The sequence below is a fragment of the Bacillus salitolerans genome (genome assembly GCF_042680805.1).
Taxonomy (GTDB): domain Bacteria; phylum Bacillota; class Bacilli; order Bacillales; family SA4; genus Bacillus_CJ; species Bacillus_CJ salitolerans.
In genome coordinates this window covers 101,021-158,691 of sequence record NZ_JBHUEM010000052.1, presented here as the reverse complement: position 1 = coordinate 158,691, position 57,671 = coordinate 101,021, and the positions used below count along the sequence as shown (strand labels likewise).

Here is a 57,671-nt window from a genome sequence, read left to right as displayed (position 1 = left end):
GCTTTACTTACCTCTGCTCTCTTTTTACTTAACTCGTTTGGCTTTTTACTTACCCCAATTCTCTTTTACTTACCTCGGTCGGTACTTTACTTACTTCTTCTTTCTTTTTACTTAACTCGTTTGTCGCATTATTTATCTCATTCAACTTCTGCTTATTTTCAACACCTCTACCTGGCCTGCTATTCTAAGCACTTATGTTAGAAACATGGATATAAAACGTTTATGCTAGATTAGTAATAGATCTTATTTTTGAGAACAATAAGTATTTAAGCTATGATTTATGATGACGGTCTTGTACGGCCACATCATTGCACTTTCATTGTATGAAACGCCCATTTGAGTGGTTCAGCCTGCGGAGAGGTTTAATCAGAGAGCTTATATCATTATAGGTACCCCTGCTAGTGAATATCCTCAGCTCCTCTTAGCATATTGTGAAAAAGCGAGGTAGACTTTATCGCTATCGATTAGTTACAGCTTGATGGTTGGTTTGAATTTCTTGTAAATCCTCTTCGTTAAAGGAGTTTTCAAATGAATAGAAAAGATTATACCGAGGCAAATCGTAAAGCATGGAATGAAGTAAATGCTAAGCATCAAAATGCAAAGCAAGAAAAAGGGAAGTTTGAAAAGTTCAGTCAAAAAGGCTATTCCAAGCTAGATGATACAATTACCGACATTTTACACTCACTTCATATCATGGGAAAAGACGTGGCACAGGTTTGCTGCAATGATGGTGAGGAAACGATATCCTTAAAAAATTTAGGGGCATCCTCTGTAACTGGCTTTGATATTTCTGATGAAGCCATCCTTTCAGCTAAAGAATTAGCGAAGCTTGCAAATGTAGAGTGTGAGTTTGTCCAAAAAGATATTTATGAGATTCCAGATACATATAATGACCGTTTTGATATTGTGTATATTTCGGTAGGTAGTCTAATGTGGTTTCCCGATATCAATGGTTTTTTCAACGTTATTGCACGCTTATTAAGAAAAAATGGGTACGTCGTTATTTACGATATGCATCCATTTATACTTATGTTAGATAACAATGAAAAACAGCATCCTTACGAGATCAAATACTCCTATTTTATTGAAGAACCAAGAATGTTTGAGGATGGATTGGATTATGTAGGAAAGGAAAAATATGAAGCATCTCCTATTTACAATTTTGATCCGACATTAGCTCAAATTTTTACAGGGATGCTGCAAAACCAGCTTTCACTAATACTCTTTGAAGAATATAAGCATGATATGTCTGCACTTTTCGAGCATCTAAACAACAAAGAGTTAAAAGTTCCAATGAGTATGTGTATTGTCGGGGAGAAAAATTAGTAACATTCTCCCCTCATGTTTTTTATCTCGGTTCATCTTTTATTCAAGTTCTATGTAAAACTTTCATTATGTTTCTTGAAAGGGTTAATCAACAACCATTTCATAGTAAGGCTCTTCTTGCTTTGTATCTTCAAACCACTTTAGACCGATGAAATCAAATCCGATTTTCTCCAATATTTTGATTGAACTTGGATTATGAGGACTTGCTGAAGCGTATATCTTTTTTACTTTGCCTGTTTGCTTAGCAATGTTCAAACAGGCTGCTCCAGTCTCTGACGCATAACCTCTTCCCCAAACTTCTTTAGAAAAATGATAAATCATTTCTACCTCTTCAAGAGAATCCTTTACATTAAATCCGGCAGCCCCTATTACTCTACTAGACTCTTTTTCGACCACTGCATAAACAGATAATCCCTTTTCAGCCTGGCAATGAATGTAGGTTCTTATTATTTCCGGTAATAATTCATGTGAAATAGCACCTAGGCAATGCTCCATTACTTCTTCATTACCCCAAATCTGTTTTACATCTTCATAATCAGCTTCCTCTAAAACTCTAATGATAAGTCGATTCGTTTCATATATCATTTTCAGTTCAGTCCTCTTATACTTTTTAATTTATCTGAAAGACGATCTCAAATCATGTTTATGATTTTCTCAATAACACTCTTATCCAAAATGATATTGTGTCCAGATACACAAGTATCAAAATCCAGTTCCCTGTATTTTAATAGGGTGTTCATATATACCTCTTTTTCAACCTTTAAGCTTGGGATGAGCTGTTCTAATGAGTCACCAACGTTATCACCGACATGCAAAACTTTTTCAGCTTCATCTAGGACACTTATGGAATCCACTGTATGACCAGGTGTATACATAATTCTTATTTGATCTTCTGGAAAATACAGCTCATTCTCAAAGGTCATATTTGGTAGACACTGTGTTGTATCACCACGAATAAATTGTTGACTAGTTTTCATCATATCTTCCCAATTACTCTCTATCATCTCTCTACACAGTTTGTGAGAGATAATCGTACAATTTTCGAATGAACCGTTCCCCCAAATATGATCCCAATGATAATGTGTATTTATCACGATCATTGGTTTATTATCATCTTTTATAAAATCTTTAATAGGTGCAGTACTTAAAGAGCCTAGCCCTGTATCAATAATATAATTATATTGATTCCCCAAAATAAGATGGCAATTTAAATCCCACCCCCACGGCGTGTGATCAGTAAACAATATATTTCTTTTTTTTATTTTTTGTGTTTTCATTCTCTCTATCTCGCTTCCATTTCTCTATTTCAATATGCCAGGTACAATCTATTACTATTATTTATCAGAATTTTTCTCTATAATATCTACTAATTTAAACATCAGCTTTATGCCTTTTCTATGATAACGAAACTGATTTAGACTACCGATAAAATAAGTTTCTAGATCTGGGTGGTAAAACATAAAGGACCCTGTCGAACCAGCATTCCCCCACATCGTATATCTTTTTGGCATCAAGAGTGGAAAGTATTTAAAGTGCATGATTCCGTAGCCGTAATCAATTCCGATGAAGAATTTTTTCCAATCCTTCATTTCCTCAAAAGTATCTCTTCTAATAAGTTGTTCATTTACGAGTGCCTGCATAAATGTTAACGAATCTTGTGTTGTAGATATAATCCCTCCACCTGCATAATTCACACTAAGGCTAGTATAGTTTTTTACATTTGTTGTACGTATAAATAAATCGGCAACTGGATTATTTTCTTGTTCAATAGGTGTAGAAACATGTAAGTAGGAGCATTTCATTTGAGAAGGCAAGAAAATGTGATGATAAAGGGCTTGGTGCAGAGGTAACTCAGTTACTTTTTCAATGATTAATCCCAATAGGTGATAGCCCGTATCAGAATAATGAAATCCCTCTCCTGGAGGAAAATGTGATGATAAATTTTCCTTAGACCACCTGATCACTTCTTCCGGTGCCCACATTCGGTTTGGTTCATCCATCAACATGTTGATCATGGACTTACCTTGCAGGGGCTTATCCTCAAAATAATCGTGTAGCCCAGAAGAGTGGTTTAATAAATGCTTAATTTTAATATGATGTGTATAATCATTTCCTTTATAGACATGAAGTTTATGTAACAGTTCTGGTTCTAAATATGACGTGATGTCATCATGAAATGATAGTTTCCCATCCTCAGCAAGTTTTGCAATTAGAACAGATATATAGAGCTTACTAACACTGGCAATAAAATACGGTTGATCCGGTTTAGCCGTTATGCCACCTGTTGAGCCTTCTGCAATGTTTAGATCAATATTATGTTTTTTTGAGTAAACCAACAAATAGGCATTATAGATGTTCTTATCTTTCTGAACAAACTTTCTAAAATAGTTATCTATAAGGCTATGGAGTTTTTCATTTACCAATTAACTCCCCTCCTCCTGCTAATTGTTGATACTCTTTTTATCCAACTGGATTAATTATATCCTTAGCTATTATTTTGAATAAAAACGCCAATGAACATTAGGGTTACCCCAAAGATAATAGCGACCATTGAACATACGAAAGCATAATTTTTTGAAGACTATCTTAACCACTCCAACATATTAGTTGACTAACTAAATTACTTCTAAAATTTCCAGTGGTGATTGAACGATAAAATCAGGAACGACTGATTCTATGGCATCAATTGAATCATATCCCCACCCTACCCAGATCGATTTCACACCTGAATTTTTACTAGCTATTATGTCTCTATGTTCATCGCCTACATAAATGATGTCCGAAGGATCTAATCTTTTTCTCTTAAGAAATCTTTTTAACATTCTATCCTTCCCAAATATTCGACTGGAACAAAATACATCTGTAAAGCCATCAATCTCGTTACGTTTTAAAAACTCTAAAATGTTCTTTTCTGAATTAGAGGATATAATAGCCGTTTGATACCCTCTGTTCTTTAATTGATGTAACATTTCTCTTATATTCTCGTATACTTTTATTTCACTCATTGATTGGCGGTATAGCTTATAAAGCTCTGGAGTTATTAATGGTATTTTATATCGTGATAGTTTAAGAAAATGACACCTTTCATTAATCGTCATTTTTTTTAGCTTGTTTAAGTCTTTTGATTGTATTTCACTGAAATGATATTTCTTCGCTAGTATGTTAAATACTTTAATAAACACATCTCAAGTGTCCCGTCAAAATCAAATATTACATATTTCACCACAATCAGTCCTCTACAACAGCTAGAAAGATAATTCCACTTTCAATTTTCCAGAATTTTAAAACGAAAATTTCAATTACGTAACAGGGTTAAATATTTCTTCAGTCCTCCCCAGCTAACATAAGCAATTCCTATTAATATTGTCGCTAGAACGACAGAAAAGGGTATACTTAGCCAGGTAGGAATTACATACTTGGGGATAAATTCATTTGAAAATACTCCATGCCAAATGTTCTCAATGCACCAATAATAACTGTCAAAATTGCACCTACTACTAATCCAAATGATAAAAGACTTAGAGTCGGAACAATTATTAGGGTAGATAAACCAACTACTATTGAACGACCTACATTCATCATACTCTCACCTCCTCTAAAAATAACGTGACTTCTTATCATAACTCCCCATTTTTCCGTAAGCGTGCTGCAGCCATAACATCCTTTGCTACACTTTCTAAAGTTTGCTTCACCGTTTCTTCGTCAAAGCTCTCTGGAAGTATTCCATTTGCAACCATAACCGATAGACCTACATGAAAAATCTTCATCTTAAGTAATATTGTTTTTAACTCATGAATATCAAAGCCTTCAAGTAGTGGGTCACACTTCATTTTTTCAATAAGAGCATCTCCCATATCGCTGTCGTAATGATTCATATAGGAATTCTGCTTCATCACTAGGTCTCTGAAAAGAATACTGTAATCTCTAGCGAATCGTATACTCGCTAAACCTATATCCTGAAATGGACTTCCTGTATTTTGTTCTTTAAGAAGATCTTTGCTAACTTCGAATGTCTTTCTTACTACTCGTTGTTTTAATTCTGCTACATCATTAAAATTCACATAAATGGGTGCAATCGAACTTCCAAGCTTCTCAGCAACTTTTCTTATTGTAATGGAGTCAATACCTTCACTCTTTGCTATTTCAAAAGCAGCATCAATAATTTGGTCCTCTGAAAACTTTTTTTTCGGTGGCATATAGTAGCTCCTTCATTACATTTCTAATGATATATATCAAATGTTACATATCGTTTGGTTTATTTTATAATAAAATGAAAATTCTGTAAATGTTTTTGTGTAAAGATTTTTCACAAAAGTTTTCTCATAAAGAAAAACTGCCTAATCAGCAAGGCAGTTTTTGATCAAAGTATCTATGTTTTCTAGTCTCATTCTTTTCGTGCAACTAACGTAAAAAGTCCCGGTACCTTTTCCTCGATACCCTCTGGCGCATTCGGTGGAAATGCCCACCTAATTCCTTGCTCTTCTTCTAAGTATTCAACATTCAATCCCGATTTGGATATAGACGTTACGATTTCACCCAATGTCCATCTTCTAATTTTTACCTTTGGAAGAAGTGAACGCTCTTTTTCAGATAATAAAATAGTATAAGCCACGTCCTCATCTACTACATTATTTTCAAAATAATTTCCATCCCTTTTAAATTCCCCCTCAACTACCTTCATCGTTTTAGCTACATAGGGATGATAATCTCTTAAAATAAGTTTTCCATTTGGTTTAAGGAAATCATACACTACCTTAAACAGTGGTGTTAAATCAACAAAATAATGTAAAACCCCTATCTCGAGTAATACAAAATCACAATCTGTGAGCTTACATTCTTCTGGAATATCCAATACATCTGTAACAATGTAATTTATTTTTGTATTTGCTTGTTTTGCCAGCTCTAATGCATATCTCTTATTTTCTTCGGAAATATCAAAAACCGAAACCGATGCACCAAGAAGTGAAAGGGATACTGCCTTATTCCCCTTAGATCCTAACAGATTAGCCACTTTCTTGCCTTTTACCTCTCCCATGAATTTCAAATAATGTGAAACGGCTTTTGTTGGATATTGACTGAGTTGCTTCGCATATTCTTCTGGGGTTCCATATCTATTAATCCATGCTTTGTAAACCGATTGGTTCCAGCTCGTTTGATTAATCTTACTAACGATTTTTTGCTCCAATGAGAATCCCCCCGACAAATTATAGTTTCAATACACAAATCCAAACTAGTGTCTTTAACCATTCATCTCTATCATCCCTACACGTTCATCAAAAACTGAATGAGGATTATATACAATTTCCCAATAATTATTCTCAGGGTCTACAAATGCTCCACTTCTAAAACCGTTATTAGAATTCTCAGCTTCCTGTATAATCGTTGCCCCTGCTTCTTTCCTGTAAGTAGGATTTCATCCACTTGGTTTGGTTCATCAACATTGATACTTAAGGTAACCCCTCTGAAATAGTTGGGTGACTCAGGAATTGACATGTTCAAATTTTTTGTCATTTCATAGATTGGACACATGGAAAGCATGACTCCTACCGTTCGAAAAACGCATAATGATCACTACTCCAATCTGTTTCACTCCAGCCTAATCTTTTATAATAGGACCGAAGCATAGGTAAATCCCATGCACCAATCGTTATTAAACTTACTCGCTCTGGTACCATCTTTTCCCTCCATTCATATAAAATGTTTAACGTATGTAAAGGTAGCTAACTCTTCGCGATAAAGCCATTTGAATTATATGACTTAACCGATACATCAAATATGATTGATCTCATTCTCTATGGGACTTATCCTGCTTTTGATTATCTTTTCGTGTATGTATATGAGGTTTACAAATTTAAAAGAAGTATGCTCGTCTTATATTTTCTACTCTGGACGCTCTTTGCTGTGGAATTTGAGTATGTGTTGTTACAGTTAAATGTTTTACGTATAAAGGATGGAAGTTGATATTTTCATTTCCTGTTTATATCATATCATTATCGATTACCTTTTTGTTTTATCGGTTTACTGTCTTTTACCAAAACAAGTATAACGAGAACGAATGAACTTACCTATTATAATATCGATTAAAAAGAAGCTTGCAAAGAAAGGTCTTTTCTATACAAGCTTCTTCATTATTGTAACATTTACTATTTATGTGCTAACAAGTTTATCTACATTGGATTTGTTTCCTTCTATCAAAGCTACCATATGTCGATAGATTTCAGTCCCAAGCACCTTGTAACCCATTTCAGTTAAATGGATACCGTCATCACTAATTAAATCCACCAGCTCTCCTGCTTGCTTTATTGCAGTACGGACATCAATTTTCATTACATGTAACTCTTCAGCAATTTTGTTTACGCTACGATTATACTTTCCATGCCAATGTTCAATTCCACCCACTTTACATATCCAATTACTAATATGTGAAGTGAATGTTTTCGAGATGTTTTCATAATACCGAACCGGATCTAATGGTGGTAGGGTCAGAAGGATTGGCGTAATTCCTTCCTTTTTTATATGTACGATGATCGATTTAACATTTTGAATATATCTTTCTAATGGTACGATTGGATCAAAAGTATCGTTAGGATTTTTCGAAACTTCCTCCCACTGAAAGTTACAATCATTTCCTCCAATTCCAATTATCACAAATTCAGGATTTTCCTTCATCACGTCCTTGTCTAATCGATTTAGTAGTAAATCAGAATTGTCGTTAAACACTCCCTTGTTCAACACTTCAACATCAGTCTCGCTACCATCATGGTTATTATTTTTATATAGTTCTTGTAAGATTGTTGGATAGTTCGCCTTCAAGATTCTTAATCGACCTTTCACAAACGATACTCCGCGAGTCAAACTATCTCCAAAGCAAACAATTTTCATAACAGTCATCCTTTGAGCATTTTTTATTATAATAGCATAATAAAAAATCGATAACCAATGATATTGCTCATGATTTTTTCTAACTTCAAACTCCTCTTAATTCGTATAAAATCATTCGTATAATCTAATCCTTATTTAAGAAAAATAAACTAGATTAACTAAAAAAGGGGGCACCTCAATGGCTAAGGATGGTATTCAAAATTCTAGTTTAGAGCAAGTTCGAAATGATCACGAAACCGAATCTGCTTTTAAATTTGATAACCCTAAAACAAATAACAAGGGGAAGAAAAATAAATAACGTTCATCAAGTTGAACGAATAAAAGAGAACCTAGCTTTTTTGCTAGGTCCTTTTCATTAGCAAAAGCTAGAGTCTTAAAAAAGAATATCACTAAGAGAATATCTTTTCATGTTACAAGCCTATATTTCTCCCTAAACACTATGAGAAAGGTGTAGTAGTAGCTCCTGTGAGACTATACTTGGTTGATCAATCATAGAATAATGGCTTGCGTTCGGAATAAGTTTAAAACTAGAATGCGGAACATGCTGATGCAAAAGCTGACCCCAATAAGGAACAAGATAACGGTCATGCTGCCCCCAGAGAAGAGTAGTTGGGCATTTAATCGATTGTAAGTAAGGAACCAAATCTTCTGTTTGATGATGGTTGAGAGCCAAAGATGCCTGACGAAGCTCCTCAGGTCCTGTTGGTGTACTAAATGGCATTGTAAATTTCTTTATGAATTCCGGTGTTAACATAGACGGATAGTATACTCCTTCTCTTAACATTCTTTCAATAAATAACGGAGAAGGTACGAACTCTTCTGAAACTGGATAACGTATGGAAACAACTTTTGGGAGTGGCCAATTAGCAAAACATACACCATCTATGACTGTAGTGCTTCTTACCCTTTCTGGATGTAATACCGCTAATATTTGAACGATCCCACCACCTAGGTCATGGCCAACAAGATGAGCAGATTGAATATGTAGCTGTTTTAGAACTTCGAGGATGTACCCTGCTTGTTTTGGAAGGGTTAACTCTGTATTAGGTGCTCGATCGGATTTTCCGTAACCAATTAAATCAACTGCTAGAATCGCATATTTCTTATTTAAATAAGGAATCACACTGTCCCATAAATGTAAGTTTGTAGGTATACCATGAATGAATACCACTACTTCGTTCGAGTTACACTCATTCATGAATCGCACATTCATGCAATAGGCACCAACATTTATTCGTTTCTCAAAAACCACTGACATCCCCCCATTCCACCTATTCGTTTTAAATGTATGCTCACCGTTCTCATAAATGCCAGTATCAATAAAAGGGACATCCTCAAAATCATGAAACTTAAAGGGTAGTAACTGGGATCTAAAAAAGCTATCCTTTAATATTGAACTAGTTGATATGTTCATCCCTAATTATTTCTAGTTAGATTCAAATGCATGGAAAAATAATCTCCTTAAATTTTTCATTTTAGTAGCAAACCCTGCTTTTTTACATTTTATACTTTATAGTTTAAAATATAGATAAATATAATAGTTGATGAACTTAGACCCATAGCTTTCTGCAACATCATTTGTGGAGGTGTTATAAAATGAATCGTCATCATTCAAACACAAGAGATTTAATTTTAGATTTGTTAAAGAAGGAAGTTTCTTTAGCTGTTAACGATTTAACCAATCGATTAAATATCACCCATATGGCCGTTAGAAAGCATCTAAGTATTCTTGAAAAGGACGAGCTCATTCAATCAAAAGAAATGAAACAGTCTATGGGCAGACCTCTTCAAGTTTATTCATTAACACAAAAAGGAGAGAGGCACTTTCCACAAAATTACGAAGGAATAAGTGTTGAATTCTTAAAGGATATAGAAGAAATACACGGTGATGACTCCATCCAACTATTATTTAATAAAAGAGAAGACCGACTCACAGAAGAGTATAAAAGTCGACTCCGTCAAAAAACTACTGTAGAAAAAATAAAAGAGATTGCAAACATTCAAAATGAAAAAGGCTATATGGCATCCGTAACACAAATGGATGACCATACATTTGAGTTGGTAGAATATAATTGTCCCATTTATTCAATTGCCAAAGAATATAAAGTAGCATGTCAGTGTGAAACAAATATGTTTAAAAGAGTTTTAGAAACAGATACAGTTCAAAGAGTAAGCTGTAAAACAGAAGGAGATAATCATTGTACGTTTCTCTTTCATACGAATAGAACAGTAAAGGACTAACCATTTTCTACTGGTTAGTCCTTAGTCCATTTATTTCACCAAGATTCGATAGTCTTTTTTTAACCTGTTCATTCGTTAGAGCATGTTCCAATACGTAACGATTTCTCGGATGAACCCTGCACTCATGTGAGCATCCACGTAAATACTTATGTTCATTTTCTTCTGAGGAAATGATTTTCTTATTACATTCAGGGTTCCCACAATTGACATACCGTTCACAAGGCTCTCCCGTAAAGTAATCCTTTCCCACAATTACATGCTCATGTTGATTCACCGGTACACTAATTCGTTCATCGAAGACATAGCATTGTCCATCCCATAGTTTACCCTGAACCTCTGGATCTTTACCATACGTAACAATACCCCCATGGAGCTGTGCAACATCTTCAAACCCTTCCTTAAGTAACCAGCCTGAAAACTTTTCACATCTGATACCACCGGTACAATACGTTAGGATTTTTTTCCCGTCGAATAGTTCTCGATTATTTTGTATCCATTCTGGAAGTTCACGGAAGTTTTTTATATTAGGTTTAATTGCACCTCTAAAATGGCCTATTTCATATTCATAATCGTTTCTTGCATCTATAACTAGCGTTTCAGAATCTTGCATAGCTTCATAAAATTCACTTGGACTTAAATATTTTCCCGTCGTCTCGTTTGGGTTTATATCTTCATTTAGCCGAAGTGTAACAAGCTCTTCTCTCGCTCGAACGTGCATCTTTTTAAAAGCGTGACAGTCTGACTCGTCTATCTTAAATATCATATTAGCAAAACGAGCATCCTCTTTCATCTCTTTCATGTATTGTTCGGTTTGTTCATATGTCCCAGAAACTGTTCCGTTAATTCCTTCCTTAGCAACTAATATTCTTCCCTTTAATCCAAGATCCTCACAGAATTTCAGATGCTGCGCAGCAAATTCTTCTGGGTTATGAATCGGAACGTACATATAATACAGTAATACTCTATAAAGCCTTGTATTTATCAAAATGATTCACCTTCTTTAAATTTTTTCAAACAAAAATTATGAAAACTGTGCTAATTCTTTTTCAATTTGCTGTTTGATTAGATCTACACACTCTTCAACAGTTTTAGCAAATACTCGTTTTCCATTGACAATGGCAAAGGGACTTCTCGCACACATTCCACAGAAGGATAAGCAATTGTTCTGAATAACAGCCACTTCTGGATATTCAGTTTCTAATAGTTTTTCTAAATCAATTTGCATGATTAAACTACCATCGCAGATCTCAACAATCACAATTCCCATACCACTTATCCTTTCTGAATATTACCTCTCATTTGCCACCTCTCTTAACGAGCAGGTGGTCCAAACTTCCCTTCTCTATAATCTCTGTATGCTTCTTGTATTTCTTCCATAGTATTCATAACAAAAGGTCCGTATGGAACAATGTCTTCCTTAATAGGTGTGCCTGAATAAATTAACACTTTTGAGCGTCTACTATTTGATTTAATCTTGAATTCACTTATATTTTCTATGTGACCATCACCATTAAAAGTTAACGTTGCTACTCCATGCTTTTTTATATTTGTTCCATTTTCACCGACATCTAGATCACCTGATAAGACATAAATAAATGCATTATGGGTCTCTGGTAATTCCAACACATACGAAGCATCCTTTGATAATGAGAGCTCGGACATTGTAATAGGTACGATAGAATTCATCGGTCCAGTAACACCTGCAATTGTTCCTGAAAACACTTTAAGCTCCCCACCATTAAAGGTAACGACAGGAGCATCTTCTGAATATACATTTTGATAGGTTGTCTCTGTCTTTTTCAAATGACTTGGTAAATTTAACCATAATTGAAGAGTATGTGCAATATCGTCTTCTACACCTTCTTCGGCATGACGTGCGGCCCAGCCCGCATTCATATACTGAACATCACCTGGTTCTAATATGTCTCGTCCCCCTGCATTATCAATGTGCTCTAGTCTTCCATCGACTACATAGGTTACGGTTTGAAAGCCTCTATGTGGATGATCAGAAAAGGTTCCTCTCTTAAACCAATCTTCTGCCATTAAAATAAATGGATCAAAATCTTGCCATCTATTTACAGGTAAAATCCATCCCTTTTGGATGGAAGGAAATCCAACTTCTTCATATTTTACATACCAACTGTCTTTAATATCTCGCTGATATTTATTAGTAGTCATAGGAATTCTCCTTTAGAAAAGTATTAAAAATCTTTTTATACCTTTTTGTATAAAAAGAAGCTAACATCATTACAACATAATCATTCGTCAAAATCAATTGTACTGCATCTTCAATAAACAACGTCCATTTTAGATTGCCCATTCGATTTTTTTAACTTCCTTTTATGGTCCTATAACTAATAACTTTTCTAAACCCACTAATGTAAAATCATACAAGTATCTTGACAGATACAATGGTAAATAATAAACCCGTTAATAAAAATAAGTGGAGGTATATACATATGTACGACATTGCCATAATTGGGTCTGGGCCTGCCGGTTCAAGCGCCGCAATCTTTGCAGCTAAAGCAAAAAAGAATACGTTAGTAATTGACAATGGAAAGAGTATGACCCAACGTGCTTGGGTAGAGAATCATTATGGGATTACTGGTATTTCTGGTCCCGACCTTCTTGAAGTAGGAAAAAAACAAGCAAGTAAGTTTGGTGCAGAATTTGTACAGGCAACAGTATTAAACATCACTACTGACAATGGTAGTCTTAGTATTGAAACAGACAATAATCAATCGTTTCAAGCGAAGCATGTCCTTCTTGCGACAGGTGCTTTGACTGACCTTGCAGAAAGAATCGGGCTGAAATTAATTCCAGGAAAGGAGCCAAGGATTAAAACAATCATTGAAGTAGACGAAGATGGCCGTACGAATAAAGAAAGAGTTTGGGCAGCTGGTACTGTAGCTGGGGTAAGCGTTCACACGATTGTTACAGCTGGAAACGGTGCAGCTGTTGCAATAAACATCATTAGTGAACTTAACGGTGAACGTTATGTAGATCATGATGTATTAAAATAAGCTTTGATTACTTTTAATCGTTTGAAACCAGTTCTAAAACCAGTTAGGATTATATCCACCGTTAAGCCTCAGGCAGAGCAAAGTGTTCTGTCATGAAAACCTCTTATTCAAGACCGGTTATTTGAACAAGGAAAAAGGGATTTTTCTTTTTCCCTCGAGTAGGATGAAATGGCAAAGATCGTCGCCATTTCATCTTGGCTGGGTGCTGGAGCTGGATGCCAAGTCACTAGCCCCTTCTCTTGCTGAAAACTTTCATACTTTCTTAATAATTCAAAAAAGGCAAACCATGCTTAGCATTGGTTTTGCCTCATTACATTCACCATCTTCAATTAGAAATTCCGAGCCATCTTCAGAGTTCTTGTGGTCCTCTATCTCTCGATGTTTCTGGAGCATCTATAAATGCAGGGGCTACCACTCCTTGAAGTGGTCCTCGACTAAATAATCAGTTTAATCCTTTAACGGCTTTATCCTACAAATTATTCCAAAACAACCTCTCCAACATACATGATATCCACAATTACCTATTCGACCACAGCTTCGCTTAATTAAGTTTTCAAACTTACTTCAATGCCAGTTCAGCCACCTTGGTAGCATGAATAAATGTCGTGTCTATTAACGGGATTTCTATATCACTTTGATGAATCAGAAGTGGAATTTCAGTACAGCCAAGAATAATACCCTCCGCGCCTCTTTCAACTAGTTTATTTATGATAGATATATAATCCTCTCTCGAAGTCGGCTCAATGATTCCTTTACATAGTTCCCCAAATATTACATCGTGAACTTTCTGTCTTTCCTGTTCTTCTGGAATGATGACATCTATACCTTTACTAGTTAACAGTTCCTTATAAAAAGGTTGTTCCATTGTAAATCTTGTCCCTAGTAAGCCAACCTTCGTTAATTTTTTTTCTTTAATGTCTTCAACAACGCAATCTACGATATGTATGAGTGGAACGTTTATGGCTCTTTGTACCTCGTTTGCCATTAGGTGCATCGTATTCGTGCAAATGATGATAAGATCGGCGCCACCGTTTTCTAATACTTTTGCTGCTGCTACCATTTTCTCTGTGGCTAACTCCCATTCTCCCTCTCGTTGTAATTTAGCAATCTCCTCGAAGTCAAAGGAATATACTAAGCTTTTGGCAGAGTGAATGCCACCTAAATGTTTTTGAATCGTTCGATTTATATACGAGTAATAAACGCTCGTAGACTCCCAACTTAAACCACCAATTAGTCCAATTGTTTTCATTCATGATCGCCTCCTAGTCATTACTAACACAATAACATGGTATACTGGCACTATATAGAGCCAAAAATATTCGAGTTTTATAGTACCAGATTAAATAAATGAGGTGTCGTCATGTGGTTTCAGCTGGATCGTTCAAGTAAAAAAACATTAACACAGCAGGTGTATGAACAGTTCATGCAATACATATTAGAAGGTAATGTTAAAGTCGATGAAAAGCTGCCCTCTACAAGGGAACTTGCTACGAGCCTTGGCGTTTCTAGAAATATTATTCTTGAAGTGTATGATCAATTAGTAGCGGAAGGCTATTTAGTTGTACGACCAAGATCAGGTACGTTTGTTGCTCCAGGTTCTCTTTTTCAGAAAAATAACGAAAATCCACAAATGAAGTCATCAGAGTTATTGATGACAAACAATCAAAATTTTATTGACTTTAAGGCGGCCACTCCTGCAATGGATCATTTTCCCCGTAAAGTTTGGGGTCGTCTTGCCAAGGATGTCTGTTATGAGTCTCCCGACTATTTATTCGGCTATCAGCCTTCTTGTGGATTACTTGAATTACGAGAAGAAATTTCTCGTTATATATTACGAACTAGAGGAGTCATTAGTGATCCTAAGCAAGTCATCATCACGTCTGGTGCAACGCAGGCACTATCTTTAATCACCGATTTATTGATTAAGCAGAACAAATTGGTTGCTATTGAAGATCCAATGACTGATGAAATGCGAACAATTTTTTCGTATGCAGGAGCCGAGTTATGTCCGATTCCAGTCGATGACAAGGGCATTAATACCGATTGTCTATCTCAAGAAAAACCGCCTGCCTTTATTTTTGTCTTGCCGTCCCATCAATTTCCAACAGGTGTAACTTTAACGATTCAAAGACGTATACAATTAATAGAATATGCACGTCAACATAACTGCTATATTGTTGAGGATGATTATGACAGCGAATTTACTTATGAAGGTACACCTGTACATTCAGTTCAAGGTCTAGATCCAGATAAAGTCATCTATGTAGGTACCTTTAGTAAGATTCTTTCACCTGGCTTACGAATAGGTTATGTTGTCTTGCCGATGGACCTTCTTGAGCCATTTGAAAAATTAAAATGGTTCTCTGACCGCCACCATTCAACACTCGAGCAAATGATTTTGACCAAATTTATGAAGGAAGGTCACTTTGACCGACATATTCGTAAAATGAAACGAATCTATCGAAAAAGACGGGAAGCACTTGTAAACAGCTTAAAGGCTCACTTTCCAGATTGTGAGATTTTAGGGCATTCTGCCGGGATGCATCTAGTCGCAGAGCTAAAAGGAGTTAATGTTTCGAAGCTTATGAATTGGACACAAAATCATGGAGTCCTGATTTATCCAGTCGGCCATTATTCACTTGCTACTAATCATTATGCTCATCAATTAGTACTTGGATATGGAAGCCTTTCAGTAGAAAATATTGAGGAAGGAGTAAGAAGAATAAAAAAAGCGGTTAAAAGTTATCAGGAAGGCATCACTTCATAGATTTATAAAAATATAGATTGAGGTGTGAATGATTGAAACAACTATGGATGTTACTTATTGTTCTCGTTATAGCACTCACAGGATGTACTCAAAAAAAGGATTCAATTGACAATGCACTTGATAATAATAGTAGCACCGACGTTCATGAGGAGACGGAAAAACCGAAAGATTCACTCGAAGTCATGAAGGATTGGGCCATTTTAAATGGGGAAGAAATAAATGAGGGACAATCTGACTTTTCATTCCTTCAAGAAGTATTAAAGGATAAACGGTTTATTTTTTTGGGAGAAGATGCTCATGGCGTTCGTGAATTTCATAAAATAAAAACCGATCTTATCCAATATTTACATGAGGAACTAGATTTTGATGTCTTAGTTTTTGAGAGTGGTATGGCTGAAACCTCCAATGTTTTTGAGACCGACGCTCCTGTAACTGAAAAAATGAAGCACTCGCTTTATCCTGTATGGCATTCAGAAGAAATTGAAGTGCTATATCAGTATATGGAAGAACAGAAATCCTCGTTGGATCCCCTGTTTCTAACAGGAATAGATGTACAACATGTCTCAAAGTTTTATGGCGGATACTTGAGTGATAAGCTAGCTCACCACAATCAAAATATGGCGGAATTGATTTTAGCTACAGAGGATGGTTATGCCGAATTCAACAAAAAATATTACCTAGAACGGTTGTATGATTTGGCTCTAAAAACTAAGCTTATCAAAAATTATGAGGAATTGATTGACTATATAAAGTCTAATAAAGAAATGGAGAACGACGAAACATTTAATAGTGACTTACAGGTTAAGGCTTTAGAAGGAAGAATACACTACTTGGAAACATTTAAAGAGATACCAGACAAACAAGAATCTGTAGATATTGAACAGATGAAGCTTCGTGATCAAATCATGGCACAAAATGCTGCTTGGCTTATTCAAGAGAAGTTTCCTGATAAGAAAATCATGTTTTGGGCACATAACGCCCATATTCGTAAGGCCAACACGAAAATCGAACAAAGTACTTCTAAATTCCCAACAATAGAGTCCTTTGTAGAATTACTTCCTGAATCCATTCTAAAAGAGAGTTATATATTAGGATTAAATATGGGTACCGGTACTATAGCTAACTCTACTGATCTATCTAAAATACAACTTACTCCTAAACAAAAAGGGACGTTAGAATGGCTATTAGCACAAGGAAATGGAGAAATTACATTCTATCATCTACTTGACTACACAAATACTGAAGAAAATGCTTGGCTATTTGAACCCATTCCTTCCTACCATCATGGTTATGTGTGGGAGAAATTCACGGTAGCTGAACAATTTGATGGAATCATTTTTGTGGAAGACGTAACGCCTCCGAAATACCTAGATTTGTATAAAGAATAAATAGTAAGTATATCTTTCAAGAGAACAATAAACTACTACCTAGTACAAAAGCTAGGTGTTTTTTATATGCACATATTGATGCTAATGTACATTTTGGATGGCTTCACAACGCCGGGGAGTAGATTTGTAAACTACTGACCTCATCTTTGATACATCCTGGTCACGAAAAATGAATGTATTAAATTATGGTATAAAATCCAGTTTTAGGTAGAAAATATTTATTGTTATAAAATACAGAAACTAGGAGTGATCGTTATTTTTTATCATATTAAGGAATTACAGTATGATGCGAAACCTGATAAACCAGATCCTGTCTATGCAAAAAAATTGCAGGAAATATTAGGCGGCCAATTTGGAGAAATGAGTGTGATGATTCAATACTTATTTCAGGGCTGGAATTGTAGGGGCGAAAAAAAATATCGAGATATGTTGTTGGATATTGGTACAGAAGAAATTGCCCACTGTGAAATGCTTGCTACCATGATTGCAAAATTACTAGACGGCGCGCCAGTTAAAGAACAGGAAGAAGCCGCAAAAAATCCAATTATCCTTGCTGCGATGGGGGGGATGAATCCTCAGCACGCTATTGTTTCAGGTCTTGGGGCAAAGCCAGATGATAGTATGGGCTACCCATGGAATGCAAGATATACGATTGCAAGTGGAAATCTGTTAGCTGATTTCAGAGCCAATCTTAACGCTGAGTCACAAGGTCGACTGCAAGCAGTAAGGCTATATGAAATCACAAATGATCGTGGCGTTAAAGATATGCTCTCCTTCTTAATTGCTAGAGATACGATGCACCAAAATCAATGGATGGCTGCGATTGCAGAGTTAGAACAAAAAGAAGGATTCATTGTCCCGAATACCTTTAACCGTGAAAATGAAAAACAAGAGGTTTCACATTCATTTATGAACTTCTCAAAGGGCACAGAAAGTGCGGAAGGACGTTGGGCACAGGGTCCAAGCATGGATGGAACAGGAACATTTGAGTACATCGAAAACCCTGAAGCCATGGGGCAAATACCAACAATGACCCCACCACCGCCTTATATCCATGGTACACCGCCAGACTTTCATATACCACCAATGGAATAAACACATTGAGCACAAAATTAATCTGATTTTGTGCTCGATGTGTTTTTTTATAAGAAAACACCTTACTATTATAGTAATGAGAGATAGAGATTTTCCATTGAATTACTGATTGTTGTGTTCATTCTAGATATTTTTCATAAAGAAATAATCATTCTTCTAAGTCTGCCCATCTCTATAACTTAACCATTTTTTCTTCGACCTTTATTTCCATTTTTTGGCGTAAGTCTTTAGGATATTTCTTTTTAAAACAAATTCATGTGATATTCTTTGTCAAATTGCTTGCGGTAAAGGTGCCAGCCACTTTGACTCTCCTCAAAAAAAAGTAGAACCATTTCCATTGTATGGATAAGACCATACACTATTCCAATACCAGCAGTTAAAAGAAGTAAAGGAATCCCTGCTGTTATTCCAAAAAAACCTCCAACCACTATTGCTGTTCCAGATGCCAATAAAGTTAAGACAATATTATCGGTTAGAGATGGAAAGATTTGTCACCGTTTATTACATACATTGTAGTACCTGTTAATATTTCTAAACCCGGTAAACCCACAACTTCCTTCACTATTGTATTTCTAATTGTTTTAGCACGCACTTCCTTCTAAAAATTCTCCAGCAAGTTCTTGTTCTAATAATCCAAGACCTTTTCTTTATTCTATTTCTCTCCCAAGCATTATTTTAAGTAAGTTTGACTGTATGCTCCATAACTATCTTCCATTACTAAAAACAAGTCCACTAGGACAATAAAATTCACAGGGTTATTCCCCATATATACATATAAGTTTACTGCTGTTAAATCAACCTTATTTCTTAGGTAGGACTGTTTACTTTCAATTGACAAAAAAACCAGCCCAAAACAATTTGGACTGGTTCTACATACGATTATCTATCACAAATACTTCCGATGAATCCCCTTCCCATCATACGTAAACATGACTGGCTTATCTTCGACCTTCGTTTCCATGTGGACTGGTCCTCCCCATAGCTGATGAATATAGGGTAGAACCTTTTCTTAATATTTGAGGTCTAGCTCGATACCTTCATACCAGTGCTTTAAGTATAATTCACCTGTCTATAATAATCTCCATCGTTTACGGTAAGATCTCCGTTTCTATTTGAAATCCACATCTCTTCATCAGAATTTTTAGTTTTCAAATCCTTTTAGTATTGGTGTCCCGGGACAGTTACCTCCCCTGTGAACATTACTTTTGTTTGATTGGATATGAATTTAGAAAAAACTCTAGAAACATGCTCTTAAGGAAAATAATAATCTTAATCCATTCTCGAAGTTATCCAAGCATCATTTTCCTCAGGAGTTCTTTTCCAATATGAATAAATAACCCCTAAAAAAAGAACTGCTAATATTACTAACATTACTTTTGTTAAAAGAAAATAAGCCGCTTGATTAAATGCTAGTTGGTGTAGAGTAAAGCTTTTACCAGAGTTTAAAAATGCAATAATTAGACTTAAATATACTATCCTATGATGTTTTTTATAATAATTCTTTTAAGTGTAGTTATACTTACAATAAAAAATACTATTGAGAGAATGATGTAAATATACATTGGCACAAATTTTAAAGCTGACAATTTAATCACCTAAAAAAATATTCAACCCTGGCTGTTTCCTCATCATAAAAATACCCGGCATATCGAAACGGATTCGCTTCTCCCAGTAGTTCTCCATTTCCTGTAGTCGCTGTGCCTTCACTAGTTAAGGGTACCCCAAAAGCGTCGTACTTATAATAGACAACACGGTTCCCATTATGAAGAAAGAATCCATTGTCGCAAATTTCTTTTTAACATTTTTGCCCCAATTTGTGAAAGTAGGAGCAAATGCAATTCAACAATTAATAATTATGTGCGTTACTAATACACTACTATCTATTACTTGGTTTTCATTTATGTCTTTTTCATTAACTATTTACGATTATGCCTAATGTCTCCAAAAGTACAAAGGGTAATGAATAAGGCAACTGTCTTGTCTTAATTAATTTTGTTTAAAGCTCGCCATTAAAAAACAACATTAAACAGCTCTTTCAGTGCCCTTATTTACTCGTCAGCTAGCATCAATATAAATTTTTCTGCACTACCAATTATTATATTTATTTCAGGTATAATGAACTGAGTTGGTCATCTTGCAGACGCTCTTTTACTGCCTTATTAGATTCATAAGAGATTGAGTATTTTACAAATAGTTATTTGGTTTCACTCTAACTATTGGCCTCCATTTCTTCACCTCTTTCTCAGTATTATTATTCAAGGTTATTGCCTCTTTAATTGAAAAAGGATCGTCAATTGACGATCTCCATTGCTACTTTTGAGTCCCGGTACTTTAATTACATTTTTTATAATTTCCTCACTCAACTACACCATATTTCTCCATACTATCTAGAACTTAAATAAAATAATGAATGACAATTAAAAAGGCTATGCTTAGGATATATTCACATTTTTAACATCTAATCGATTTGGTATATTGCAAAAAAAATTAATTGCTATGATGATGGTTTTCTTCCGCAGTTATCGCATCAGCCTTGGTAACATGGACAGTCCCAAATGGATGGTTAGGTGGAGCATATATAGAGTAAAGCTTTAAAGGAACATTCCCTGTATTTGTAAGATTATGCCATGTTCCTGCTGGAATAAATATGGCATAATCATCAAACACATGTCTTTCAAAGTTTAAATTATTTCTATTCTTGCCCATTCGAACAATCCCCTGTCCCTGTTCAATTCGTAAAAATTGATCTACATCAGGATGCATTTCCAAACCAATATCATCTCCAACATCGATACTCATTAATGTAGTTTGTAAATGTGTTCCTGTCCATAAAGCAGTTCGAAACGTATTGTTTTGCTTTGTTACTTTATTGATATCAACCACAAACTGTTTTGATCCATAATCTTTTATAATTCTATTGCCCCTGGAAGAGCAATTACAAAACCATCTGCTTTCATAAGGAAGAGTCCAGAAATTAGGGTGACTGTTATAATAAAACATTGAAGCATTAAAATAATTAGGATATTGATATGAATACATATAAGGATTGCTATACATTTTTACCTCATTCCTTTCCTCATTTATAAAATTATCCTATGCATTTGTTTTGGAAATGTACTTTAATATTGGGAAACCTATCTCAAATTTAAACTTACTTTTGGAACTAAATGTAATGGAAAGCCAAAGAGATAAAACATAAGATAAGTTGATTCTATAATTCTATTTACATATATTTTTTACATATTTAAAATTGTGCAAATTAAAAAGAGAGACGAATCTCTCTTTTTTTAGAGTAACTTTTGAATGAGTATTACAACTCCTGCAAGGAGCCATACAAACACTCCAGGTCATATGTGAAAAAAAAACGATCTGGAATTGCTTATATTCATTCCTCTGGTTCCTTGCTTACAGCCTATTTGTTTTTCCATGTTTTCATCAACTTTAAAATGGGGAATATTTAAAGCTTATTAGTTATCCTGTCCATTGGATAATGACACCATCTACACTCTTAATATTAGTAAAGCCATTGCCCTTTAATATTTCTGCTGCTTGAAGACTTCGTTTTCCACTTCTACATAAAATGATTACTTTAGCATCTCTCGGAAGAGTTTTATAGTCAGTTTTAAATGTACTAAGGGGATAATTTTTCATTCCTTTTACATGTCCAGACTTGTATTCATGTTGCTCTCGTACATGAATAAATACGACACTTTCAGATTTTTGTTCTTGTAATCTTTTTTCTAATTCAGAAATAGAGATGGTTTCAATACTCTTCTTTTCTAAAAAAGTAAATCCAAGGTAAATGATTAGTAGAAACATAGGTATATATATTGCTAGGTTTTTTAAAAATTTGTGTTAGTCCACCTACCCAATAAGTTAGTGGAGTAAGAAGTCCCGTCCTACACCCGAAGACAGTAAAATTTCCTCCACCTAATAAACTCTTTGTTTAATCTATTTTTGCTCGATCAAAATAAACCTTTTGTGCTTCATTGACTAATAATATAATCTCATCAATTTCAATCTGTTCATCCTTCTCTAAAGCTGACTCTTCCAGTGCCAGGCGAAGCTGTGGTCCACCTCAGCCAATGCCCATCGCTAGACGAATGAATGCTTTTCACCTTCATCAAGAAGGTCCTGTGCTTCTTTGTTTATCTGCTTCATTGCTGCAGCCGTGACTTTAATCATAGCGCCCCCCTCCTTATAGAAGTAATATTTTTCATAATATCCCCGGTTTATAAAATATCTAACCAGATCTTTACAGCTGTTGCTGCGATTAGTATTACCAAGATAACCTGTAGTAATTTTGTATTCATTTTTTTCCCTGCCATTGCCCCTAATGGAGAAGCAATCAGGCTCGCGATAATCATAATAAAGGCTGGAAAATAATCAATTTGTCCTGTTGTAATTTTCCCTACGGTTGCCCCTATAGATGAGATAAACGTAATGGCTAGGGATGAAGCGATGGTCATTCTTGTTGGGATTTTTAATACAACCAACATTATCGGTACTAATAGAAACGCACCAGCTGCTCCAACAATACCTGCACCGGTTCCCACAATTAACGCTAAAATAGCTGCTAGCCATTTATTAAACTTCACTTGATCTAATGGAGTATCGTCAATTCCCTTTTTAGGGATAAACATCATGACAGCCGCAATCAATGCTAATATACCATAGATTAGATTAATACCGCCCTCTGTCATTAGCTTCGACCCGTATCCTCCAATAAAACTACCGATTAAAATACTTACTCCCATATAACCAATTAGTGATTTATTTAAGTATCCACCTTTGCGATATGCCCAGACACCACCGATTGTAGCAAAAAAAACTTGAATAGCACTTATTCCTGACACTTCATGCGCGGTAAAAGCTGCTAGCCCAAATAATGGTGGGATATAGAGTAGCATTGGATATTTAATAATCGATCCACCAATTCCAAGCATCCCAGAAATATATGATCCAATAAATCCAATTAAGAATATGGTAATGATAAATCCTATATCCATTGTGTTACCTCCTTTTGAAAAAGGGAACCCTTCCTAAGGCTCCCTTATTTATTAAGCTTTTTTAATCCAGAACTTTAATACATCATTTTCTTCCTCATGCTTTAAAAATTCATGACCTCCTGATTTTGCCCAAGCTGTCAGGTCGTTTCTTGCCCCTTTATCGGTAGCATGGATTTCTAAGATTTGACCCGATTCTAATTCATTGATCGCTTTCTTTGTTTTAACTATTGGCATTGGACATGCTAATCCTTTTGCATCTAATACTTTTGTTGCTTCCATTTGTTTAACCTCCAATATATTATAAATTGCTCTGTGACATTCAGATTTTGAATGTCACAGTCTACATGAATTCTGCTGGCGCAAACTTTTAATGTCTATGAAAGAACCTATCTCACCGCACAGCGGTTTGGTCCGATTTCCATTTCACGTTGTTTTTCTTCGTCAGGGTTGATTTTCCCCATGTTAGTTTCACGAATCTCCTGGTATGCATTTGGTTGTGGCGGTAGGTTTTCTGTTACTAGTTTTCTGAACTCATTTTCATCTTCAATGTTTAGACCGTGATTTTTCGCAAACAGTGTTCCTAATTTTTCTGATACACTGCCATCATTATTCAATTCATCAATAATCATGAAGTGTGCAGGTAGAACAACTTGATCTTCTGAAAGCTCTCTGTAGCGTGAATATAAGCTTTCTCTTAAATCTGCTACCCAATCCTCTGCCATTCCTGCAAGGTCAGGTCTTCCTATAGAATCAATGAATAAGATGTCTCCTGAAAGAAGGAACTTTTCATCTACAACAAATGATGTAGAACCAATTGTGTGTCCTGGAGAATATAGGGCATGAATATCAATCGCAGTATTTCCGATGGTTACTACATTACCGCCTACTAAAGCGTTGTATTCGAATGTCACTTCTGTTGCATCCTTTGGTGGTAACCAGTATGATGCACCTGTTTTCTCAGCAATCATTCTTCCACCTGAGATATGGTCAGCATGTAAGTGAGTGTCAAATACATGAGTGATTTTTGCTTGAATACTTTCAGCAAAGTCTAGATAAATATCAGTCATACGAGTAGCATCAATGATCGCAGCTTCACCGTTTGAAACGACCATGTAAGATAGACAGCCTTTACCGATACGAACAAACTGATAGACTTCACCTCCATCTTGTAAATCTCCGACTTTCACAGGCTCCAAATGCTCACTCCATGCTTTCATACCTCCCACTAAATAAGAGGTATTAAAACCATGCTCTACAAGCATTTCAGCCACCATTAAAGATGATCCTTCTTTTGCACAAACGACTAAGATTTCTTTGTCAGCTGGAATTTTGTCTAAGATTATTTCCACACCATCTAACAGTTCGAAATAAGGAATATTAAAATGATTAAAGTTCTTTCCTTCGATCTTCCAATCCTGAAAATCAGTTTCGTTACGAACATCTAGAATAAATAAATCCTCTTTGTTAAATATCTTTTTTGTTACTTCTTTTGAAGTCATTGCTTTTACAGCCATCCCTTTTACCCCCTATGGTATATATTAATATAAAAAAATTTAGTTCCTTCAGATTCTTCTACTTTAAGGATGTAATACTATTGGTTTTACCTGACCAAGCACTCATACCTGGTACAACATTAAAGACATGGTTAAATCCTTTCTCTGCTAACTTTTGAGCTGCAAAGTCACTTCTGTTTCCTGTACGGCATACAACAAAAATTTGATCATCTTTATTTATTTCATCTAAGTGTGCATCCAATTCTCCTAACGGGATTGAAATTGAGTTAGGGATATGATTGAACGCATACTCTGCTGCTTCTCTTACGTCAAGTACGATAAGGTTTTCATTTGCTTCTAGTTTCATTTGTAAATCTTCGTTACTTGCGACTTTAGGATGCTTTCTTTCAATAGCTTCATCATTTGATGATTTTCTTACAAAGTGCCTCAGAACATCTCCCTCTTCAAGCGTACCTAAATATTGATTCCCTGAACTTTTTGCCCATGCTTGAAGATCAGCCTTTGATCCTTTATCTGTTGCTCGCACCTCTAATACTTGCCCTGCCTCCAAATCATTTATAGCCTTTTTTGTCTTCACAATTGGCATTGGGCAAGCAAGCCCTTTTGCATCTAATACATAATTTGTTTTTAATTGTTCCATTATTAATTACCTCCTTTTTACCCGTATGGGTATATAGTTATTTTAAAAAATTTATTCTACTTTCCCTTCCCAATCTAACATACCACCTGTCATATTAATGACATGAAAGCCATAGCTTTCTAAGAATTGAGTTGCACGACCACTTCTAGCACCTGAACGACAAACCATGATATATTCTTTTGATTTATCTAGTTCACTCATGCGAAACTCTAATAACCCAAGTGGGATATGGAGAGCACCAAGAATTTTACCATTTGCAACTTCATCTACTTCTCTCACATCAATGATATTAAGTGGCTTTTCTTCTGTTAAAAGATTCTCGACTTCTTTAGCCGTATATTGTTTCATCTTTTAATCCTCCTTTTTATGATCTCCATGCGCTCATACCGCCTTTTACATTTGTTACATGTGCAAACCCGAGCTTCTTTAAAAACTTACTTGCTTTTTGACTTCTCATTCCACTTTGACAGATAACAACTACTTCTTTTTCTTTTGATAGTTCTTTTGTCGCTCCCCCAGCTAGTTGATGTAAGGGCAGATTTTTAAAACCTTTTATATGGTTACTCTTGTACTCTGAAGGTGTTCTAACATCAACAAATTGTTTATTTTTATCCTTTAATTCATTTTTTAAATCTAACGTTGTAATATGTCTAACACCTTTAGCTGGTAACATTCGATTTATAATGAAAAATAACATTACCAATAATAGATAATTGATATACTCTAACATTCTAAACCTCCATTAAGGGAGAATCGCCCCTATTGATCAGTTAGATAAACAAGTTTACGTTTCCTTCTTCTGCATCTGCTAAGTAAGCAGCTACACCAGCATACTCAATATTGTCTAATAGCTCTTCATTCGATAGTCCTAATAGATCCATTGTCATGGTACATGCAACAAGCTTTACTTCTTGTTCTTGTGCCATTTCGATTAAGTTAGATAGTGGCATTGCATTATGCTTTTTCATCACATCTTTAATCATTTTGGGACCGAATCCTGCAAAGTTCATTTTAGATAATCCCATTTTTTCGGCACCTCTTGGCATGATTTTGCCAAACATCTTTTCCATGAATCCTTTTTTCACTTGAATATCTTCATCTTTACGTAAAGCGTTCAAACCCCAAAATGTATGGAAAATAGTCACTTCATGATCATAAGCCGCTGCCCCGTTTGCAATAATATAAGCACCCATCGCTTTATCGTAATCTCCACTGAATAAAACTATTGTTGTCTTTTTCTTTTCACTCATCTTCAAATTCCTCCATTTTCCATTAATTACCCATATGGGTATATTTAAAGATAAAAAAAATTAGTTCTGTATTTACCATTACCCCTAAGGGTATATTATATCATTTAAAAAAAGGTATCAACCCTTTTTTATTATCTACTTTTAACTAGCAGATTTACTGCTTCCTTGATTAAATCATTAGCATTCTGCCCTTTATTTTCGGCCTCCAGTACACATTCAACGAGATTTGTGCTTACTACAACCCCAACAGTACGATCTACTGCTGAACGGACGGCTGACAATTGTGTTATAACCTCTTTACAATCCTTGCCTTCTTCCATCATTCTAAGAATTCCACGAAGTTGGCCTTCCATTCTTTTGACTCTATTTTTCATTTGTTCACTGTACTCCATCTTCCTTCCTCCTTTCTATTTGATTGCTATATCGGAATGAGGATTTACAATATTATGTCCTACTACTTGAAGTCTTCGTAAACAGCGAATACCAACCTTCTTTTTTCTAGATGATTGGATACAATTAAAATTATACTATGATTTGGAATTTCTTCATAATATCTTTTAAGGTAAGCAATCGGAATATAAACAGCTCCTCGTTACCGGACTATTATATGATTCGTTATAGTATCTTACATCTAATAAAACATATGAATCTTTTTCTTGAATTTCTTCAAACATTGGAGCCTTCCATCGGGATAGTTCACGTTTATATGATGAATAAAAATGGTACTGATATACCTAATATTAGGAGTGACATGGCGCCACCTCAAATACTGTGAAAATATTTACTACACAGTTAATATTATACCCCTATAGGTATAATGTCAAGAGGCTGGATAAGGATACTGTATTTAGGGTTTATGGAGTAGTGTGCTTTTGCGGTATGCTGCTTGCTCATCATCTCGAACATCAATTATGTTTATTTTTCTCATACCTCCAGAAAAACATCAGAATACTTGACTGTGTAATCATGATTTTCCTACTTGAGAAGAAAAGCATTACAAGTCCTAATTCTTACATCAGGCTCATATTTGTATCATAGAATCACTTCTCAAATTAGTGGTCCTTTTGTTTAAAAATATAACCAATAATTTGAATGTGATTCTTACTTATATAATCAAAAAAGACCACGGAAATCCTCTCCGCAGTCTCTCATATCTTTAGTTTCCAAAACCCTACTTACTTTTATTAATCACATTTATTAAGCGGTCTTCAATATCTTTCGCTAAGTTTTGGATTTCCTCATTATCAACTAATCTAATAAGGGCCGTAGGCTTTGGCATACCAATTTTTGTTGTTTCATGATCTTTGTAAACCACAATTTTACAAGGAAGAAAATATCCTACTAATAAGTTCTCATTCAAAACACGCTGTGCCTCATGTGGGTTACAAACCTCAAGGACCATATAATCATGATTAAATTCAAGCCCTTTTTCCTGTAGCTTACTTTTAATATCAAACTGCCAAAGGACACCAAAATGCTCATCCTTTAAATTGGTCTCAAGGCTTAGAATAGCCTCATTAATACTCTTATCAGTTTTAACTGTGTAGTCAAACATTAGATCACTCCTTTTTTGAAAACTAGGAATATTATTCCCAAAAGACATTTTTGTAGCATAAACAAATACTCTTGTTATACCTATACCCATATATCTATTTAATTGTAAAATTATTTATTCTTGTATTACAAACAAAAAAACTAAGTTCGAATGTAGCCAACATTGCAATTTAACAAATACTAGTACTTTCCGTGGGTAAGATTCCACAGCTAAGAAGTCAGATTAACTATAATACTGGCTTTGCCTAATAGGCTTCCATGCCCACCACTCCAAGTAAAACATAGTTTGAGAGAGGGCTCAATTTATGCAATTTTCTAATATTGTCTACGACACCTTGTAGTGTCTGATATTCAATACCACTATGAATTATTTTTCGGTTATACCAACCTTCAATATACTGAAATAGAGCTAGATTAGCTGATTTAAAATCAATGTATGTGACAAGATTGAATTCTTCCTTCTTTAGTATGGCATGAAATGATTCAATACAGGGCATTATCATATGATCTGCCCTTTTTTACTAGAGGATTGGATGATTATCTAGATTTACGGTCGTTTTGAAATTCTTCACTTGGATTTTGTGTTTGATAACCGTTTTCTAAAGCTGTTTTTACTAAATCAGTCGTCTTCTTACCTCCAAAGGAATTACCAACAATCTTTTTTGAATGTAGATCCTTGACAGAAGCAAGATAACACCAGCCATCACTTAGTGTGTTGATATACGTGATGGCTGTGAACTATTTTTCAAATGACTAAATATAAAACCATCCCAAAACAACTTGGACTGGTTCTACATATGATTATCTATCACAAATACTTCCGATGAATCCCCTTCCCGTTATACGTAAACATTACCGGTTTTTCTTCGAGCACAGTTTCCATATGAACTGGTCTTCCCCATAGCTGATGAATATAGGGTAGAACCTTTTCTAAATATTTGAGGTCTAGTTCGATACCCTCGTACCAGTGCTTTAAGTATAATTCCCCGGTCTTTAAGTAATCTCCATCGTTTACGGTAATATACGGGAAGCCCCCGTTTACAAAGTTAATTGTTTCATTGAAATCTCATCCAGATGATTGAGTAATAGTTTATCTAAATATCTAAAAAATGGAGGGGCACGAGACATTATAATTTGCATAAGAAAAAAAGTATGTCTTTCTATGGATTGTTTGGTTTGGCGACTCTACACAATACCAACAAAAAGGCATACTTTATTGTATTTTATAAATTATTTTATTTTTAGCTTTTGAAAGAGTCATCGCATATCAATTTCGTTCTTCTGGTTTTTTCCACATTCTAAAAGATGACCATATGAATCGTCCCAAGGAGATGGTCTCCTCTCCTTGGTTTACTGAAAGAAATTTATATAGATTAAGATTGTAACTAATATTAGTAAAAGTGGGATAACTATTTTTAATTTCTGTTTCCAAATATTCTTCTCTGTATAATCACCCACAAAATATGAATAGATACTCGATATCAAAAAAGCAATTATAAAGAAATATATGATCTCGTACATGTTATCAATAAATAAAAGTTTATCTATTCGAGGAAAGAAATGCCTGCTAATAAAAAAAAGTGATAATGTAAATAAAAACAAAACAAAGATCATTATTGTAGGAACATTATTCTTTTTTTCATTTTGTAAATGTACAAATAAAAAATAAAAGCATAAGATTAGTGAAAATAAAGAAAAGCCAACATCAATAAATACTTTACCCATAATTTCCCTCTTCTATTTATTGTAATTCATAAGTTGGTTACAACCTTCTGAGATACCATATCCTACAACTGCTCCTATTAAATTATTTTATATTAAGGTTTTGAAAGAGCCATCACCTAGCAATTTCGTTCTTCTCTTCCACATTCTTAAAACTGACTGAAGGAACCGATTGTCTCTGTTACACCAAAAGAATTAGTGAGAGAAAATAAGTATGTTAAATCAGTATATCTACAATTAAATGAGCTAATAAAAGGTTCAGAATTTGACAACAATCGTTTATATTCACTACCTTCAAACATAAAATTAGGAGTAGAATATATTATTTTTTTAGTAAAGCAGAAGACGGTACACTTTACTTATCAACAAGGAAAGACAGTGTTATAAAAAAGAAAGTTAAATGATCAGGTAATATTATCTCACAACTTAAGTAATCTATATGTGAAAGTTTCTCCTGAGTCGGGAAACTTTTTTTTATTTTTTGATTTCTTTTTCCTTATTCCCTCCAACATTTGTTAAATTTATCCAAATTGTTTCTTTGTAGCTAATGTTGCCGGTAACTACATACTGTTTTGTTGATTGGGTAATTTTAGTTTTTGAAATTGAAATTCTCCATGTCCGAACTAATACTTCCTCGCATTTGCTACTATTCTATATGATCAAAACAAATGAGGTATTTCATCTCCTTCCCCTTATGTTAAGTGCAACGTTAGCCTTAAGATTTAAAATGATATAATAACATTTGAAAACAACAGATGAGATAATCACTCTCGACAAGAAAATTCGAGTGTTAATGACAAAAAGCGTGAGGAAGGTAAACCTTTTTAAAGTGGCTCTATAGAAGTGAGCGAGCGCCATTATCTATCGTTTAGTGGAGACAGCAAAGGAAAATAAATTAAATCCATACTATTACCTTCACTATCTATTTGATCAACTTCCCAATATGGATCTGACAAAAGTAGAAGAACTTGATCAACTACTTCCTTGGTCTATGACTCTACCAATTACCTGTAGAATATTCAAAAAGATATCTAAATAATAAATGATCCCCATCAGTATTCATAGCTGGGGATCATTTTACGCTTACTTCTATACATGCTCATTTTTAGGGTAAATGTAATGAAAAAAGCACCAAGAACTGCCTAGTCCACTACTAGGCAGTTAAACAATGATTTATATTTCACAAATACTTCCGATGAATCCCCTTCCCATCATACGTAAACATGACTGGTTTATCTTCGAGCACAGTCTCCATATGAACTGGTCTTCCCCATAGCTGGTGAATATAGGGTAGAACCTTTTCTAAATATTTGAGGTCTAGTTCGATACCCTCGTACCAGTGCTTTAAGTATAATTCACCGGTCTTTAAGTAATCTCCGTCATTAACCGTAATATACGGGAAGCCGCCGTTTACACGCATGTTGATTAATTGATCGCGAACTTGCTCCCACTCTTTATCGACGATTTTGTAGTCTTTGCCTTGTTTTTGGAATAGGTACATATCTTCACGCATGACAAGATCTTTTGTTAAGTAGTTTCGTAGGAATGAAATGTCTGATTCTACTTCGCGAACCTCAAACATTTTCTCTCGACCTGAACCTGGTTTTGCCCCGTACCGCTGCATTTCATCAGTTGGATTATCCCAGCGTTTTTCGATGTCTTCGAACATTTTAAAACCTAGATAATACGGATTGATGCTCGTTTTGGATGGCTGAACAACACCAGCGTTTAGTTTAGCGAATTCGATGACTTCATCGGAGGTTAAGTCCATTTCGCGTAGGATGCGGCCGTGCCAGTAGGAAGCCCAGCCTTCGTTTTTCTAAGGAGCTTTTTTAGCCAAGGTAAAAACTAATACTGTTGCGCATGTATTTTTACAATTAGAAAAGGAGGGGGGGCTCTCCTTTTCAACTTCAACCATTCATCAAAATTTAATGGTATTCAAATCTCTATTTAGAATTCCTGTCATGGGACCTGTTCCCGTGAATCTCACGTTGTTTGATTGAGTGTTTATGCATTGATATGGATTCAGTAAAAACTTAGAAACATGCACTAAAGGATAATAATTATTTTATTTATTAGTTTTTAGTCTATCTTTTAATCCTTGATCAATAACTGCTTCAGGGCTTTTTCTAATTAATTCTCGAATCATTTTTTTATTTCGAAAGAAGAGAAACCGAATGGTACTGTCATCTTTCTTAACTAATGTATAAATCGGAAAGAATTTACTTTTTGTGCCTAATATATATTTTATCTCTTTATAAATCCAATGTTCTGTTTTATTAAAAATTGTTTGTAAAACGATTTGTTCTTCTTCAAAAGTTACTTTTTGAAATTTTCTAAATAACACAACAATACCAAAGAAAAAACAAACCGAGGTTAAAATTATTCCAATTGTGAATAAAAACCAATTACTATTGAGGTAATCTCTAACTATAAAAAATATAGAAATTATGCCTAATGTTAGTAGTTCGATTCCAAATAATCTTGTTGTATAAAATACCATATTTACTCCTAAATTATCATTCTAGATATTTATAGATATCACTTTGAGTTTTTGAAATTTGGTAACAAAAATATTTAGTTAAACCAACCCCTACCATTAATACCGAGCCTTCAAATAATAATTAGCGGTTTCCTCGTTATAAAAATACCCCACATATCGAAATGGATTCGCTTCTCTTAGTAATAAGCCATTTCCTGTTGTTACTGTACCTTCAATTGTTAAGGGTACCCCAACTGTGTCGTATTTATAATAAAACTGATCTATGGATTTCCAAATAAACATTTATTTTTTCGTTCAGTTATATTTAATTACGTGAAGAAAAATTTTAGAATAAACGCAAGAACAGTAATTATACCAAAGGCAACTGATACTACAACTACTAAGTTTCGAATGGTTTCCCTTACAATATTATTTCCTTTCCTATACAATCTAATATAAAAAAATAAAAAGCCAATCGGTATTAAAGAGGCAAAAAAAACACCTAGTATTGCATTCTTAACATTTAAATGTAGCATTAACAACATTCCATATCCACTTACCATAGTTGGATATAAAATGTATTTCCTCATTTCTTGACTAGATTGTTTTATTCCGAAATAAAAAATTGGAATTAGGATTAACATAAAAAAAATAAATATCAATTTTATTTTACCTCCGTAATTATTGTAATCCAAATATTTCTGAAGGTGCCAAGTCATCTTCTTTAGCAAAATGTGCACCAACTCCTGCAACTGCTCCAATTAATGACCAAACAGCATTATCTAAAACACTTGCCTGCTAATTAAATCCTGTTAAGCTCTGATGTTTTTCATAATAAAAACCAACATCAGAGATTAACCCAATACCAAAAAAATCCAAAACCTTTAGATAAATTAGTGGCCAAGCCTACTTTACTGATTCTTGTGTCATTTAGTCGCGTTAACCCATGTGCCTCAGTTAAATTTGTTTCAAAATTGTGGAAAATCCTGGTTCTAGAGTTGTTTACTCTTAAGTCCAAACTAGGAGTAACTCGATCTGCTAACCAAGTTGCGGCAGCTGTTCCAGCTGGCACAGTAAGATCTTCTACTTTTGTACTTTGTGAAGATTGATTCCTATTTTTTCTACTTCTTTCCCAAGCATTATTTAAGTAAGTTTGACTGTATGTTCCATAACTAGCTTCCCTTGCTGGAACAAGTCTACTGGGATCAATAAAATTCACAGGGCTATTCCCTGCATATACATATAGGTTTATAAAAGGAAGAACCTCCCACTATCCGGATTATAATAGTGAGCTTCAAAATATCTAAAAAATGGAGGAGCACGACATTCTGATTAGCATAAGAAAAAAATATGTCCTTCAATGGATTGTTTGGTTGGCGAATCTAAACAATACCAACTAAAAGGCATACTTTTGGTGATTATGTTGTTGAAAAAGCCATCACAAGCAGTTTTGTTATTCTTCCCCAAATTCTCAAATCTGCCCGAATGAAACCTCACTATGGTATTTTTGATCCATCTCAAATGGATTAATTTATTATAAGAAAAATGAATAAAGGAATTGCTAATGGAATTACTAGAAAATAGCTTGTCCCAAACTTAAGAACAATTAGTGTACCAATTAAAAAATAAATTAATATAAAAATACTCTTCTTAACTCGTTCTTTTCTGTTTCCCCTCTCTAATAATAAAAAAAACATTGTTCCAAATCCAAAACTAAAAGAAGCAATTGCAATATATAAGTTATAATCTTTTAATAATCCAAAAGCTAGTGGGGAAATACCAAATAAAAATAATACTATTATTATCTTAAATAATTGTTTCACACTTTCACTCCCAAATAATAAAAGAGGTTGGCTGTCCCTGAGCCAGGGGCAGCGACTTCATTATTTCCAGGCAATCAAGAATTTTGCATGTAGATTAGTTGCAAAAAAAGAGCTAAGGCATAACCAGCAATTTTCGCTAGTTGTGCCTTTTTGCAATCAAAACTTCCGATTGACCCCAATTCGAACCGCCTCTATTGTATTTATGGTATTATGGTGTTTTTATTTTTGAGAAAACTTGATATATATTTTTTCAGAAATTGTTGCTATAAATATTGTTACTATCATTAGTAATACAAAATAAGGAATTAAAATACCTTCTATAATATACTGATCGACTGTTAAGCCTAATGCAAAGCCGTATCCAAATACTACAAAAGCATATTTTCTAAATTTTAAATACGATTTTTCCTCTTTCCACAAGACATTTTTTAAATACAGTGTACTCGAGATAATTAATAAAATTATATAAATATAAGCAGGTTTAATATACAATTTATCATCCACCTTTAAGATTTATCGAGGAAGATATAATGCAGGATATATAATCGGTTGTTGATTTTCCATTGTTCTTAACAATTCTATACTATATCTTGTTCCTAATTTGTCTTTAAGTACATAGTCATTAAAAGCAGATAATCCTATCCCTGCAATAAATCCTCCTGGACCAAACAGTACAGAAGTTCCAACAATTAATATGGTATCGATTGTTGTAAGAACTGGATCGTCGCCAAAAACAAAATAACTAAGTAATACTTCCATTGCATCTCCTGCACTACCTGGCAGCTTTTTAAGTAGACCTGCTTTTAAGAAATCCATTAAATATTCTTGATTTAGATCAGATATTACAACTTTAACTGCTTCCTTACTAATCAGGGTAGTTAATTTTCCACCTGTACCCGCAATAATGCCTGCGGTTGTATTAGAAGTTTTAATTGGTAATAATCCCTTTTTTTCTCCCTGTTCTCCTTTCCTAGTACTTTCTACTGCTCTTTCCATTTCTCTTTCATGGTGTTCAATTCTAGCCTTATGTTGATCATTTTCATTAATTTTCAGATAAAACAATCCACTTGGATCAATAAATCTCACAGGGTTATTCCCCGCATAGACGTATAAATTGGCAGATGGCAACAAATCCCTCGTCAAAAATCTTCCATTCTCAGGATTATAATACCGAGCCTTCAAATAATAATTAGCGGTTTCCTCGTCATAAAAATACCCCACATATCGAAATGGATTCGCTTCTCTTAGTAGTTCGCCATTTCCTGTTGTTGCTGTGCCTTCACTTGTTAAGGGTACCCCAAATGCGTCGTATTTATAATAGACAACGCGGTTCCCATTTGAATCTCTGAGTTCTACTACATCACTATGGCTGTTTCGGATGTAATAGTAGGTCCTCTTTGTTGTCCCTGTATGGTCCGTCATACTGACTAATGTTCCAGATACTGTACGTGTGAAACTATATTTGAGCTTGTCGGTTTCATCCGTGATGTAAGACAGTTCTCCGGCAGAGTAGAAGTATTTTTCGGTTTTGCTTGGTGTTGTTTTCTTTGTACGCAGTCCTTCATGATTATACTCATATCTTGCTACAAGAGAGTCTGACAATGTGTTGACTTCGACTAGTTGATTTGCTGGATTGTACTGGTATTGAAAGCGGTCGTCTTGAAGTAGGTTTCCATTAGCATCGTATTGAAACGGGATTCCATTAACAGACACGAGTTCATTTGCGGCATTATACTGATAGGTTGATACGACTGTGTTGAAACTCTTCTTCGCTGTGCGGTTGTTTAAAAGACCGTAAGTGCCTGTGTATTCATAGGAGAAGCTGTATGAAATAACATTGTTTGGATCATAGTGAACTTCTTTTAGGAGGCGGTTAGCTGTGTCATAATTATATTCAATTCGACTTCCTCCACCTGAGATCACTTCCGTTCTGTTACCGTTATCATCGTATTTTATTCTAAGAAGATAGGTACCTTTCAAATCGAAATATAGTATTATTTTATAGTTAAATTGTTTCATTGAAATCTCATCCAGATGATTGAGTAATAATTTATCTAAATATCTTACACATTAAAAGGAGGAGAACGACATTCTGATTAGCATAAGAAAAAAAGTATGTCCTTCAATGGATTGTTTGGTTTGGCGACTCTAAACAATACCAACAAAAAGTCATACTTTTTTTGTTTTTTATTAAATTATTTTATATTATGTTGTTGAAAAAGCCATCAATTAGCAAAATTTTCAAAACTGACTGAAAAACCGTCACTATGGTATTTAGAAGGACATGGCCCATTGAATTGGCAAGAAACAAAACCAACTATTTTTTCCTGTAGTTAATTATTTAGCTCTCCTTATCTGGAACCAGGTAGTGTATAGAAAATATAGCAGTGCTGCAAATACAGTTATAAGTAATCTTTCTACAAGTTCATTAACTATTAAAAAATCCTTTTTGGCGTAGAAATACAAAGCAGCTAATTAACTTATCGTCCTAATAATCTCCACCCTAATGGCTTCCTATTGAAAAGTAAAAAGTAAATTGCTAAACAAAAACTTATATTTAAAAAGATTAAAGCTACAAAGAAATTTATATCATACAATACGAAACCTGTTCCCAGAAAAAGTAAAACGGTAATTATTTTTATGACAATATGCTTTCTTTTCAAGATAGAACTCCAATTCTATAAATAAATTCAAGTCATAATACTCAAGAACATTTTGCTTGAAATAATCAATAGCTGTTGCAGCCGTACCTCCAACAATAACACCACCTACCGGTGACAGTGCTAAAAAAATTGCAACTCCGGTTACGCATACTGCAGCCAATGTAATAAACAACTTTGCAAAGTATTCTCCTGTACTTAATCATTCTAAATTCTGCTGTGGGGGTATTACAGAATTTATGTCATAAATAAAGCCTACAACGGCAACAGATGTTGCAAATCTTAATAAAGGGCCCTACTCTAATGAAGTCCGCATGATACTGTGATCTGGCTTCATCTAAGTAATCGGGAGTTTTCTCTATACCGACTGTTTTTAAATCTTTTTTAGTAGTAGCAATTGCTTGCTCTACTGCTCCACTTAATTCAATTTCATCATAAGCGTCAAATAATTCCCATCTACTCTGAAGATGGGAATTATTTGAGCAGCCTCAAGTTTTTCACCTTGATCCTCTAAACATAATTGAACGTGGAAGTTCTCCCTTTTTTCACCTCATATTTAAACTTGATCAATTTCTCCTGACAACGATTCTTATAACAGGCCCCTATCTCCAAACCCATCCTTAGTCAAAAAAACTTGTGAATTTTTTCAAGATGGGTCCAACTAATATCGCTATAATAAAGATTATAAAAAATACTATACTAATATTATAAAATCCAACCCCATACTCATCATTATGCATATGCTTAAAGTAATTAGAAATTGAAAGATTAAAACTATACATCGAAAAACTCAGGATCGATATTGATAACATTGTTATTTCTTTTTTATTTTTCCTATTTTCTATTGCTTTTTTTAATAAAAATACATAACCGATTGTAGATAAAGCTCCAAGAATTAAAAGAAAATAAAACTTTGATTGGTATGGAAGTTGATCCAAGATTGTATACAATGTGATCATCCTTTTATCTTTAATATTCTACTCTCCCCACACATCTGAAAATTCAAACCCTGTTGATTCTTTTACAGAAGAATAAAGAAACCCAATTCCTGCACCTATTAATAATGCTGTACCTATAGCAGGTAAACCTACTAAACTAACTCCAGCAAAAAATGTTACAGTCGCACTAACAGCTATGAATGCCCCTAAGTTTAAAGCAACTAAAACAAAATTATTAGTTATACTATTCCTAATGTTTTCTCCTGTAAGTCCACCTTCATATAAATCATAACCAACACTAAATACAAATCCAGCTGCACCTAACCTACCAATTGAAGTCTTCGCAAAAGCTCTTGTCGCACTAAAAGTTGAAACATGTTTAGGAGCGGTTAAATATCTATTATCCTGTAGCTTAACTAGTGGCCTTGTTTTATTTTTTTGTTCTACAAATGGCTTTATTTTTTCAGAAACCTTTTCCCCTACAAATTTATCCAGTGCAGCTCCACTAAATCCAAGAAGTCCGCCCTTAGTAACATCATTTAACCAATCATAACTATAACTTCCGTAACTATCTTCCTCTACTGAAATCATTCCAGAAGGATCAATAAATCTAACAGGATTGCAAGATGCATATGTGTATAGATTAATTCCCGGCAACAAATCCCTCGTCAAAAACCTACCACTATCAGGATTATAATACCGAGCCTTCAAATAATAATTAGCGGTTTCCTCATCATAAAAATACCCCACATATCGAAATGGATTCGCTTCTCTTAGTAGTTCGCCATTTCCTGTTGTCGCTGTGCCTTCACTTGTTAAGGGTACCCCAAATGCGTCGTATTTATAATAGACAACGCGGTTTCCATTTGAATCTCTGAGTTCTACTACATCACTATGGCTGTTTCGGATGTAATAGTAGGTCCTCTTTGTTGTCCCTGTATGGTCCGTCATACTGACTAATGTTCCAGATACTGTACGTGTGAAACTATATTTGAGCTTGTCGGTTTCATCCGTGATGTAAGACAGTTCTCCGGCAGAGTAGAAGTATTTTTCGGTTTTGCTTGGTGTTATTTTCTTTGTTCGTAGGCCTTCATGATTGTACTCGTATCTTGCTACAAGAGAGTCTGACAATGTGTTGACTTCGACTAGTTGATTTGCTGGATTGTACTGGTATTGGAAGCGGTCGTCTTTAAGTAGGTTTCCATTAGCATCGTATTGAAACGGGATTCCATTAACAGACACGAGTTCATTTGCGGCATTATACTGATAGGTTGCAACGACTGTGTTGAAACTCTTCTTCGCTGTGCGGTTGTTTAAGAGACCATAAGTGCCTGTGTATTCATAGGAGAAGCTGTATGAAATGACATCGTTTGGATCATAGTGAACTTCTTTTAGGAGGCGGTTAGCTGTGTCATAATTATATTCAATACGGCTTCCTCCACCTGAGATCACTTCCGTTCGGTTACCGTTATCATCGTACTTTAACTCGTGTTCTAGATACGTTTGTTCGCCCTGGCTGTTTGAGTAATAAATGAGTTGACCAGCTGCATCATATTCCATATACGTGTCATAAGCAAAGGTCGTGCCATTTCCTGAATTCCGCTTACGAATCCTGCCAGCCTCATCAAATATATGATATACTCGTTCGTCATTTGGTCCGAATGCGGAGGCCAGTAAACCTGCTTGGTCGTACTCATACCGAGTAACCAAAATTGGATGATTTAACGGTTGAGAAGAAATACTCGTGACTTTTCCACTAGGGTCATACGTATAGGATACAGCATGATTGTTCGGATACGTAATAGACGTTATTCTGTTTAACTTCTGATCAAATTGGTAGCTAGAAGTGTCAGTACCATTTTTTGTGACAGATGTTAAGAACCCTTTGTCGTTATACTTGAACGAATAAGCAGGTATTGTCTCATTATTATACGTAATGGTTTTTATTTGATTAATATCTGTATAGTTTAACGATAAAAGATTATCATTTGGATATAAAATTTCTTCCATATTCCCAATGATATTGTAACTTAACGTAGTCACACGGTTTAATTGATCAGTGACAGTCTCTACCTGGTTAGCTTCATTATAAGACTGATGGATGCTACCGATCACAGTATTCTGTACAGGATCCTTATAGTCAATTTGCATTACGTTCCCGTTAGAATCATAGTCATACTCAATGAGTAGACCTGCTGTTGTCTGTGCAGACTCTAAAAGATCTAAGGAATTATATTCGAAAGTAGCAATACCGCCTGTTGGTAAAATAATTTGTTCGATATTTCCCCTTTCATCAGGTGTAAACAAGGTCTGTTTCCCAAGTTCATTTGTGACAGTTGTTACATAATTGTTAGTCACATCATACTGAAGTGTAGTCTGGACACTTCTTGATTCAAATCGTACGTTATCAAAATAAAGAGAACCTTGAATCGGATGGACTGTGCCAACCGATACTCTAATCGAAGTGGCGGACGGGTAATCATATAGAATCTTCTGCCCGTCAACTTCGACATACACCCTTTCACCTTCCACACTACCAGATACTGGGTTTGATGTCATATATTCACCTAAATAGCTTCCATTCGTGTCATATACATCAAACTTGATAATTCCTCCTCCATTAATAGAAGTAGACGTGACACCTTTTGTTTTAATCGTTACAGCTGCTGTATATGTTCTATCAGGAAGTACCGGTTCTTTGGTATTATTCGCAAATATCGCCCACCCTCCTGTATCCTTTACAAGAAGTGAATATTTACCGACCTGTGCTTCATTTCTGTCGTTCACCCAATTCATCGTTGCGGTAGTTCCAGGCTGTATTGATTGCTTCCAGTCATCCGACATACCTGAATTGTCCAAGTCGAACTCAAAGCTTCCGTTTGTTACAATGTTATATTCACTTAAAATAGCAGTAGAAGTAGTTATCGTTCGAAACTTGATGTCATCAAAATGGACAACTGCACCAGATTGATTTTCAACTTTGGCATATACTTGAAAGCCAAATGCATTCCCTTTTAAGGTCACATTTAACTCTCTATACTCCCATCCATGATTCGCTTTTGTAAAAATAAGGGGTAGCCATTCATCATCCAAATCTTCATAGTTAATATATAAAACAATCTCATGAGGCCCTCCAGTCGAAGATATACCATCGGCTCTGGACCAACCAGAAAGAAGGAGAGTAACATCTTTTTCAGCCTTAATTTTTATTTCTTGGCCAAAGTACTTATTATCTCCTGAACCATATATCCTTAGTCCTTTAGATGTACCATTACGCCCATTGTTGATATATGAAGCATCTGCTATAGTATTTAAACTTGATCTGAGATTCCAGTGTATAGGCTTCCCAGTAGTACTTTCTGTTTCTTCAAAGCCTGGATCTAAGAGGAGGTTATAATCATTTACGAAGTCTCCTTTTTCCATTTGAACGTTGTCAAACAAGGTAGTTCCCGTAAAGCTGGTAATGACAACTCGTGCAAACTTTGCACCAAATGGAGAGTTAATTCTTTGGGCTTTTTTTGCCCATTCTTTTTTGTTATTTATGAAACGGATGGGAGAATTACCGATATACGTATTAATATCCGCTTCTACATACCAATTCACTCGGATTTCTATATCACTTGCATCTAATGACTTTAAGAACCAACTAACCACGTATTTTGTATTTTCAAGCACAGGAAAATAACGTGAGACCACTTTCGCTTCACCGCTAGTATTCCCCGTAAGCTCTAAGGAATAGTAGCCGTTTACACGATCTGTGCTCCTTCTAACTGAACCACTCGCAATGTTTTGCCAATATCCAGGTACAGATACGTCCCATGTTTCAAAACCATGATTTGGTATGATATTTTCATTCAGACTAATAGGAGTTGTTATACCGACTATCTGACCTTTTTCATTAAAATCACGGATAATTGTACTATTCATGGGGGTTACTGTCACAGTATTGTTTTCATCTTCGTCATAGTTATATTTAATCGTTTCATTAGATGCGTTAGTAAATGATGTAAGCTGTTCTTCATCTATTGAATAAGCTAGCGTCTGAACAGAGCCATCAGGCTTTACAACTTGTATCAGTTCATCCTTATCGTTGTATGAAAATTCTGTCTTATTGAATCTTGCATCTACCATAGAAATGAGATTGTGTGACGTATCCCACTCATAGCTCGTATCAATTGGTTGTGCAGAATTAGCACGTTCAGTTATTTTAATTACATTTCCAGCTACGTTCGTTTCGTACGTTGTAGTAACATCCTTTGGATCCGTAACTGTTGTAACTAAACCTTCTTCTGTTGTTTATATTCATATGTGTAAATTCGATTCAAACCATTCACTACTTTAGAGATTGTTTCTACCTGATTTGTATCTAGCTTATAAGTGACGGTTGTTGCATGACCATTAGGGTCTATTAGTTCTTTTATTTTTCTATCGACATAATAAGTATAGCTAGATTGTTGTGCTATATTATTTGAATCCGTTACATCAATTGCTCCATTTACGCCGATTTGTAACGTTTTGACGGTTTCAAGTAGCCCCTCGGCATTATATCTAAATTGAACATCTGCGATTTCATTTCCGGTTATTGCAAACAATAGATTATCACGATAGTGGAAATAAACAACTCTTCCGGAGTCGTCCGACATATTCACTAGGTTTCCGAAAGAATCATAAACCAAATCTAACACATTTTCGTTTTTATCATAAATGGCTTCGAGTCGGCCATTTTGTGTATCAAAATAGTATCTCGTTTCTGATTTATCGGTCATAATAAAGTAGGGCTCTTGCCCATTCTGATATTTGAGCTCAAGATTAATTCCTGGTGGTGCTTCCCACATTCCATCTTGTTCATCGAGCTCCGTAAAGATATGGTTCGTTCCATCTTCATCAACGAATACAACCACCTTACTTTCGTATGGAGCATTAAATTTTAATTTCATCTCAATATTTAATCGCCAACCATAACCTAACAACCCTAGTTCAGTTGAAAAAGAATTATAGCTTCGAGTAAGTTGGATGGGGATTCCTCTCCCAGGCAGTGAAACATCCAAAGTTGTGAATAATAAATTTCCATTTGCGACATTCACACCATTAACAAAACTCCAGAATGGTTCACTTCCGAGAGGATCTACCGTATAATTAATAACTAATGTTGGACCAAGATCAGTACCTTCTTCAGCATCAGAAGATGTATTATTTTCAGATGAATAAAATGCTTTTCTTGGTTTCGTTTCATCTCTAGCCTTTAATAAGAAACCATAATTAGCTACTTCTCCGGTATACCAACTTGAAACAAGTTCACTTACAACGAAGTCTATTTTTTCCGTATTCACTGCTGTTCCATTTATCGGAGTTTGGTTAAAATCAGGCCTCAAATCCCAAGTAACTTGTTGTGTATTCCAAGGCTGCGTTATCTGATGAACATCAATGATTGTTTCATTCGTGGTCAATATATTGAATTGTTTTAGATTAAGTGTAGCCGAATTAATTTTTGCACCACTATATAACCTTGGGAGGTTAAACCATATTAAACTTCTTCTTATGCCAATGGATGGTGTATCGCTAAAGCCAGCTGCAAAATAGGAATAATTAGTAAAGTTTGTAAGTGGGCTTCGGCTACGAATTTCTGTATCTCGAATATTATATGTCTCTTCTTTTCTTGGCTGAAATGGTAAAGTAGTGGGGTCAAGGATAACCGGGAATTTCCTTTCATCATTGTATAACCATGCCTCATTTATGATATAGCTGACATACCATACATTTTCGACTTGATACAGATTTGTAATTATTTGATCTGTATAATTTTCTTCTTTGTCATAAGCAAAAGGCTTAATAAAGGAATATATTATCTCTCCAGACACATTTACAAAATCAACACTTTGATCTTTATTTAGTACAGGTTTCAAACCCACTAAATTAATCTGAAATGTATAAGTATCTGGGACATCTCGTTTACGGAAAATAATTTCTTCTTTTATCATGTCAGCTAGTACAGTGTATTGTATGTCTATATTAGATTGAATTTTTTCATATAATATTTGATTGCCTTTTACTTTTCCTTTTGAATTATTGATACCGAGTGGCATGACCTCAATCACGTACCCCTCATTTTCCATTCGATATATCCCTTTTCCTTCTTCACCTACTTCATCTGCGAAACGGACCTCCCAACCATTGGATATGTTTTTATATGGGTATCTGAAGTTCCCATCCATCATAAACGTTAAATTATTATTGATCTCCTCCCATGTGTCACGCTTTGTTTTAAAATTGATGGGATTAGGAAATATTTCTACTGTAAAGCTTCCATCCTCATTTAAATATTCTTTTTTATACTTTCCTCTCTTTTGTCGAATTTCAACTGGTGGTTCACCCTTTTTGGGCTTCTTCGGCATTTTCTTTTTTTCTTTTTCAACAATAATTAAAGAAGATTTCTTTATTCGATTTTTGTCTATGCTTTCTTCATTCAAATTTGACAAATTAGCCCCTCCTTGAAATGTTATCCATTATATATACCTATTAAAGATGGGCTCGTGTAATTCCAGATAATGTAATATGTTTGTGGTGGATAGGACATAACGTAAATTTAAATTAAGTTAATTCTAGGAATTAGCTCGGTTACTAGATGAGATAAGATAATCTTCAAGTGCGTCAAAAAACCAGCCCAAAACAACTTGGACTGGTTCTACTCACGATTATTTATCACAAATACTTCCGATGAATCCCTTTCCCGTCATACGTAAACATCACCGGTTTTTCTTCGAGCACAGTCTCCATATGAACAGGTCTTCCCCATAGCTGGTGGATGTATGGTAGAACCTTTTCTAAATATTTGAGGTCTAGCTCAATGCCCTCGTACCAGTGCTTTAAGTATAATTCCCCGGTCTTTAAGTAATCTCCGTCGTTTACGGTAATATACGGGAAGCCACCGTTTACACGCATGTTGATTAATTGGTCGCGAACTTGCTCCCACTCTTTGTCGACGATTTTGTAGTCTTTGCCTTGTTTTTGGAACAGGTACATATCCTCTCTCATGACAAGGTCTTTTGTTAAGTAGTTTCGTAGGAATGAAATATCTGATTCTACCTCTCGCACCTCAAACATTTTCTCTCGACCTGATCCAGCTTTTGCCCCGTAACGCTTCATTTCCTCAGTTGGATTATCCCAGCGTTTTTCAATGTCTTCAAACATTTTGAACCCTAGATAGTACGGATTAATACTCGTTTTGGATGGCTGAACAACACCAGCGTTTAGTTTAGCGAATTCGATGACTTCATCGGAGGTTAAGTCCATTTCGCGTAGGATGCGGCCGTGCCAGTAGGAGGCCCAGCCTTCGTTCATGATTTTCGTCTCCAATTGTGGCCAGAAGTAAAGCATTTCTTCGCGCATCATCGTGAGGATGTCACGCTGCCAATCTTCAAGTTCTCTGCTGTATTCTTGGATGAATAAGAGAATATCCTTTTCTGGATTAGGTGGGATTTTCTTTTTGCGTTTTACGGCTTTTTTCGGTGGCTCTTTTATGTCAAGTGCCCAAAGATCGTCGTATTTTGTACGAGCAGGCTTAGCCTCTTCCTCTTCTTCTTCTAAGTGATAGGATAGTTTTGGCCGCATTAAGGATGGATCAATATGTTCCTGTATCGCTAGGACCGCATCTAGGAATGTTTCGACCGCTTGTTTTCCATGTTCGTGCTCGTAATGGGCAACCCGCTCGGCAGTTGCCGCCATGCTTTCCACCATGTCCCGCTTTGTATTGCCAAAGCGGCAATTGTTTTTGAAAAAGTCGCAGTGAGCTAATACGTGTGCAACAATAAGTTTATTTTGAATGAGCGAATTGGTGTCCAGTAAAAAGGCATAGCAAGGATTTGAGTTTATGACTAGCTCATAAATTTTACTGAGTCCTAAGTCATACTGAAGCTTCATTTTATGAAATTGCTTACCAAAGCTCCAGTGTGAGAACCTTGTTGGCATTCCATATGCACCAAACGTATAAATGATGTCAGCAGGACAAATTTCATAGCGCATTGGATAAAAATCAAGGCCAAAGCCTTTAGCAATTTCCGTAATTTCATCTATCGCATACTCTAAAGCTTTTGCATCCTCCTGTCTCATACCCATCTCCCCTTTTTTATTGCTTATTTCCAATCTATGATAAAAATGAACGAAAGATGAGAAGATGGTGGAGTTGGATATGAATTCAAGAAAGTTTTTCCTAGTATTACTGCTTTACAAACTCTTTATTCAATCGGAATAAGGTGGTCTTTATTATACGAAGAAGTTACAATGCATACTCTGAAAAACAATATTGAAGGATTTAGCCCATCTAGTTATATATTTCCTTTTTTAGATTTATTGATGAGCACATACTAACTTCTGTAGGAAATCCTACAGATTCATCAACAATAAGGGAGGGATTGTGATGAACCAAACAACACAACAAATTCTTTCAATAAAGGATGCTATTGAGTCACGACATAGTATCCGTAAATTTGTTCAAAAGCCGATTTCAAAAAGTGACATTGATCGTATTTTTGAGCTCGTAAGGCTTACACCAAGTGCTTGGAATTTACAGCCATGGAAGTTTCATGTTGTAACGGACAAAGAATTAAAAAATAAACTACAGGAAGCAGCATATGGCCAACAACAGGTTACATCTGCACCCGCTGTTATTCTTGTCACTAGTGATATGGAAAATATTCTAGCTAATTTGTCTGATACGGTTCATCCCGGAATAACACCAGAACGAAAACAGGAGGAAGTTGCAAATCTCTCGTCAATATTTGGAGGCATGAGTGTTGAAGAGAGAGGTCAATGGGGACTTACTCAAACAAATATTACTCTTGGTTTTCTCTTAATTACGATTCAAGGATTTGGCTATTCTAGTGTACCTATGCTCGGGTTTGATCAGGAAAAAGTGAAAGAAATATTAGGCTTACCTGAACATATTAAATTTGCAGCGATGGTTCCATTTGGACTTCCTGATACTGAAGGATATCCACATCATCGTTTCGAATTAGATAAGATTGTAACTTATTATTAAAAAAGGTAAAAGAAGTAGGTTTTGATCTACCTACTTCTTATTTGTTGATATTTGAATAACCTGCTTCCAATCCCACGTTTCATAATAAGGAAATGGTACATCAAGCTTGTCTATCCAAATCTCTGCTTCGGAGCCATCTGGATTTGCCCTCCAAAGCTCACCCTTTTCACGATCTGTTCGAATCCAATATAGTTTGTTTGCTTCTTGGTGATAATAAGGATTGAAGTCTCCTATACCTTCTTTGGGACGTGTTAAAACCTCTTCCTGCTTATGTTTCAAATTGATCTTAACTAATTGAGGTAATGGTCGCTTTCTTGGATCATTGAACCATTCTGATTCTTTTGTACGTGATAGGATGATTTCATCATCATTGATCCATGTAAAGTCCCCGTCTACAAATCCGTCCGGGGTATACTCCATTGTTATAGCCGGAAGCTCTTTTACCTTCAGCTCTTTATTCTGCAGGGCCATTCTACCTTCCCCCTCAATATAGGCAAGTTTATTAGTAGTTGGTCCCCACTTGAACCAGTCTGGATGCAGGATCATTTTATCGACAACTTCAAACGTCTTCCCATCAGTTGATAGTAAAGATAAGGAGTTACTGTCCATTGACCACGATGCTGTTGGTACAGCAAGGAAGGAAATCCACTTCCCATCTGGTGAAAACTTAAATTCACTCGTTGCGATCGCAAAGAAATCCTCTAATTGTCCTTCTGGAGGTAACGTATAAAAAGGGTCTGTCTTCTTTAAACCTTTGTTATAGGTTAGAGGAATTTTATAGAGCCAGACACTTCCCCATCCATTTGGGGTTAAGGTCGCTACATCTGATACTAAAAAACCCGTCCCATCCGGTAACCAGGAATATTGGTTCACACCTTGTGCTACCTTATGTACGGATATATCATCCAAATGAATTCGAGCAAGAGTGCCATTCGTTTGAAACGCAAGGATATTCTCTGACGGTGACCATTTGAATACATTCCCACCCTCCTCGGAAACCTTCACATGCTTTTGGGCATCAGTATCGTAAGCCCAAATCTCGGTCCTATTTTTCAAATAGGCTATCCACTTTCCATCATACGACCATTTTGGAAATTGAATAGATCCTTGTTTTGTAACCTGAAATTCACCTTTACCTTCTTTAACCCATAAATTCCCGTCTTTTATAAAAGCAATTCCATTTTGCTCGTTTGCCGCTACATTACCTTCATCAGTAATAACCAATAGTAATGAGAAACTTATTAACAGCCATTTTACCCACTTCATGTAACACCCTCCTTTACTTGCAGGATTCCCTTCTTTCCAAAGAAAAAGACCACCATGTAGGTAGTCTTAACTAATTTATTTCTTCTAATGAAAGTGAATAAAGTGTTTCCGCTTCCGGATTAAATGTAACCACTACCTTCACCTCGAAGGCCTTCTCATCCTTTTTTACTTGAAAAAGGAACGTATCTTGAGCTTTTTTTTCTGAAATGGAATTTCGTCCTTCATATTTATAATCACTTACGTCTGCATCCGGGTAGTTTTCCTTTACAATCTCCACAGCCATACGGCTCCATTTTGCATAATCTGGCTTTTCTGCTAAACCAATCATTTCACTCAATGAATAAGAAGCAAGTAGGCCAATCATAAAAGCAATGCAAATGAGCGGATACGCAATTCTTTTTTTCATATGTACCTCCACCTTGTGTAAATTCCATTGTAGTTTGTACATTTTTGTTCCATTTATACAATCCTATTTACTTATTTTTTCTGCCTCATAAGCAGTCATAAGTCCAACAGTTTTATTTCGTCTCCACTCACTTGGAAAAACGGTTAACGGCGGACTTGTTTCATTTACAGGATAACCTACTTCAACAGTTATGGCGGGCCTTTTAAAGCGTTGAATAAACCAATCCGTGAACCCCCCGCCAACAGCAGTTTGAACCGGATCACTTAATTCATAACCTGTTACTTCTGAAATTTTCATAGCTATGGCTTTGTCCCGATTAATATTTTCCTCTTTCGTGTTGTAGTACCAATAGAGCACTCTACCCGAAGAGTGATAGGCAAGTGCGATGAGGGGATTTATTTCTTTTGTAAAACGAGTCATCGCTATTACTTCTGGTGAACTAATCGGCTTTTCTCCTTTATAAAGCTGGTAAAAAGGATATGGGGCATCCCCTGCAATGTCCTCCCAGCCAGCTGGATATTGCCGATTCAAATCCACACCATTCCCATTGGCCTTCCATCTTGAAAAATCAGTACTGCCACCATTCATGAGAAATAGCTCCCAACGTGATTTTGGTACCCTAGCCATAAAACCTTCCTGTTGAATCGTAACTCCATCTGGATTCACCATTGGTACAAACCAAATCGAGACCCTGTCTAAAATAGACGTATCATACCCTTCGAACGTTACATTATTTTTATGTGCTTCTGCATATTCCTCTATCATTTTCATGACAATCATGGACGTAATCCATTCCCTGCCGTGATGCGCAGCATGTATAAGTATCGATTTCTCTCCTTTTCCGACCTTAACAGCAATGATTGGCTTCCGAAAATTCGTTTGTCCTATTTTTTTTACAGAGATAAGCTCTGGATACATTTCTTTGAGTTCTTTTACATCCTGCATGAGGGAATCGAAGCTATACATATGATGAGTGGTAACAATAGCACGATGATTGTCACTATAAACTTTTAAAGGAACAAGTAGGAACACAAGTAAAATAATCATTATCCTTTGCTTCATACCCTGTCTCCTTTACGTCTTGTTGCTGTTATTTTTTTCAAAAGTGGAGAGGATTACTATGGAAAATCTGTCCTATACCATGCCAACATTTACAGTGAAATGCAGTGCTTAAAGACGTGTCTTTCACCATACACTAAACGTAACTCCTTAGCTAAGAAAGCAGAGAACCCTTTTCATAAAAGGTGGGTATTGAAGCTAATGAAGGAGGCTATATCATGAACATTGTCGATTATGATCGCGCATTGTTTTATACTCATCGTTCCCAGTGGGATAATCTTCTTATCCTTATGGTACGGACAAAGGATCATTTTTTATCAAAAAAGATTGAGCATTTCTTGCATGCCTATAACTTTTCAAAGGACTATAAAATTATCCAATCCACCTTACATTCCTTATTCCGTTATATTGACCATGCTTTAGAAATTCAATCTGTTGATATGGAAGACTTAGTAAAAGTTGAATAGATAAAAGGAAGGGTTTTGTAACCCTTCCTTCTGACTGTTGAGAACGTTCTCGACGTCTTTTTTTATAAGTTAAATAAGATATGTTTTCTGGTGTTTAGTTTATACATTGCTACGGCTAAATTTCCTGATTGGGTTCAATAAGTGGAGGAAGGGTTCATTGCCCTTCCTTTTTTAATGGGATTCTTCTGCTATTTTTTGGTGAAGCTTCATATAAAATTGGAGCTCTGAAAGAAGGGCATCCACTTGCTGCTCACTATCATACTGAAGTGTATCATTTTCCCTGTCAAACGATGGCGGGTCTAACACAAGCTGCCTTGGGATGACATTTGCATACACTCCTCTTCCGACGGTTCTCATATTGGCAAGAGCATTCATACCACCTTTACCACCACCTGCTACCGCTAAAAGTGCAACCGGTTTATGATGAAATTGTTCACTCCCTAGAAAATCTAACGCATTTTTGAGTGCACCGCTCATTGCATTATGATACTCGGGTGAAGCAAGAATAACCCCATCTGCCTTTTTGATTGTTTCTCTTAATTGTTTGACTACTGAAAGCTCGTCTTGTTCGTGTTCACCTGTAAATAGAGGTATTTGACCTGTTTCGATTATTGTAGCTCCATATTTCTTGGCAATAAATCTTGCGGCAATTCCCGTCCTGCCTGATATTCTTGGACTTCCATTCACAACTACTAGTTTCATGTATCCTCTCTCCTTCATGTGCTCTTGTTACTTTTAGTATAGAAAAATAATGGCAATCATAAAATCATCGTTTCGCATGAAGTTTACCTACGATGACAGATGGATAAATATCCAAATTTGTATCAGACCAAAGTTGTATGACTAAAAGTGAAAAGAACAAGTAATCACGAATACATTCATGAAGACTTGTTCTTTTAAGTCTTATGCATTTTTCAAGCTAGTCCGTGCTTCACTGCATAAAGCGCAGCCTGTGTTCGGTCCTGCAATTGAAGCTTTGATAGGATATTGGATACGTGAGTTTTCACCGTTTTTTCTGTTATCACTAAACTAGCAGCAATTTCTTTATTACTTTTTCCTCGTGCGATTTCAGCAAGCACTTCTAATTCTCGCTTCGTCAGTTCATCGAGATAGTTGGTTTCTTTCTTTCCCCCGTTCATTAAATGGGTCATCACATGATTCGTGACCTTTGGATGTAATTGATTCTCACCATTATAAACAGCACGTATCGTGACAACTAGCTCATCTGGCTCTACATCCTTTAGCTGGTAGCCTGTTGCACCTGCTCGAATCGCAGGAATGACATGGTCCTTATCAGAAAAGCTTGTTAATATGATGACTTTTACATCTGGGGACTCGTCTTTTATGATTTTCGTTGCCTCGATTCCATCCATTTCAGGCATGACAAGATCCATTAGCACAACATCAGGCTTATACTTTTTCACAAGCGCAACGGCTTCACGGCCGTTTGTTGCTTCTGCCACAATTTCAATGTCTTTTTGCGTTTTTAGGAAAAATAGAAGTCCTCTTCTTACGACATGATGATCATCTGCTATTAACACTTTGATCGACATATTAATCCCCCCTATTTAAAATGGAATGGACACAACGATGGTTGTACCATTACCGATCGCACTTGTAAGTGAAAAGGTTCCGTTTAAAAGTTCGACCCTCTCTTTCATGCTTGCCAAGCCTAGAGATGGTAGTTGTTTTTGCTCGTCATAGTGAAACCCACAGCCTTGATCCTGAATAATCATCGTTACTCGATTATTCTTGATAGAAAGCTCAATGGATGCTGTTTTTGTATTGGCATGTTTTTTACAATTGTTAAGCGCTTCTTGTCCAATTCTCCAAAGGGCCTCTTCTACTTTACTAGGTAAATCAATCACACCTTTTACATCAACCTCAACATCGAGACCTAGTACTTTTCCGTAAGATAAAATGGCACTAGCAATGCCATCCTCAAGGCCTTGAGGTCTAAGCTGCCATATTAATGCCCTCATTTCCTGCAAAGCTTCTTGTGATAAATCTTGTATATACGTTAGCATTTCTAATACGTCAGGATTATCCGTCATTTCTTTAGTTCCTCTTACAGTGAGCATTAAGGAAAAGAGTAGTTGATTAACCGAATCGTGAAGGTCACGGGCTAAACGGTTTCTCTCTGCCACTAGTACAAGCTGTTGTTCATTTTCAACAAGCCTAATTCGCTTAATAGCAGTTCCAATTTGGAAGGCTACTGCTTCAAGTACAGCTAGCTCTTCATCTGTAAAGTGCGTTTTATTTGGTGAGGCAACGTTTAATAGGCCAAATTTCTCCTCGCCTGCTCTTAATGGAACGGTTGCATGATGGGTGATTTCCTCTGTATCTCCCCAATTGTACTCAACCGCATTCTCAATTCTCTTACATTCCATGATATTAGCAGCGCGTGTTAGCCTGCCATTGTTATATTTGTCAACACACCAACATCCACCTTCACACATGGGCTTTTTTTGACTCCATGTTAATCCAGGTGGTAACCCTTCGTCTGTCGCTAGATGAAAGTCACCTTTATCATCGATGAGAAATACCCATCCTGTCTTTAAGCCCGTTATATTGAGAAGTTCTTTCAGAACACTTTTTAGCATTTCCTCTAAGTCATTACATTGGTTAAGTGTTTCAGCTATGGTTTTTAGTGTTTGAAGCTTTTTTATCCGACGTTCTCCTTCCACGAACAGCTCTCCTTACGTCATGTTTTCTTACTGTCCATTATAGCAGTGATTTTCTAAAATGTTTTCCATCATTTGAATGTTTTCGTTCTACAACTAAAGTCGGATAAAACAAAATAAAGCAGGGGAAGATTACCCTGCTTGAACGATGCGTATTAATTCTTCGATTTTTTCCATAACGTCACTCGTCAAATCGGATAGCAATTTTTCGCTGTCCTGAAGAGATGTACCCTTCACTCCAAAGTAAAATTTCACCTTTGGTTCTGTTCCTGAAGGACGTAGGCAGAACCATGATCCGTCTTCTAAAATATATTTAATAACATTGGATGTTGGTAAATCGATGGTTTCTGTTTTTTGAGTTTCCATAAGCATGCGTTCACTGACTTGATAGTCTTCGACCACTACCACTTTTTTGCCTGCCACTTCTTTTGGAGCGTTCTCTCTAAAGCTTGAGAGAATAAATTGAATTTGCTCTGCGCCATCTTTTCCTTTTAGCGTAAGTGATTGTAAGCCTTCTTGATAGAAGCCGTATTTTGAAAATACTTCAAGTAACCCTTCATAAAGCGACACACCCTTTTGCTTGTAATAGGCACATACTTCAACAGCAAATAACGCTGCTTGAACGGCGTCTTTATCACGGACGAAATCCCCAATTAAATAGCCGTAGCTTTCCTCGTATCCAAATTGGAATGTGTACTCTTTTGTCTGTTCATATTCTTTCATCTTTTCTCCGATAAACTTAAACCCAGTTAATGTGTCAATCGTTTCAATCCCGTAGGCTGCTGCAATCGTGCGACCAATCTCAGATGTAACAATGGTCTTAAGTACAACACCATTCGCTGGAAGGGTTCCTTTTTCCTGTTTCTGGGACAATAAATACTCTAGGTACAGTGCACCTGTTTGGTTTCCTGTTAACACTACGTATTCGCCATCAGGATTTTTTACAGCAATACCTAATCGATCCGCATCAGGATCTGTTGCGATTAATAAATCAGCATTGATTTCTTTTCCTTTTTTGATTGCAAGCTCGAACGCTGCATGCTCTTCAGGATTTGGTGATTTGACAGTCGAAAAGTTCGGGTCAGGTAATTCCTGCTCCTTGACGATGGTAACATGCTGATATCCTAACGCCTGTAATCCATTCCGAACTGGAAGGTTTGCCGTTCCATGTAATGGGGTAAACACAACCTTAATATCGTCACCTACTTCCTTCGCTAGTTCCGGCTTCACGGAAATGGTGAGAAGCTTTTCGGTATAGGCTTGATCAATATTAGCACCAATCATTTTAATTAAGCCTTTTTCTTTTAACGTAGATTCATCTTCTACGGCGATGACTAATTCATTTTCGACGCTATTTACTTTTTCAATGACCCTATCTGCTGCTTCAGGTGGTAATTGCCCTCCATCTTCACCGTACACCTTATAGCCGTTATATTCTGGTGGGTTATGACTTGCCGTCACCACGATCCCAGAAAATGCGTGTAAGTAACGAACAGCAAATGATAGCTCTGGAGTTGGACGCAGCTCTTCGAACACATACGTTTGAATTCCATGAGTAGCTAGCGTTTTTGCAGCCTCCATAGCAAACTCTGGGGACTTATGGCGTGAATCATAAGCGATGACAACACCGCGCTTTTTTGCTTCTTCTCCAAACGATTGGATGTATTGAGCTAATCCTTCAGAAGCTTTTCGAACAGTGTATGTATTCATTCGGTTTGTTCCAACACCGATTTCTCCTCTCATCCCACCTGTTCCAAATTCTAAGCTTTTATAAAAACGGTCTTCTAGTGCCTTTTCATTATTGTTTAAAGCTTCCAGCTCGTTTTTTAGTTCCACTTCAAGTTCATGAAAACTTGCCCATCTTTCTAATTGGTCACGCCAGTTCATGTCAGATCCTCCTTGATTGTTGCATTGATGATAAGACTATTTTCTACTTGATTATTGTACCAAAAATTATCTTTCTGTACTTGTTTCTTTCTTCAATCTGAACTGTTTTCCTTTAAAAAGTTTCCCTTAAATTGGGACAGGATTTGGCTTACTAAAGCATGCATTTTACACTATATATGATTTTACCGGTGGAAATGAGTAAAATACTAGTCGAACTTGACGATTTACCAGCCAACATCAGTAAAAATGCATCACACCCTTAGGGATGTGATGCTATTTTAGCTTATTTTTTATAACGAATTTCATATAAATCGCGGCGGCGGTCACGCAATTGTCTGACCGTTCCGCCTTTTCGCTGACGTCTTAGTATTTCAAGATCGACGTCCGCTACGACGACTGTTTCTAAATTAGGATTGCATTCTGCCGCCACCCCATCCCGGGCAAATTCAAAATCAGACGGGGTAAAAATCCCGGATTGAGCATATTGAATATCCATATTTTCAACCTGTGGTAGGTTCCCAACTGTTCCAGCAATACACGTGTAAATTTGATTTTCGATGGCGCGAGCTTGTGCACATAGTCTTACTCGTAAGTATCCTTGTCTGTCTTCTGTACAGAATGGGGTAAATATAATGTTGGCTCCTCGGTCTGTTGCAATTCTCGCCAGCTCTGGAAACTCGATATCATAACAAATTTGGATGGCAATTTTTCCGCAATCAGTATCAAAGACTTTAACTTCATCTCCGGCACTAACTCCCCACCATCTCTTTTCATTCGGAGTAATATGAATTTTATATTGCTTTTCAATCGTTCCATCTCTTCTAAATAAATATGCAATGTTATAAATCTTATCTTCTTCATTGACGAAGTGCGACCCACCTATGATATTAACGTTGTATTTAACCGCTAAATTGGCGAATAGCTCAATATATTGCTCGGTAAATTCCGTGAGCTTTCGAATCGCCTGACTTGGTGTTTTTTCATGAACAAATGACATGAGCTGGGTGGTGAATATTTCGGGAAACACCGCAAAGTCTGATTCAAAATCAGCTGCTACATCAGTGTAGTATTCTACTTGCTTGGCGAACTCTTCAAACGAGTTAATTTGCTTCATGGCATACTGAATTGCACAAATTCGTACCGGGAAGCTCGTTTGAAAATGACGTTTCGTTTTCCCGCGATAATCTATATTGTTCCATTCCATTAAGGTTGCATACTTGTAGGAAGCCTGGTCATCTTCTAAATAGTTTGGGTTGATCCGCATTAGCGTGAAGCCATTCATTAATTGAAAGGATAGAACCGGATCATAAATTTTATGCATCGAGACTTCTTTAACATATTGTCGAGGTGACATTTCCTCCGCATATTTATGGTAGTTTGGAATACGTCCCCCAATGATAATACTTTTTAAATTTAGCTCTCTCGCTAATTCTTTTCTCGCATCATACAAACGCTGGCCAACCTTCATTCTTCTATAATCAGGATGAACCATGACCTCAATTCCATAAAGATTGTACCCCTCTGGGTTATGGTTCGTTATGTAACCCTCATCAGTAATGTCATCCCATGTGTGTTTATCATCATACTCATCAAAATTAATAATGAGACTTGAGCATGATCCAATAATTTTCCCATCATATTCTGCGCAGATTTGCCCTTCTGGAAAATGCTCTAAATGACTTTCAAGCTGGTCTGTTGTCCAAGGATCCATGCCAGGAAAGCATTGTTTTTGCATGTTCAAGAGCCCTTCAAAATCTTCCTTCTCTATGTTTCGAATAATCATTTTTTTCTCAAATTTGGTCAAATCTATTTTTGACATACGTTTTTTCAGCCCCTTTTACTCAATCCATTAACCATACCCGAAGTATGGACAAGCTAAACGTAAGTATTTCTTGTTGTTCACATCTGCTGAAAATCTCTTACCTCTGCTCCGCTTTTACTTACCTCTACTTCCGTTTTACTTACCCCGTTTGGCGTTTTACTTTCCTCGTTTTCTCTTTTACTTTCTCCTGCCTTCGGTTACTTACCTCTGCTCCGCTTTTACTTACCCCGCTTCGCGTTTTACTTACCTCTGCCTTCGGTTACTTACCTCTGCTCCAGTTTTACTTACCCCGTTTCGCATTTTACTTACCTCGTTTCCTCTTTTACTTTCTCCTGCCTTCGGTTACTTACCTCTACTCCAGTTTTACTTACCCCGTTTGGAGTTTTACTTATCTCGTTTCCTCTTTTACTTTCTCCTGCTTTCGGTTACTTACCTCTGCTCCAGTTTTACTTACCCCGTTTCGCGTTTTACTTACCTCGTTTCCTCTTTTACTTTCTCCTGCCTTCGGTTACTTACCTCTGCTTCCGTTTTACTTACCCCGTTTGGCGTTTTACTTTCCTCGTTTTCTCTTTTACTTTCTCCTGCCTTCGGTTACTTACCTCTGCTCCGCTTTTACTTACCCCGTTTGGCGTTTTACTTTCCTCGTTTTCTCTTTTACTTTCTCCTGCCTTCGGTTACTTACCTCTGCTCCGCTTTTACTTACCCCGTTTGGCGTTTTACTTTCCTCGTTTT

Annotated in this window: 53 protein-coding genes and 6 pseudogenes; 10 read left to right on the top strand and 49 right to left on the bottom strand. The window is 35.9% G+C overall.

What is annotated here, in order from left to right; genetic code table 11:
- Window positions 1-528: 528 nt before the first annotated feature.
- On the top strand, window positions 529-1,326 hold the full coding sequence (locus ACFSCX_RS21265) for a class I SAM-dependent methyltransferase (protein WP_377930265.1): 798 nt from the start codon (window positions 529-531) through the stop codon (window positions 1,324-1,326).
- 84 nt (window positions 1,327-1,410) lie between these two features.
- Here ACFSCX_RS21265 and ACFSCX_RS21260 read toward each other — a convergent pair whose 3' ends face one another.
- From ACFSCX_RS21260 to ACFSCX_RS21215, 10 genes are all read right to left on the bottom strand, one after another.
- Window positions 1,411-1,911, bottom strand: a complete 501-nt coding sequence (locus ACFSCX_RS21260) for a GNAT family N-acetyltransferase (protein ID WP_377930264.1) — start codon at window positions 1,909-1,911, stop codon at window positions 1,411-1,413.
- A gap of 47 nt (window positions 1,912-1,958) precedes the next feature.
- Window positions 1,959-2,603, bottom strand: coding sequence for an MBL fold metallo-hydrolase (locus ACFSCX_RS21255; protein WP_377930263.1), 645 nt, complete (start codon window positions 2,601-2,603; stop codon window positions 1,959-1,961).
- Between the two features lie 57 nt (window positions 2,604-2,660).
- Window positions 2,661-3,749 (bottom strand): serine hydrolase domain-containing protein, encoded by a 1,089-nt coding sequence (locus tag ACFSCX_RS21250; RefSeq protein ID WP_377930262.1) that lies wholly within the window; start codon window positions 3,747-3,749, stop codon window positions 2,661-2,663.
- 192 nt (window positions 3,750-3,941) lie between these two features.
- Window positions 3,942-4,508: an HAD-IA family hydrolase gene (locus tag ACFSCX_RS21245; RefSeq protein ID WP_377930261.1), complete on the bottom strand. Its 567-nt coding sequence runs from the start codon at window positions 4,506-4,508 to the stop codon at window positions 3,942-3,944.
- Window positions 4,509-4,734: 226 nt separating this feature from the next.
- Window positions 4,735-4,908 (bottom strand): hypothetical protein, encoded by a 174-nt coding sequence (locus ACFSCX_RS21240; RefSeq protein WP_377930260.1) that lies wholly within the window; start codon window positions 4,906-4,908, stop codon window positions 4,735-4,737.
- 35 nt (window positions 4,909-4,943) lie between these two features.
- Window positions 4,944-5,522 (bottom strand): TetR/AcrR family transcriptional regulator, encoded by a 579-nt coding sequence (locus tag ACFSCX_RS21235; protein ID WP_377930259.1) that lies wholly within the window; start codon window positions 5,520-5,522, stop codon window positions 4,944-4,946.
- Between the two features lie 188 nt (window positions 5,523-5,710).
- The gene (locus tag ACFSCX_RS21230) at window positions 5,711-6,511 is read right to left on the bottom strand and encodes a class I SAM-dependent methyltransferase (protein WP_377930258.1); all 801 of its coding nucleotides are present in this window, start codon (window positions 6,509-6,511) and stop codon (window positions 5,711-5,713) included.
- 140 nt (window positions 6,512-6,651) lie between these two features.
- Window positions 6,652-6,855, bottom strand: a complete 204-nt coding sequence (locus ACFSCX_RS21225) for a hypothetical protein (RefSeq protein ID WP_377930257.1) — start codon at window positions 6,853-6,855, stop codon at window positions 6,652-6,654.
- A gap of 14 nt (window positions 6,856-6,869) precedes the next feature.
- The gene (locus tag ACFSCX_RS21220; protein WP_377930256.1) at window positions 6,870-7,001 is read right to left on the bottom strand and encodes a hypothetical protein; all 132 of its coding nucleotides are present in this window, start codon (window positions 6,999-7,001) and stop codon (window positions 6,870-6,872) included.
- Window positions 7,002-7,473: 472 nt separating this feature from the next.
- A complete protein-coding gene (locus ACFSCX_RS21215; RefSeq protein WP_377930255.1) occupies window positions 7,474-8,208 on the bottom strand; it encodes an SGNH/GDSL hydrolase family protein in 735 nt (244 codons plus the stop codon).
- Window positions 8,209-8,386: 178 nt separating this feature from the next.
- On the opposite strand from ACFSCX_RS21215, the gene ACFSCX_RS21210 reads away from it, so the two are divergent.
- Complete coding sequence (locus ACFSCX_RS21210; RefSeq protein ID WP_377930254.1) at window positions 8,387-8,506, top strand: biofilm-forming protein; 120 nt, start codon at window positions 8,387-8,389, stop codon at window positions 8,504-8,506.
- 132 nt (window positions 8,507-8,638) lie between these two features.
- Here ACFSCX_RS21210 and ACFSCX_RS21205 read toward each other — a convergent pair whose 3' ends face one another.
- A complete protein-coding gene (locus ACFSCX_RS21205) occupies window positions 8,639-9,466 on the bottom strand; it encodes an alpha/beta fold hydrolase (protein ID WP_377930253.1) in 828 nt (275 codons plus the stop codon).
- 338 nt (window positions 9,467-9,804) lie between these two features.
- On the opposite strand from ACFSCX_RS21205, the gene ACFSCX_RS21200 reads away from it, so the two are divergent.
- Window positions 9,805-10,449, top strand: a complete 645-nt coding sequence (locus ACFSCX_RS21200) for a helix-turn-helix transcriptional regulator (protein ID WP_377930252.1) — start codon at window positions 9,805-9,807, stop codon at window positions 10,447-10,449.
- A gap of 7 nt (window positions 10,450-10,456) precedes the next feature.
- Here ACFSCX_RS21200 and trhO read toward each other — a convergent pair whose 3' ends face one another.
- Genes trhO through ACFSCX_RS21185 form a run of 3 tightly spaced genes read right to left on the bottom strand, consistent with a single transcriptional unit; the run spans window position 10,457 to window position 12,627 of the window.
- On the bottom strand, window positions 10,457-11,434 hold the full coding sequence (trhO, locus tag ACFSCX_RS21195) for an oxygen-dependent tRNA uridine(34) hydroxylase TrhO (RefSeq protein ID WP_377930251.1): 978 nt from the start codon (window positions 11,432-11,434) through the stop codon (window positions 10,457-10,459).
- Window positions 11,435-11,470: 36 nt separating this feature from the next.
- Window positions 11,471-11,716: a YuzB family protein gene (locus ACFSCX_RS21190; RefSeq protein ID WP_377930250.1), complete on the bottom strand. Its 246-nt coding sequence runs from the start codon at window positions 11,714-11,716 to the stop codon at window positions 11,471-11,473.
- Between the two features lie 44 nt (window positions 11,717-11,760).
- Window positions 11,761-12,627 carry a pirin family protein gene (locus ACFSCX_RS21185; protein ID WP_377930249.1) on the bottom strand — a complete coding sequence of 289 codons (867 nt, stop codon included), beginning with the start codon at window positions 12,625-12,627 and terminating at the stop codon, window positions 11,761-11,763.
- Between the two features lie 281 nt (window positions 12,628-12,908).
- On the opposite strand from ACFSCX_RS21185, the gene ACFSCX_RS21180 reads away from it, so the two are divergent.
- Complete coding sequence (locus tag ACFSCX_RS21180; protein WP_377930248.1) at window positions 12,909-13,472, top strand: FAD-dependent oxidoreductase; 564 nt, start codon at window positions 12,909-12,911, stop codon at window positions 13,470-13,472.
- A 559-nt stretch (window positions 13,473-14,031) separates the two neighbouring features.
- On the opposite strand, the gene ACFSCX_RS21175 is transcribed toward ACFSCX_RS21180, so the two are convergent.
- Window positions 14,032-14,721 carry an aspartate/glutamate racemase family protein gene (locus tag ACFSCX_RS21175; protein WP_377930247.1) on the bottom strand — a complete coding sequence of 230 codons (690 nt, stop codon included), beginning with the start codon at window positions 14,719-14,721 and terminating at the stop codon, window positions 14,032-14,034.
- 111 nt (window positions 14,722-14,832) lie between these two features.
- On the opposite strand from ACFSCX_RS21175, the gene pdxR reads away from it, so the two are divergent.
- From pdxR to ACFSCX_RS21160, 3 genes are all read left to right on the top strand, one after another.
- Entirely contained in the window at window positions 14,833-16,239 is a 1,407-nt protein-coding gene (pdxR, locus tag ACFSCX_RS21170) for a MocR-like pyridoxine biosynthesis transcription factor PdxR (RefSeq protein ID WP_377930246.1), read from the top strand.
- Window positions 16,240-16,271: 32 nt separating this feature from the next.
- Window positions 16,272-17,627, top strand: a complete 1,356-nt coding sequence (locus ACFSCX_RS21165; RefSeq protein ID WP_377930245.1) for an erythromycin esterase family protein — start codon at window positions 16,272-16,274, stop codon at window positions 17,625-17,627.
- 255 nt (window positions 17,628-17,882) lie between these two features.
- Window positions 17,883-18,722, top strand: a complete 840-nt coding sequence (locus ACFSCX_RS21160) for a manganese catalase (protein ID WP_377930391.1) — start codon at window positions 17,883-17,885, stop codon at window positions 18,720-18,722.
- A gap of 886 nt (window positions 18,723-19,608) precedes the next feature.
- On the opposite strand, the pseudogene ACFSCX_RS21155 reads toward ACFSCX_RS21160, so the two are convergent.
- The 14 genes and pseudogenes from ACFSCX_RS21155 to ACFSCX_RS21090 all read right to left on the bottom strand — a co-directional run.
- Window positions 19,609-19,820 (bottom strand): annotated as a pseudogene (locus tag ACFSCX_RS21155) (stage V sporulation protein R); the annotation flags it as partial.
- A 1,389-nt stretch (window positions 19,821-21,209) separates the two neighbouring features.
- On the bottom strand, window positions 21,210-21,779 hold the full coding sequence (locus ACFSCX_RS21150) for a cupin domain-containing protein (RefSeq protein ID WP_465252676.1): 570 nt from the start codon (window positions 21,777-21,779) through the stop codon (window positions 21,210-21,212).
- Window positions 21,780-22,193: 414 nt separating this feature from the next.
- Window positions 22,194-22,541 carry a rhodanese-like domain-containing protein gene (locus ACFSCX_RS21145; protein ID WP_377930244.1) on the bottom strand — a complete coding sequence of 116 codons (348 nt, stop codon included), beginning with the start codon at window positions 22,539-22,541 and terminating at the stop codon, window positions 22,194-22,196.
- A gap of 413 nt (window positions 22,542-22,954) precedes the next feature.
- On the bottom strand, window positions 22,955-23,731 hold the full coding sequence (locus ACFSCX_RS21140; RefSeq protein WP_377930243.1) for a sulfite exporter TauE/SafE family protein: 777 nt from the start codon (window positions 23,729-23,731) through the stop codon (window positions 22,955-22,957).
- Window positions 23,732-23,782: 51 nt separating this feature from the next.
- Window positions 23,783-24,010 (bottom strand): sulfurtransferase TusA family protein, encoded by a 228-nt coding sequence (locus ACFSCX_RS21135; RefSeq protein ID WP_377930242.1) that lies wholly within the window; start codon window positions 24,008-24,010, stop codon window positions 23,783-23,785.
- Window positions 24,011-24,117: 107 nt separating this feature from the next.
- Window positions 24,118-25,261, bottom strand: a pseudogene (locus ACFSCX_RS21130) (MBL fold metallo-hydrolase).
- A gap of 42 nt (window positions 25,262-25,303) precedes the next feature.
- Window positions 25,304-25,885 carry a sulfurtransferase TusA family protein gene (locus ACFSCX_RS21125; RefSeq protein WP_377930241.1) on the bottom strand — a complete coding sequence of 194 codons (582 nt, stop codon included), beginning with the start codon at window positions 25,883-25,885 and terminating at the stop codon, window positions 25,304-25,306.
- Window positions 25,886-25,936: 51 nt separating this feature from the next.
- Window positions 25,937-26,233: a rhodanese-like domain-containing protein gene (locus tag ACFSCX_RS21120; RefSeq protein WP_377930240.1), complete on the bottom strand. Its 297-nt coding sequence runs from the start codon at window positions 26,231-26,233 to the stop codon at window positions 25,937-25,939.
- A 16-nt stretch (window positions 26,234-26,249) separates the two neighbouring features.
- Complete coding sequence (locus ACFSCX_RS21115; RefSeq protein WP_377930239.1) at window positions 26,250-26,615, bottom strand: rhodanese-like domain-containing protein; 366 nt, start codon at window positions 26,613-26,615, stop codon at window positions 26,250-26,252.
- A gap of 40 nt (window positions 26,616-26,655) precedes the next feature.
- A complete protein-coding gene (locus ACFSCX_RS21110; RefSeq protein ID WP_377930238.1) occupies window positions 26,656-27,135 on the bottom strand; it encodes a DsrE/DsrF/DrsH-like family protein in 480 nt (159 codons plus the stop codon).
- A 131-nt stretch (window positions 27,136-27,266) separates the two neighbouring features.
- On the bottom strand, window positions 27,267-27,527 hold the full coding sequence (locus tag ACFSCX_RS21105) for a metal-sensitive transcriptional regulator (RefSeq protein WP_377930237.1): 261 nt from the start codon (window positions 27,525-27,527) through the stop codon (window positions 27,267-27,269).
- A 779-nt stretch (window positions 27,528-28,306) separates the two neighbouring features.
- Window positions 28,307-28,690: a DUF302 domain-containing protein gene (locus ACFSCX_RS21100; protein ID WP_377930236.1), complete on the bottom strand. Its 384-nt coding sequence runs from the start codon at window positions 28,688-28,690 to the stop codon at window positions 28,307-28,309.
- 322 nt (window positions 28,691-29,012) lie between these two features.
- Window positions 29,013-29,418: pseudogene (locus ACFSCX_RS21095) on the bottom strand (transposase); the annotation flags it as partial.
- Between the two features lie 79 nt (window positions 29,419-29,497).
- A pseudogene (locus ACFSCX_RS21090) lies at window positions 29,498-29,731 on the bottom strand (stage V sporulation protein R); the annotation flags it as partial.
- 1,527 nt (window positions 29,732-31,258) lie between these two features.
- Here ACFSCX_RS21090 and ACFSCX_RS21085 point away from each other — a divergent pair.
- Window positions 31,259-31,450, top strand: a pseudogene (locus tag ACFSCX_RS21085) (transposase domain-containing protein); the annotation flags it as partial.
- A 141-nt stretch (window positions 31,451-31,591) separates the two neighbouring features.
- Here ACFSCX_RS21085 and ACFSCX_RS21080 read toward each other — a convergent pair.
- The 12 genes and pseudogenes from ACFSCX_RS21080 to ACFSCX_RS21025 form a co-directional block, all read right to left on the bottom strand.
- A pseudogene (locus tag ACFSCX_RS21080) lies at window positions 31,592-32,227 on the bottom strand (SpoVR family protein); the annotation flags it as partial.
- Between the two features lie 252 nt (window positions 32,228-32,479).
- On the bottom strand, window positions 32,480-32,914 hold the full coding sequence (locus ACFSCX_RS21075; RefSeq protein ID WP_377930235.1) for a hypothetical protein: 435 nt from the start codon (window positions 32,912-32,914) through the stop codon (window positions 32,480-32,482).
- 96 nt (window positions 32,915-33,010) lie between these two features.
- Window positions 33,011-33,196: a hypothetical protein gene (locus ACFSCX_RS21070; protein WP_377930234.1), complete on the bottom strand. Its 186-nt coding sequence runs from the start codon at window positions 33,194-33,196 to the stop codon at window positions 33,011-33,013.
- A 26-nt stretch (window positions 33,197-33,222) separates the two neighbouring features.
- Window positions 33,223-33,555: a hypothetical protein gene (locus ACFSCX_RS21065; protein WP_377930233.1), complete on the bottom strand. Its 333-nt coding sequence runs from the start codon at window positions 33,553-33,555 to the stop codon at window positions 33,223-33,225.
- 185 nt (window positions 33,556-33,740) lie between these two features.
- On the bottom strand, window positions 33,741-34,112 hold the full coding sequence (locus tag ACFSCX_RS21060) for a hypothetical protein (RefSeq protein WP_377930232.1): 372 nt from the start codon (window positions 34,110-34,112) through the stop codon (window positions 33,741-33,743).
- 307 nt (window positions 34,113-34,419) lie between these two features.
- Window positions 34,420-34,716: a hypothetical protein gene (locus tag ACFSCX_RS21055; RefSeq protein ID WP_377930231.1), complete on the bottom strand. Its 297-nt coding sequence runs from the start codon at window positions 34,714-34,716 to the stop codon at window positions 34,420-34,422.
- 219 nt (window positions 34,717-34,935) lie between these two features.
- Window positions 34,936-35,208, bottom strand: coding sequence for a hypothetical protein (locus ACFSCX_RS21050; protein WP_377930230.1), 273 nt, complete (start codon window positions 35,206-35,208; stop codon window positions 34,936-34,938).
- A gap of 21 nt (window positions 35,209-35,229) precedes the next feature.
- On the bottom strand, window positions 35,230-36,735 hold the full coding sequence (locus ACFSCX_RS21045; protein ID WP_377930229.1) for an RHS repeat domain-containing protein: 1,506 nt from the start codon (window positions 36,733-36,735) through the stop codon (window positions 35,230-35,232).
- Window positions 36,736-37,305: 570 nt separating this feature from the next.
- Window positions 37,306-37,551, bottom strand: coding sequence for a hypothetical protein (locus tag ACFSCX_RS21040; protein WP_377930228.1), 246 nt, complete (start codon window positions 37,549-37,551; stop codon window positions 37,306-37,308).
- Between the two features lie 802 nt (window positions 37,552-38,353).
- Complete coding sequence (locus ACFSCX_RS21035) at window positions 38,354-42,445, bottom strand: RHS repeat domain-containing protein (RefSeq protein WP_377930227.1); 4,092 nt, start codon at window positions 42,443-42,445, stop codon at window positions 38,354-38,356.
- A 146-nt stretch (window positions 42,446-42,591) separates the two neighbouring features.
- A complete protein-coding gene (locus tag ACFSCX_RS21030) occupies window positions 42,592-44,790 on the bottom strand; it encodes a DNRLRE domain-containing protein (RefSeq protein ID WP_377930226.1) in 2,199 nt (732 codons plus the stop codon).
- Between the two features lie 223 nt (window positions 44,791-45,013).
- A complete protein-coding gene (locus ACFSCX_RS21025) occupies window positions 45,014-46,420 on the bottom strand; it encodes a SpoVR family protein (protein WP_377930225.1) in 1,407 nt (468 codons plus the stop codon).
- 307 nt (window positions 46,421-46,727) lie between these two features.
- Here ACFSCX_RS21025 and ACFSCX_RS21020 point away from each other — a divergent pair, with 307 nt between their 5' ends.
- The gene (locus ACFSCX_RS21020; protein WP_377930224.1) at window positions 46,728-47,348 is read left to right on the top strand and encodes a nitroreductase family protein; all 621 of its coding nucleotides are present in this window, start codon (window positions 46,728-46,730) and stop codon (window positions 47,346-47,348) included.
- Between the two features lie 30 nt (window positions 47,349-47,378).
- On the opposite strand, the gene ACFSCX_RS21015 is transcribed toward ACFSCX_RS21020, so the two are convergent.
- The 3 genes from ACFSCX_RS21015 to ACFSCX_RS21005 form a co-directional block, all read right to left on the bottom strand.
- The gene (locus ACFSCX_RS21015) at window positions 47,379-48,614 is read right to left on the bottom strand and encodes a TolB family protein (protein WP_377930223.1); all 1,236 of its coding nucleotides are present in this window, start codon (window positions 48,612-48,614) and stop codon (window positions 47,379-47,381) included.
- Window positions 48,615-48,684: 70 nt separating this feature from the next.
- Window positions 48,685-49,020 carry a DUF3889 domain-containing protein gene (locus ACFSCX_RS21010; protein ID WP_377930222.1) on the bottom strand — a complete coding sequence of 112 codons (336 nt, stop codon included), beginning with the start codon at window positions 49,018-49,020 and terminating at the stop codon, window positions 48,685-48,687.
- Between the two features lie 63 nt (window positions 49,021-49,083).
- Complete coding sequence (locus ACFSCX_RS21005; RefSeq protein ID WP_377930221.1) at window positions 49,084-50,082, bottom strand: M14 family metallopeptidase; 999 nt, start codon at window positions 50,080-50,082, stop codon at window positions 49,084-49,086.
- A 215-nt stretch (window positions 50,083-50,297) separates the two neighbouring features.
- On the opposite strand from ACFSCX_RS21005, the gene ACFSCX_RS21000 reads away from it, so the two are divergent.
- The gene (locus ACFSCX_RS21000) at window positions 50,298-50,546 is read left to right on the top strand and encodes a YhdB family protein (RefSeq protein ID WP_377930220.1); all 249 of its coding nucleotides are present in this window, start codon (window positions 50,298-50,300) and stop codon (window positions 50,544-50,546) included.
- A gap of 171 nt (window positions 50,547-50,717) precedes the next feature.
- Here ACFSCX_RS21000 and ACFSCX_RS20995 read toward each other — a convergent pair whose 3' ends face one another.
- The 5 genes from ACFSCX_RS20995 to ACFSCX_RS20975 all read right to left on the bottom strand — a co-directional run bounded on the left by ACFSCX_RS20995 (window position 50,718) and on the right by ACFSCX_RS20975 (window position 56,936).
- Window positions 50,718-51,248 carry an NADPH-dependent FMN reductase gene (locus tag ACFSCX_RS20995; protein WP_377930219.1) on the bottom strand — a complete coding sequence of 177 codons (531 nt, stop codon included), beginning with the start codon at window positions 51,246-51,248 and terminating at the stop codon, window positions 50,718-50,720.
- Window positions 51,249-51,460: 212 nt separating this feature from the next.
- Entirely contained in the window at window positions 51,461-52,099 is a 639-nt protein-coding gene (locus ACFSCX_RS20990; RefSeq protein ID WP_377930218.1) for a response regulator, read from the bottom strand.
- 15 nt (window positions 52,100-52,114) lie between these two features.
- On the bottom strand, window positions 52,115-53,233 hold the full coding sequence (locus ACFSCX_RS20985) for a GAF domain-containing sensor histidine kinase (RefSeq protein ID WP_377930217.1): 1,119 nt from the start codon (window positions 53,231-53,233) through the stop codon (window positions 52,115-52,117).
- A 129-nt stretch (window positions 53,234-53,362) separates the two neighbouring features.
- Window positions 53,363-55,117 (bottom strand): phospho-sugar mutase, encoded by a 1,755-nt coding sequence (locus ACFSCX_RS20980; RefSeq protein ID WP_377930216.1) that lies wholly within the window; start codon window positions 55,115-55,117, stop codon window positions 53,363-53,365.
- Between the two features lie 283 nt (window positions 55,118-55,400).
- Window positions 55,401-56,936, bottom strand: a complete 1,536-nt coding sequence (locus ACFSCX_RS20975; RefSeq protein ID WP_377930215.1) for a GNAT family N-acetyltransferase — start codon at window positions 56,934-56,936, stop codon at window positions 55,401-55,403.
- Window positions 56,937-57,671: the final 735 nt, after the last annotated feature.

Coding starts and splice junctions, on each gene's coding strand:
- ACFSCX_RS21265 (WP_377930265.1), top strand. CDS start 529: ATGAATAGAAAAGATTATACCGAGGCAAATCGTAAAGCATGGAATGAA.
- ACFSCX_RS21260 (WP_377930264.1), bottom strand. CDS start 1,911: ATGATATATGAAACGAATCGACTTATCATTAGAGTTTTAGAGGAAGCT.
- ACFSCX_RS21255 (WP_377930263.1), bottom strand. CDS start 2,603: ATGAAAACACAAAAAATAAAAAAAAGAAATATATTGTTTACTGATCAC.
- ACFSCX_RS21240 (WP_377930260.1), bottom strand. CDS start 4,908: ATGATGAATGTAGGTCGTTCAATAGTAGTTGGTTTATCTACCCTAATA.
- ACFSCX_RS21235 (WP_377930259.1), bottom strand. CDS start 5,522: ATGCCACCGAAAAAAAAGTTTTCAGAGGACCAAATTATTGATGCTGCT.
- ACFSCX_RS21225 (WP_377930257.1), bottom strand. CDS start 6,855: ATGTGTCCAATCTATGAAATGACAAAAAATTTGAACATGTCAATTCCT.
- ACFSCX_RS21220 (WP_377930256.1), bottom strand. CDS start 7,001: ATGGTACCAGAGCGAGTAAGTTTAATAACGATTGGTGCATGGGATTTA.
- ACFSCX_RS21215 (WP_377930255.1), bottom strand. CDS start 8,208: ATGAAAATTGTTTGCTTTGGAGATAGTTTGACTCGCGGAGTATCGTTT.
- ACFSCX_RS21210 (WP_377930254.1), top strand. CDS start 8,387: ATGGCTAAGGATGGTATTCAAAATTCTAGTTTAGAGCAAGTTCGAAAT.
- ACFSCX_RS21205 (WP_377930253.1), bottom strand. CDS start 9,466: ATGTCAGTGGTTTTTGAGAAACGAATAAATGTTGGTGCCTATTGCATG.
- ACFSCX_RS21200 (WP_377930252.1), top strand. CDS start 9,805: ATGAATCGTCATCATTCAAACACAAGAGATTTAATTTTAGATTTGTTA.
- ACFSCX_RS21190 (WP_377930250.1), bottom strand. CDS start 11,716: ATGGGAATTGTGATTGTTGAGATCTGCGATGGTAGTTTAATCATGCAA.
- ACFSCX_RS21185 (WP_377930249.1), bottom strand. CDS start 12,627: ATGACTACTAATAAATATCAGCGAGATATTAAAGACAGTTGGTATGTA.
- ACFSCX_RS21180 (WP_377930248.1), top strand. CDS start 12,909: ATGTACGACATTGCCATAATTGGGTCTGGGCCTGCCGGTTCAAGCGCC.
- ACFSCX_RS21175 (WP_377930247.1), bottom strand. CDS start 14,721: ATGAAAACAATTGGACTAATTGGTGGTTTAAGTTGGGAGTCTACGAGC.
- pdxR (WP_377930246.1), top strand. CDS start 14,833: ATGTGGTTTCAGCTGGATCGTTCAAGTAAAAAAACATTAACACAGCAG.
- ACFSCX_RS21150 (WP_465252676.1), bottom strand. CDS start 21,779: ATGTATAGCAATCCTTATATGTATTCATATCAATATCCTAATTATTTT.
- ACFSCX_RS21145 (WP_377930244.1), bottom strand. CDS start 22,541: ATGTTTCTACTAATCATTTACCTTGGATTTACTTTTTTAGAAAAGAAG.
- ACFSCX_RS21140 (WP_377930243.1), bottom strand. CDS start 23,731: ATGGATATAGGATTTATCATTACCATATTCTTAATTGGATTTATTGGA.
- ACFSCX_RS21135 (WP_377930242.1), bottom strand. CDS start 24,010: ATGGAAGCAACAAAAGTATTAGATGCAAAAGGATTAGCATGTCCAATG.
- ACFSCX_RS21125 (WP_377930241.1), bottom strand. CDS start 25,885: ATGGAACAATTAAAAACAAATTATGTATTAGATGCAAAAGGGCTTGCT.
- ACFSCX_RS21120 (WP_377930240.1), bottom strand. CDS start 26,233: ATGAAACAATATACGGCTAAAGAAGTCGAGAATCTTTTAACAGAAGAA.
- ACFSCX_RS21115 (WP_377930239.1), bottom strand. CDS start 26,615: ATGTTAGAGTATATCAATTATCTATTATTGGTAATGTTATTTTTCATT.
- ACFSCX_RS21110 (WP_377930238.1), bottom strand. CDS start 27,135: ATGAGTGAAAAGAAAAAGACAACAATAGTTTTATTCAGTGGAGATTAC.
- ACFSCX_RS21105 (WP_377930237.1), bottom strand. CDS start 27,527: ATGGAGTACAGTGAACAAATGAAAAATAGAGTCAAAAGAATGGAAGGC.
- ACFSCX_RS21100 (WP_377930236.1), bottom strand. CDS start 28,690: ATGTTTGACTACACAGTTAAAACTGATAAGAGTATTAATGAGGCTATT.
- ACFSCX_RS21075 (WP_377930235.1), bottom strand. CDS start 32,914: ATGGTATTTTATACAACAAGATTATTTGGAATCGAACTACTAACATTA.
- ACFSCX_RS21070 (WP_377930234.1), bottom strand. CDS start 33,196: ATGTTTATTTGGAAATCCATAGATCAGTTTTATTATAAATACGACACA.
- ACFSCX_RS21045 (WP_377930229.1), bottom strand. CDS start 36,735: ATGAAACAATTTAACTATAAAATAATACTATATTTCGATTTGAAAGGT.
- ACFSCX_RS21035 (WP_377930227.1), bottom strand. CDS start 42,445: ATGGTAGATGCAAGATTCAATAAGACAGAATTTTCATACAACGATAAG.
- ACFSCX_RS21025 (WP_377930225.1), bottom strand. CDS start 46,420: ATGAGACAGGAGGATGCAAAAGCTTTAGAGTATGCGATAGATGAAATT.
- ACFSCX_RS21020 (WP_377930224.1), top strand. CDS start 46,728: ATGAACCAAACAACACAACAAATTCTTTCAATAAAGGATGCTATTGAG.
- ACFSCX_RS21015 (WP_377930223.1), bottom strand. CDS start 48,614: ATGAAGTGGGTAAAATGGCTGTTAATAAGTTTCTCATTACTATTGGTT.
- ACFSCX_RS21010 (WP_377930222.1), bottom strand. CDS start 49,020: ATGAAAAAAAGAATTGCGTATCCGCTCATTTGCATTGCTTTTATGATT.
- ACFSCX_RS21005 (WP_377930221.1), bottom strand. CDS start 50,082: ATGAAGCAAAGGATAATGATTATTTTACTTGTGTTCCTACTTGTTCCT.
- ACFSCX_RS21000 (WP_377930220.1), top strand. CDS start 50,298: ATGAACATTGTCGATTATGATCGCGCATTGTTTTATACTCATCGTTCC.
- ACFSCX_RS20995 (WP_377930219.1), bottom strand. CDS start 51,248: ATGAAACTAGTAGTTGTGAATGGAAGTCCAAGAATATCAGGCAGGACG.
- ACFSCX_RS20990 (WP_377930218.1), bottom strand. CDS start 52,099: ATGTCGATCAAAGTGTTAATAGCAGATGATCATCATGTCGTAAGAAGA.
- ACFSCX_RS20980 (WP_377930216.1), bottom strand. CDS start 55,117: ATGAACTGGCGTGACCAATTAGAAAGATGGGCAAGTTTTCATGAACTT.
- ACFSCX_RS20975 (WP_377930215.1), bottom strand. CDS start 56,936: ATGTCAAAAATAGATTTGACCAAATTTGAGAAAAAAATGATTATTCGA.